The organism is Winogradskyella ludwigii (assembly GCF_013403985.1).
GTDB classification, from domain to species: domain Bacteria; phylum Bacteroidota; class Bacteroidia; order Flavobacteriales; family Flavobacteriaceae; genus Winogradskyella; species Winogradskyella ludwigii.
In genome coordinates this window covers 57,672-115,342 of the sequence record NZ_JABFDF010000006.1, presented here as the reverse complement: position 1 = coordinate 115,342, position 57,671 = coordinate 57,672, and the positions used below count along the sequence as shown (strand labels likewise).

Below are 57,671 nucleotides of genomic sequence, written 5' to 3'. Positions count from 1 at the left end.
AGATTTGTATGCAATATGTGCTTTTCCTATGATCGGAACAAAATGATGCTCGCAATTAGAATAAAAAGTAATGTTTTTTTCTAAAAGCATTTGGTTGTACTTATACTTATTATCAAAAAGTGTAACTTTAGGTTTATTTTCGGGATCTAAACCAGAAAATATTTCTTCAACATACATTTTAGCAACACGATCTGGTGTGCCTTTTAATGAATCGTCGGTTAAATCTAGACCCATAACATCCATTATTTCTGAAAATAATATTGAGATCCGTTCTTTTTTTTCTGTATTAGACATTTCAAAAGCATTGGGCTTCATAGGTGTGTCTATACCTGTACTTAAATGATCGTCTCCTATGTCTTCATTACTAAAAGAGTCTAGGTTTTGATTATTTTTTTTGGAAATGATTTCTTTAATCATAAAATCTTTTTAATGTGCTGTCTTTAAGTACTCCAAACTTAAATCAAAGCACGGTTTAACGTTTTGAAATAGAGTTATTTGATATTGTTCTTTGTCTAGAGCATTTAAATCTGCCTTCGTCAAACGTTCTTTTTTTACTGTGTTTAGTAGCTCTGCCTTGCACGCGTTTGCGCCACAATCTAAAACTACTTGGCTTTAATTCACGTCTCATTAAATTAATAACCTCTTGTTCTTTTAATTTGAATTGAAAAGTAATAGCATCAAAGGGTGTTCTATCTTCCCATGCCATTTCAATAATTCTATCAATGTCTTTTAGTTCTAAATTCATAGGTCTTGAGGCATTGCGTATTGCATATCGTACTTTATCTTCTCATCCATTAACTTGTCAAAAAACTTTTTGTTTTCTTTAAAAGTTTTACTCGCTCTAAAATGCACAAATTTTCCTTGTGCATGTATGCTAGATCCATTGATTTTATATATAACGAGATGGTAATAAGGAATAATCCACGTAAAGTTTTTTAATCCTTTGTTAATTCTTACCAAAATGCCTTTAGGTCTCAATTCAATATTTCCGTAATTAATATCAGAAACCAAATTCATCATCGATTGCATATTTGGACTCACTTTATCAATAATCATCCGTTTAGAACCTATACCATTCATTTTCAATTTCTGTACCAAACTAAAAGAACTGCCAACTAAGTCAGCAATAATCTGTTTGTGTTCGGTGTTAGAATGTGTGGTGTTCAGTATCATATCTGTTCAAATATACAGAATGTTTAACGATACACTTATATAGTTAAACAAAAATTAACAGATAATTATGACTATAAGGCTTAAGCCTATGTGGTAAGGTATTTAATCGCTTCTTAACATACGCTTTCTGTCCTGTAAGGTATGTCGTTTTAATATTCTGAAACTTTCACTCATCACTTCCGAATCGTTTTTCATATTCCAAAGAATATCGCTGGCGAGTTTACGGTTTTCCTTTATGTCTACTATTGGCAACGGATAATCTTCACCAAGTTTAAAGTTGTACAGTCCTTGCTCTAACACAGTCATTAGATAAGGTTCATGGATAAATGGTGTGTCTAAATGTGCTAATTCTGGAACCCATTTTTTAATAAATAAAGCTTCAGGATCGTGCTTTAATCCATTGAGTGTTGGGTTATAAATTCTTAGATTATTAATACCAGTTTCGCCCGCTTGCATTTGCAATTGCGGAAAATGAATACCAGGTTCAAAATCTAAGAACTGTTGAGATAGGTGTGTGGTTGCAAACTGCCATGGTTGCCAAAGTATGTGAGTAAAGAAAGATGCCAACATGGCACGCATTCTAAAATTAACGTAACCAGTTTCAATTAAACAACGCATTGAAGCATCTACTAATGGGAAACCAGTCTGACCTTCTTTCCAAGCATTTTGGTAATTTATAGATAATGTTTTTTTGAGTTTATGATAGCCTTTGTTAACACTTGCGTTTTCCATGGTATGTTCCATTTCAAACTTCTGAATAAAATGCGCTTGCCAACGTAAACGTGAAATAAAAGCACCAATATGTTTATGGTTTGATGTTTTGACTTTTAATTCTTGTGCTTTTTGAAAAACTTGACGAATAGATAAATTTCCCCAAGCTATATAAGGTGAAATACGACTGCAACTGCTTCTTGAGGCTTCTGGTTTTGAAATATTAGACATGTAATTTTTATGTCGACTTTCAAAAAATGAATTTGCGTATTTCCAACCTATAGTTGTTCCTCCTTTTTGAAACTTTGTAACGTCAGGTGTGTGTAAATCTGTTACGGAAAACAACTGTTCTAAGTGTTCAATTTCAGAAATATTCAACAGTTGATTTTCTGAAGGTTGAAACACTTCCAAATGACTCGTCATATAGGTTTCCCAATTATCAAACCAATGGTCTCTGTTTACAATGCCACGTTCAACACCATTGTTCTTAGATTCTTTCCAAGTGATGAAATTATTTCTGCAATAGCGTATAAATTCTTTATCTCTATCGTAGGTCACTAATAAGCCTGTTTCAACATGAGAATAAATGGTTTTAATTCTATAAAATTCTTGTAACTGATTAAATGTACTTGAAATGTCGCTAGTAACGGTTAGCACTTTAGAATTATATGCTGAAAGTTGTTTATTGATATCTTGAATAGATTCTTTTATGAAATTAAAATGACGTTCGCTATAATGCACATCGTTTAATAATAAATGCTCAAAGACATAGATAATTAGTGTGCGTTTACCAGATTTTAAAGCATTAGAAATAGCTTCATTATCCTGAAGACGCAAATCGCGTTTTAACCAAACCACATTGATATGTTCTCTGTTAGTATTCATCTGGATTTTCTATAATGGCAGCGGCACGTTCTTTCATACTATTGAGTTGACTTTTGTCCATTTTGTCTAATAAACTATACATAATTGCCATGCGTCTGTTATTTCCTAAAATAGAGCGTTTATCATCTAAGAAATTCCAATACAAGCTATTAAAAGGACACGCATTGTCTGTTGTTTTTTCTTTTTTGTTGTAGTGACATTTATCGCAATAGTTACTCATTTTGTCAATGTAACTGCCTGAAGAGACATAGGGTTTTGTCGCAATTTTTCCGCCATCTGCAAATTGACTCATACCTCTAGTATTGGTTAATTGCACCCATTCTATAGCATCTGCATAGATACCCAAATACCAAGCGTCTACTTCGTCTGGATGAATTTGAGTTAATAAGACATAATTTCCTGTTATCATTAAACGCTGTATGTGATGCGCATAAGCATTATCTAAAGAATTATTGATGCTCTGCTTTAGGCAATTCATTTTTGTGTTGCCTGTCCAGAAAAAATCTGGAAGTTTATTGGTGTTTTTTAAGTGATTTTCAGATTTGTAATCTGGCATTAATGTCCAATACATACCTCGCATATATTCTCGCCAGCCAATAATTTGTCGCACAAAACCTTCGACTTGAGAGATGTCTATTTCAGATTTATGGTCGTAGTAATAATCAATCACAGTGTCTATAACTTCCTTGGGACTAATCAGTTTAATATTCATAGCAAAGGAAATACGCGAATGAAATAAATAAACTTGGTCTGTATGCATCGCATCTTGGTAATCACCAAAACGAATTAATAAATGCTCACAGAAATAATTGAGCTGCTCAAGAGCTTGATTTCTGTTTATAGGATAACTAAACGTCTCTGTTTTAAAGCGACCAATGGTTTTTATGCCGGCTTTCTTAATGTCTGAAACAATTTCTGAAACATCATTAATAAACCATTTGTAATGTGGGATTTCGGGCTTGCCTTTCCATTTTTTTCTGTTGCTTTTATCGTAATTCCACTTGCCTCCTTCAGGTTGTTTACCTTCCATTAATACTTCATGCTTTTTACGCATGTTGCGATAAAAGTTTTCCATGAGATACGTCTTTTTACCTTCAAAGAATTCTTTTAGTTCGTATCTAGAAGTGTAAAAATGTTCGGAATCATAAGTATTCGTTTCAATACCTAATGATTTGCAAAATGTGGTTAATTGTTCATCTAAACGGTATTCATCAGGTAATTGATATTCAAAACATTGAATAGTGTAGTCTTTAATTAATTTTGAAAGATTTTCGACTAAACTCTGAGTGTTATTTGTATCATTAATTTTGAAGTAAATCACATTGTGACCATTGGATTGAAGTTCTTCAGCAAAACTTCTCATAGCAGCAAAAAAGCCAATTACTTTTTGAATATGATGCGTTACATAATCTGTTTCTTGTCGCATTTCAAATAGGCAATAGGTAACGTTCTCATTGGTTTCTGTAAACCATGAGTGTTTAGAATTGAGTTGGTCACCTAGTATGAGTCTTAATGTTTTCATTGATTGTAGCTTTTTACTTTTTTAATTAAAATAAACGAGGTTGTAGCCATAAGTTTCTAAATTTTCCATTGGGATCGTAACGTTCTGCTTGCAATTGAACATTGAATGTTCTGTCTCTTGGGTCATTGCCAACTCCTGCAACATACATCCAATTGCCATAATTACTATGCACGTCATAATCGAGTAGGAGTGACTCAAAATAAGCAGCACCAATACGCCAATCGAGCTCTAAGGATTTGGCAAAATAGGATGCTACGTTCTGTCGTCCTCTGTTGCTCATCCAACCTGTGTTTTTTAATTCGAGCATGTTGGCATTTACAAAATCAGATGCTGTTTCTCCATTTATCCAGTTTTGAATAGAATTTTGGTCAGTTTTCCAAGTGTACTCTTTTTGAAGAATCCCTTCTAATTTAAAAATATGACTGCCATGTTTTAATGAAATGTATTTAAAATAATCGCGCCAAATCAATTCAAAAATTAACCAATAGGTCGACTGGTTTTTATAATGCTCTTTCTCAAATTGTTTGACTTGCCAGTAAATTGTTTTAGCAGAAAGACTACCATTTGCAAGCCATGCAGAAAACTTTGAGCTATAGTCAATACCAACTAATCCATTTCTCGTCTTTTTATAAAATCCTAGTTTTTTAGTATTGAAAAAATAATCGTTTAGTCGTTTATGAGCTTCAGTTTCTCCTCCTTTAAATGGAAAAGCAGAGTTAGTATTTATTTCAAAATCTTCAAACCCTAAATCTTTAAGTGTTGGTATGCTGGTGTTATTCTCAATTCGGTTTGATTCAGGTAACTTTTTTAAACTTAATTCTGTTTGAATTTTACTTTGCTTTTCAACAGCTTTTCTAAAGTTTGTGAATACTTGTGGTATTTCTGAAATATCAAAATTTATATCATCAGGATGGTACAAAAACTGATTGTAGATAGAATGCCAGTTTATATTTTTAAGCTTAGATTTTACTCCATTTTCAGTGCTAATTTCCTCTTCTGTCCATTCCTTTTGAAGAAAAATGTGATTAACGTTGTGAGTTTCGCATACTTTTGGAATAACCTCTTCTGGTTGGGCATGAAAAACTAATAATTCAATATTGAATTTTTTTAATTGAGTTTTTAAATCAGTTACAGTTTCTATCAAGAATTTAGCTCTAAATTTTTCTGTTTTTTTAAACCCGAATTTATCAAAAGAGAAGTGAAGCGGGTTAAAACAATAGACAGCAATAACTTTGGTGCCATTTTTTTGAGCTTCAATTAAAACGGCATTATCAATGGTTCTTAAATCATTTCTAAACCATACTAAATTGCTATTGTTTTTTGTCTTCTGCATTTTTCACTACAATATTTTACATCGTTCCAGTTCTTTTCCCATTTTTTGCGCCAAGAGAAAGGTCGGTTACAAACAGGACATAATTTTGTGGGAAGATTAGCTTTTTTTACACCTTTCATTTTTTTACCAAGGCGTTAATCATACCATTAAATACAAAAGCATGAAACGGTAAAACAGCATACCAGTATAAGCGTCCCCAAAGTCCTTTTGGTCTAAAAACGGCACGTTGGTGTAATTGGCCTTTTACAATTTTAAACTCGAGCCAAGCTTCGCCTGGTAATCGCATTTCTGCAAAAAGTAAAAGTCTTTTTTCTTCTTTACTAGCGTATAATACACGCCAAAAATCTAATGCATCACCAGCTTCTAAATACGTGTCGCTTGTACGTCCTCGTCTCAAACCTACACCACCAAATAGTTTATCCATGTAGCCTCTAATTTTCCAGAGTCCATTAAAACTGTACCAGCCGTTTCGTCCTCCAATACCCCAAATTTTATTTAAAGTATATTCTTCATCTGTGACAGGGCGTTTTTTTTCATCTGTAAAACAACCGTATTGTGGTAGCTCTATATGTTTAGATAGTTGGTCTTTAAAGCGTCCGCTACTTACAGCATCTTTCCAGCTAGATATGACAGCATTTTGTTCTATTTTTTGAAAAGCTAAATCCACAGCCGTTTTATAATCCATGGGTTTTATGCCAATAATTTCATTGATTTTACTTGGTTTCCCAATGACTTCAACCTTCATACTATCTACTAAAGCTGCAGCTAATTTAAAAGATGTAGAGGTTACAAAGTATAACCAATACGAAGAGAGTTTGGGTGTTAAAACAGGAAGCGTTACGATATATCGTTTAAAGCCTCTTACTTCTGCAAATTGAAGTAGCATTTCTTTGTAAGTCAAAACCTCTGGACCGAAAATATCAAAAGAATGGTTATATAACTCTTCTTTGCCTAAGCCACCAGCTAAAAAGTTTAAAACATCTCTAATGGCTAAAGGTTGTGTTTTTGTGTTGAGCCATTTTGGTGTAATCATAAAAGGCAACTTTTCTACGATATCTCTTATAATTTCAAAAGAAGCACTTCCGCTACCTACAATAATTCCTGCTCTATATGTTGTTAAAGCATATTTATCAGATTGTAAAGTGTTTTCTACTTGTAATCTCGATTTTAAGTGTTTAGAAAGTGATGTGTCATTTACAATTCCACTTAAATAAATAACTTGTTTGCATTGCGTTGGTTCTACTAAATTTTTAAAATTTTGAGCACATTTTTGTTCTAAATCTTCAAAATCATCAGAACCTGTAGACATAGAGTGAATGAGATAATACGCGGCATCTATATCTTTTGGAATCTCAGCAGCTTCTGGCTCTAAAAAGTCTACTTTTATAAAAGAACACAAGGGATTGTCTTCAATTTCATCTGGAATACGACTTAAATCACGGACGCAACACACCAACTCGTGCTTGTCTTCTAATAGTTGAAGCGCTAATCTTTTAGCGATGTAACCAGTTGTGCCTGTGATGAGTATTTTCATTAGTCTGTAAGATTTGCAAATTGTGATTTTGGTCGTTGGTATTCTAAACGTGTTTTTAATTGAGGTATAGCGTAACCATCTAAACCATTTATGGTCGCTATATTACCTTTAGATAAATTTACAAAACCATCGTCTTCAATGAGCGTATTGTCAATGAATAATTTTTCAATTTTACCGATAACAAGAATGGTATTGTTTGCAGCAATTGGATATTCTTCTACAAATTGCATGGCCATTTGCACAGGTGAGTTCTTTACAAATGGTGCTAAAAAATCATCCTTATAATCTTCGGTTAATCGTGTCACATCAAATTCTGAAATATCTGAATCGTATTTGGCAGATGTGTGATGTGCATCTTCTATAATTTCAGAATGCACATGATTAATCGTGTATTTTCCTGTTGCTTTAATATTAGAATAGGTGTTGCGTATCACAGTTGTTGGTCTTAAAAAGAAACCTAACAAAGCAGGATTAGAACCTAAGTGTGTGATTGAACTAAATATAGCAAGGTTACTAAAACCATCTTCGCTTTTTGTGCCAATGAGGTTGGCAGACTTGTAACCAGAACAACTATTAATTAGGTTTATTCTGTATAAATGCTCCATTTCGTCAATGTCTTCACTGCTGAATTCTAACATCTATAAATTTTTGAAATTGTTTATTTGCACATTTTCAGCTTTTAAATCGAACATTAAATTATACAATCCAAAGAAGGTTCTATTGATATAAATAAAGTGTTTAGAGCCTCTGTTACCATTCATATTCTTTAATTCTGTACTTTTTGAATAGCGTTGTCCCATTTCTGAAATACGATTGAAAAATTCAGGATCTGAAAAATCGAATTCTTCAACATGGAAAGGTGTTGTAAACAAGCTTAATAATTCATGAAACATGGCGCTGAAGAATTTTATTTCTTCTTCAGAATCATCGGTTCTTAAAATTTCTAATTCATAGAGTTTTTCAGTAAATAACTTCGGGTTTTCAATGCATTCTTTTTCTGCTAATTCAAAATATGGAATGTAAAAATCTTCTGGAATCGTTTTCATACAACCAAAATCGAGTGCAATTAAATCACCAGATTCAGATATTAAGAAATTACCAGGATGAGGATCAGCATGTACCTTACGAAGGTTATGAATTTGAAACATGTAAAAATCCCAAAGTGCTTGCCCTAATTGATTCGAAAGTTCTTGACTAGTATTATGTGCTACAAATTCCGAAAGGTGTTCGCCTTTCATGTAATCCATTGTGATAATACGCTCAGAAGAAAATTCCTCATAATATTTTGGAAATTTAAGATTAGGAATATGTTCGCAAGCTTCAGCAACTGCTTTACTTTGTTCTATTTCTAGGATGTAATTAGTTTCTTCGGTAAGTTTGTTTTCAACCTCTTTAAAATATTTATCAGAATCTTTTCCTTTAATATTAAACATTTTAATTGCAATGGGTTTAACCAAAGCTAAATCTGACGCGATACTTTCTGCAACTCCAGGATATTGGATTTTCACAGCAAATTTTTTCCCATTCTTCTCTGCAATATGGACTTGGCCAATACTGGCAGCATTTACTGAAGTTGCGTTGAAAGTGTCAAATATATCTTCGGGATGTTTACCAAAGTATTTTTTAAATGTTTTTATAACTAAAGGTGGTGATAATGGTGGTACGGAAAATTGAGATAACGAAAATTTCTCTACATAAGCTTGTGGCAATATGCTTTTTTCCATGCTTAACATTTGTGCAACTTTAAGTGCGCTACCTTTTAATGTTTTAAGGCTGTCGTAAATATCTTCTGCATTATTTTTATTGAGACGTTCTTTGGCATCTTCTTTAGAGTTTACCATTTTATCTCCATAATACTTTAGGTAATTCACACCAACTTTGGCTCCAGTAGAAACTAATTTAGTTGCTCTAGATATTTTGGTCATTGGTATGCTGTCTATAGTTTTCATAAGCTCTATTTAGTTTGCATTTTTTCTTTGTATAAGAATTTACCAAAGTCAATGATGCTTTTTAAAGGTGTAGTGTCTATTAAGTCGAAACTTGCCTGAACAGATTTTTCAATAAAAATGTCTGTTTTTTCGAATGATGTTGACGTGTCGTCTAACCAAAATTTCATGGTAACTAATAATTGAAACCAAGCCGATTCTTTGAGCGCTTTACTTTTTATTTTTTCAAGCTTTTCTTGTTTAAGATCTATAGTTTGAATATCTAAATGCTCTATGTAGTGACTAAAACTTTGCTTTAAATGGGAAAGTGTTTTGAGAGATTTTAGTTTGTTTTTATCCATACTTAATGCATGTACAACATAACTTCTGTTGGCTGTAAGTATCTCGAAGAATGTGAAATAAAAGCTTAGAAGTTTATTGCGTACATCAAATGAATGATAGTCTTCGCTTTTCTCTAAAATAGCGAAGGTGTTATCAAAAAATATTTTAAATATAGATTGTTCTAAAGTTTCAAAAGAACTGAAGAATTCATAGAATTTTTGTTCTTCAAAATTGTTGTCTTTAGCAAATGCATATACCGTTTTTGGTTTATGGTTATGTGTAAGTACATAATCCATATAAAATGATATAAGATCTGATTCTTTTATGTTTTTCTTTTTTGCCATTGTAATTGTTTTTACAATGTAAAGATACGTTATGTTTAACTATATTTATGTAAAGTTAAACAAACTTTAACATCATTAAAGGAAAAACAACTAACAGTTATGCTTTTTGTGGTAAATAATATTTTTTTCGAAGCCAAAATACGACACGTACTAAAAGAATTAATGCTGGCACTTCTACTAATGGACCAACCACACCTGCAAAGGCTTGACCAGAGTTTAACCCAAAAACAGAGATTGCTACAGCAATAGCTAATTCAAAGTTATTACCAGCTGCGGTAAATGCTATGGCTGCGGTTTTATCGTAAGTTGTTCCCATGGCTTTACTAACAAAAAAGCCAATAACAAACATCAGTGTAAAGTATATTAATAAAGGCACTGCAATAATCAGTACATCCATTGGTATTTCTACAATCAATTCCCCTTTAAGCGAAAACATAACCACAATGGTAAATAATAAAGCAATTAAAGTCATGGGTGAAATCGTTGGAATAAATTTGGTAGTGTACCAAACTTCTCCTTTTAGTTTCACTAATATTAAACGAGAAAGGATGCCTAATAAAAATGGAATCCCTAAATAAATAGCTACACTTTCTGCAATCGTTCCAATAGAAATATCTACAATTGCACCTTCAAAACCAAAATAGGGTGGAAGTACTGTAATAAATAAATACGCATAAAAACTATAAGCAAAAACTTGAAAAATACTATTTAAAGCGACTAAACCGGCTCCATATTCGCTACTACCTTCTGCTAAATCATTCCAAACTAAAACCATAGCAATGCAACGCGCCAAACCAATTAAGATTAAGCCCACCATATATTCTGGATAATCTTGTAGAAAGGTAATCGCTAAAATGAACATTAATACAGGACCAATAATCCAATTTAAAACTAAAGAAATCGATAAGATTTTTACATCCTTAAATACTTTTGGAAGTAACGCATAATTCACTTTAGCGAGTGGCGGATACATCATTAAAATAAGTCCGATCGCTATGGGAATATTCGTGGTTCCGCTACTAAATGATTCTATAAGTTTAGGGAATGATGGTACAAAAAAGCCGATACCAACACCAATTACCATGGCAATAAAGATCCATAATGTTAGGTAACTATCTAAGAAGCTTAATTTTTTTTTGATTGCAGTCATTGTAATTAGTTTACGATGTTAGAAAATACATATTTCATTTCTGTAGCAATTTGAAGACTACGTTCATTATATTTTTCTAATTGTTGTGGTGTATTATCAAATGCTTTTGGATCTTCATAAGTAATAGGAATCCGTTTTTCTGCACCTGCAATAAATGGACACCCTTTATCTGCACTAGAACACGTCATAATTGCAGTGAAACCTGAAGTCGGATTAAAAGAGGCATCAAATGTTTTAGAAAAACCAATAATTGGATGTGCGTTTCCTGAATATTTTATGCTGTAAACAGGATTGTCTCCATTTGAAAGCATTTCAATCTGAAACCCTGTATTTTCAAGTGTTTTAGCTGCAACAGGAAATAATGCTGTGGCTTCGGTTCCGCCAGAATAACAAAATACATTGTTTATTTCAAAATGCGATGCCAAGGTCTGTGCCCAAACTTGAGATAAATGGCTACGACGGGAATTGTGAGTACAGATAAAGTTTAAATTAACAGCTTTGTTTTCTGTTGTTTTAAGTTGAATGTAATCGATGAGTGGTTGTAATATCGTTTTACGTTCTTCAGAAATAGAATCAATATGTAATTGATCTATTTGCGTGTTTATTAGTTGAAATATCATAGTGTTTATGTTTTAATAGTTAGCAACATCCAGAACCTGGAGCACATGATGGAGCTTCATTTTGTAAATCAGAAAACTTAAGTTTTGGTTTTTCTGTAGGAATACCACATTTGTCTTTCGCTAAGCAATCTGTAAGCTTGTTGGTCAATAAAAAGTTTTTGCCGTCAAAGTCCAACCCATATTTTCCAATAGTATCTCCTTGGTATTCCACTTCAATTTCTAAATCTTCAATATTTAAAACTTTTTCAGAAAGTTCAATAATATCGAGTAGTTTTTCAGGATGTAATCTATGGTCATAATCGTCTGCTTCCCAAAGTTGAAAGTTGGCAACGTTTTCAGTTCTAACGGTTCCACCACAATCAATAAAGTGTTTTGATATTTTTCCCACTTCGGTAACGTGAAAGTGATTTGGTACTAAAGTTCCGTTTGGTAATTGAAACGCTATGGTTTTTAATGTTTTTAATTCTGATTTAATTTCTGAAAGTTTCATAAATCTATGTTTTTATAATTTTATTTAACAGCAGTTGCTGTTGTCGTTAAGATCTTGATTAAGAAAAACGGATAACGTTGTTTTCATATTCGTCCAATTCTCTTTGTCTATACAATAACAAATACTAGTGCCTGTAATGTTTCCTTTTATAAGTCCAATTTTCTTTAATTCTTTTAAATGCTGAGAAATTGTAGGTTGAGCTAAACCAATTTCTTCAACCAAATCACCACAAATACAAGAATTAATTTTAAATAAATGCTGAAGAATAGCCACTCTTGCTGGATGACCAAAGACTTTCGCAATGCTTGAAATCTCATTCTGTTCTGTTGTAAATATTTCTGATTTAGTTAAACCCATAATCTCTTGTATTATTATATTGCAATATTACGATGAATAAATAATAATTCAAATAGTTTTAACGAATACTTCCAAATTGCTCGTTGTTTTTATTTCTTTTTAAGGATTCCTTAACATATACAACTTTCCTTAAGTTGTAATTTTACATTTAATTAAATCAACACTTAACATAATAAAAAATGAAGAAATTAGTACTTTTTACATTTGCTTTAACTTTAATGTTTTCGGTAAATGCACAGATTGAAACGCCTCAACCAAGTTCTTTTACTAAAGTAGAACAGGTGGTAGGATTAACAGATGTTACTTTAGAGTACTCAAGACCAAGTATGAATGGGAGAGCCATTTTTGGAAGCTTAGTGCCTTATGGTAAAGTATGGAGAGCAGGAGCTAACAAAAATACTATGATTACGTTTAGTGACGATGTTGTTATCGCTGGTAACGAATTAAAAGCTGGATCTTATGCTATTTTTGTGACACCTGCTGCAAAATCTTGGGAAGTGATTTTTTATAGTGATACTAATAACTGGGGAACACCAGAAACAATTGATGCTGCAAAAGTTTCTGCAAAAGTTTCTGCTAAAACTTATAATGTACCAATGGATATTGAAACTTGGACAATTGGTTTTGATAATTTAACTAGTGGATCTACAGATTTAGGCTTTATTTGGGAAAATACTTATGTTGCTGTAAAAATTGAGGTGCCAACAGCTAAAACCGTTACAGCTTCTATAGAAAAAGTTATGGCAGGACCATCTGCTAATGATTATTATGCTGCTGCTGTTTATAACTTATCTGAAGGAAAAGATTTAGAAAAAGCAAAAGAATGGATGGATAAAGCAATGTCTATGATTAAAGAGCCTATGTTTTACCAATTAAGAAAACAGTCTTTATTATATGCTGCATTAGGAGATAAAAAGAATGCTATTGCAACAGCTAAGGAGTCTTTAGCAAAATCTAAAGAAGCAGGAAATGCTGATTACGTTAAAATGAATGAAGACTCTCTAAAAGAATGGGGAGCGAAGTAATTTTTAATATAAAATAAGTCTTAAAAGCGCAGCTAATTTATTAGTTGCGCTTTTTTTATTTGTATTCCAAACCGATTAAACTTCTGATATGATCTAGAGTTCCAATCAATTGTTTGCTCTTCTCAAAAGTCATAATATCACTTTCTGTCTTACCATCTCTAAGCAATTGGCTAAAATGTTCAATTTCAAAACTGTAACCGATTGTTTTATTGTCGAAGGTTTTTAACTCAGATTGGCCTTGATTGTCAATTAAAGTAATAGATGAAGGTTGGTGAAAACGACCATTAATTTTTATGGTACCATTTTCACAATGAAAAATAGCTTCAGTATTTGTTTTTTCTAATAAGGTGCTTTTTAAATAGGCTTTAACATTATCATAATTAAAAACAATAGTGCATTCGGAATCTGTTCCTGAAGCATAAAACTCAGCTTTAGCGTCTATTGAATTGGGTTGACCTAATGTAGACAATGCAGCAAAAACAGGATAAATTCCAATATCTAGTAAACTTCCTCCTCCAAGAGATTTGTCAAACACTCTAGAGGTTTCATCATATGTTGGGTGGAAACCAAAATCGGCTTCAAGTTTTATAACTTTACCAAAATGCTTTTTTTGAAGTAAATCTAAAACATATCTATAATGTGGAAGGAAAATGGTCCACATGGCTTCCATTAAAAGGATGTCTTTTTGTTTTGAAAGCTGAATCATATCTTCAACGTCCTTCAAATTCATTGCAAATGGTTTTTCGCACAACACAGCTTTATTATGGTTTAAGCATAACATAGTGTGCTCTTTATGAAAACTATGGGGCGTAGCAATGTAAATAGCATCAATTTTTGAATCTGAGACTAAGTCTTCATAACTTCCGTAGGCAATATCTGCGTGAAACTCTTTTCCAAAAGCTTTTGCTTTTTCGAGATTTCTAGAAGCAATAGCATAAAAATTAGAATTCGAAACCGTATTTAAGTCCGTTGCAAATTTGGTGGCAATTTTACCAGCACCAATAATTCCCCAATTGATAGTTTTAGATTTCAATTTGTGATTTTTTAGGTAATACTAATTGTAATAGATTAGCTATAGAAATGACGACTACACAACCAAATAAATTTAGCCATAGATAAGGCATCCAATCAAACCACCAACCAATGACTACAATGGCTTGTGTGATTAATGCTCCAATAAAAACCGCATTTCCTTTAATGTATTTAAAGAAAAAGGCTAATAAGAAAATACCTAAAACATTTCCGTAGAAAATAGAACCAATGATATTAACGAGCTGGATTAAATTCTCTGCGAGATCCGCAAAACAAGCAATGATTATGGCAATAATTCCCCAACCAAATGTAAACCACTTGGTCATTTTTACCATGTGTGCTTCTCCTTTGTCTTCTTTTTGGTTTCTTCCGTATAAATCAATAGACGTTATAGTGGCAAGCGCATTAATTTCTGATGCTGTAGATGACATCGCTGCCGATAAGATTACGGCAAGCAATAATCCAATCAATCCTGTTGGAAGATTATTCAGAATAAACCGAATAAACATGTAATCTCTGTCATTGGTCTGCGTATCCTTTGCTGCATCTTTATAAAGCGTTGTAAGTTCTGCTGATTTAGTAAGATAATCTTCGCTTTCAGGATTAGATTTTAGTGCAATTACTTCGTTTTGAAGTTTGTTATATTCAGAAGTATATTCTGGATCAACTGCTTTTTTGATTAAGAATTTAGATTCTACACGATACGTTTTTTCAATACTATCTAGTTTGAATAAATCCGTTTTTAAACTAGAATCTTTATTTTTTGCTAATGCTAAACTTACTTTTTGCTTTTCGGTAAATAATACATTTTGTTTCTCTTGAAGTGTTCTATATTCATCACCATATTCTGAATTTAAAACTGTTTGAGTTGAAGCGTCAATAAAGTTTAAAGGAGAAGGATTAAATTGATAAAATACAAATACCATAACACCAACAAGTAATATGAAGAATTGCATTGGTACTTTAAGCATGCCGTTAAACAATAAACCCATTTGCATTTCCTTCATGGATTTACCTGATAGATAACGTTGCACTTGGCTTTGGTCTGTTCCAAAATAAGAGAGCATTAAAAATGTACCTCCAATAAGACCTGTCCAAACGGTATATCTATTTTCTAAATCGAATGAAAAATCCAGAACTTTCATTTTGCCAGTAGCACCAGCAATATCTATAGCATCTTTAAATGATACCTCTTCAGGAATTAAATTGATGATGATAAATAATGCCGCCAACATACCTGCGAAAATCACAAACATTTGTTGTTTTTGAGTAACGGTTACGGCTTTTGTTCCACCTGAAACAGTGTAGACAATAACTAGGACTCCAATAACAATATTCAGTGTTATAATATTCCAGCCAAGAACTACAGAGAGAATAATAGCAGGTGCAAAAATGGTAATTCCTGCTGCTAGTCCACGCTGAATTAAAAATAGAATGGCTGTTAAACTTCTAGTTTTTAAATCAAACCGATTTTCTAAAAATTCATAAGCCGTATAAACTTTAAGCCGATGATAAAGTGGAATAAATACCAAGCAAATAATAACCATGGCAATTGGAAGTCCAAAATAAAATTGAACAAATCCCATACCATCAGAAAATGCCTGACCTGTTGTAGACAGGAATGTTATAGCACTAGCTTGTGTTGCCATTACAGATAAACCAATGGTCCACCATTTAGTCGTGCTTCCGCCTTTTATGTAATCTTCTGCATTCTTACGGCCTCTTGTTTTCCAAGTTCCATAGCCTACAATTGTTGCTAATGTGGCTATTAAAACCGTCCAGTCAATCCAATCTAAAGTTTGTGGCATGTTAAGCGAATGAAGCAGTTATAAAATAAAATAAAACAATATAAATCGCATTAGCTATGAGAACAGCAGTATACATTTTTTTCCATTTTTGTTTTGGCTGCGGCTGGTTTTGGTTGTTCATGCTTTTGGTTTTAGTTAGTTTTTAGTCATTAGTTTTTTAAAGGTGTATTATCTTCTTTACCTGCAGAAAGCAAATTAGCGAAGAGTCTGTAAGCACCAGAAACTCCTGCTGGAAATTCCCTAAAGAAACTCAGGCCTGTATAAATGTAGTTACCTTTACCGTACTTTGCGACTAATAATGCGCCTTCTTTTGAATTTTCGTCTTTATCGTTTGCAGCTAATAATGGTGTAAATTCTGTTGACCATTCATTAGGGAAGTATAAACCACGTTCTTGTACCCAACCTTCAAAATCTTGCTGTCCAATTTTATTTGGGAAGTTTAAAATTGGATGATTAGAGTTTAGAATTCTAATTTCGGCATTTTCGTCTGTCACACGGTCTCGTGATAATTTTAAATTGTAAGGTGCCAAATTATCTACTTTCAGTCTTCTATTAGTGTTGTATTGAACAATCAAATTTCCACCGTCATTAACATAGTCTAATAAGAATTTTTGTTTGAATTTTAATTCTTCAACAATATTATAAGCTCTAATTCCCATAACAATAGCGTCAAAATTAGAGAGGTTTTCTGGCGAAATTTGTTCAGGATTAATAATGGTAACGTTGTAACCAATTTGTCTTAAACTTTCAGGAACCACATCTCCAGCGCCTTCAATGTATCCAATATTATTGCCTCGTTTTTCGATATCTAAACGGACAACTTTACTTTCGCTTGGCATTAAAACCGTTTGAAAAGGAATGTGTGCATAATCGATTTCTATGAGTTCATCGGTATAAAACTCACCATCAATATTTACCATTGGCGTCATTAAACCTTCACTTTGATTTTTTGGTGGAATAACGGTAAATATTACTTTTTGAATATCACCTTTATTGGCGATTTCAATTTTTTGTTTTTCAGGATAAACACTCCAACCTTCAGGATATGCCATTTGTACAAAACCTTCAAGTGTGTTTTTACCTGCTTTTACAGTTACCTCAATTTCTTTTTGTTGGTCGTTTTCAAAAATGTAAACTTTATCACTTAGGCTAGCTGAAACGATAGGAATAATTTCAAAAGGACGATATAATTCACCTTTATCTGGTTTAGAATAACGATACACCACAGGTTTTGTAAACGTAATTGGAGTGCCTTCGATCAATAGGTTAAAATCTACAAAAACAGCTCTAGGTGTTTCAGGTAAACCAATTAAACTTTGATCTTTAACATTATACATGCCTAATGTACTTTTATTATTCAGCCAATAAGGCGCAGTATAGTTACTATTATTAGGAATGGTAAATGCTTCTTCAAAATTTAAACGTTGATTAGAAGCTAAGGGCATATTTTTTGATATTCCTTTTTGTAACGTTGATAATTGATAAGAAAGTAAATTAATGTTGGCAGAACTTCGGTTAAGAACTTCCATATTAAGGCCTACTTCAGAGTTTGGAGCGGCATTTGGACTTTTTGCAGAAACTTCTAAATATAAACCAGCACAAGCTTCAATAATAATTTTTATTTCTTTGGTCTTAACGGTTTTCCAATGGTCGTCTTTTACATTTTGAAGTAATTTGTAAGCTTCTAATAGTTGTGGTAAATGAGAAGATGGATTTTTAAAATTGAAGTTGTTTTCGACTGTATTTAATATGTTACCAATGGCTTTTCCTCCTTTGATTCTATTCCATGAAATATCAATACCAGAAAAAACGGATTTACTATCATTTAAAGGTTCACCTTTTAAAAACTCAATATATTCATCTTGAGAACCGCGTTGCGATAAGCGACCAAAACCTTGACAAAGATGCTGACTGCTTGCTAACGAAGCAACTTCATTATTGGACATGCCTTTACTTGGGTAATAGACTCCAACATCTAAATTAAGCATATTGCTTTTGTCTAATTTATCAAATTCTTCTTGACTTCCGTAACGCCACCATGAGGTATTATAGAATAAGCGTTTTGGTTGCCATGTTTTAGTGAGTTCTAATTGTGATGGATATTTTGTAGCATCATTAGCTAAATCAAAAGCTTCCATACTTAACATTGCAGAAGTGGTGTGATGACCGTGTGTTGTTCCTGGTGTTCTATGATCGAATCTGTTGATTATAACATCTGGTTTAAACTCTCGAATGGCCCAAACCACGTCAGATAAGACTTTGTCTTTATTCCAAATTTCTAAAGTTTCGTCTGGATGTTTTGAATAGCCAAAATCATTAGCTCTTGTAAAACGTTGTTCTCCTCCATCTACACGTCTGGCGGCTAATAATTCTTGGGTTCTTATAACACCTAAAAGTTCTCTAATTTCTGGGCCAATAAGATTTTGTCCTCCATCTCCACGCGTTAACGATAAATACGCGGTTCGTGCTTTAACCTGATTAGACATGTATGAAATAAGTCGTGTGTTTTCATCATCTGGATGTGCAGCAATATAAAGTACAGATCCTAAAACGTTGAGTTTTTGAACGGCTTCGTAAATTTCGGAAGAATTGTATTTTTTGGGTTGTTGTGCTTGTAATGAAACGATGGAGCTTATAAAAAGCAATAGACAGAGTCTAAGTTGGTACATGAGGTTCTAAGTTAGTTACTTTTCAAATATAGAAAAGTTACTAGTTTTCGACCTTTTTTTAGGTTTTGTTTAACTGTTTATTGTTTTCTAAATCGTGAAGCTCTTTCTCTGTGATTTTTCTAAACGAAAACTTATAACCTTCAGCTGCAGCAATGGCATAAAAGAAAAAATCCATGACACTTGCAGATTCTTTGAGGACTTCAAAAGTATACGAATAATCGAAGTAGAGTAGTGTTTCAAAATAACCATAATTTTCTGCATTAGCGACAAAACCAATAATACTAAGAAAGTTTCCTAAAACACAACTAAAAACAGCGATAATGGCACCACAAATACCAAAAATAGAATCTAAACCTTTACCAAAATGACCTATTCCTAGTCCAACAGCAGCACCAATAGCTATGGCGACTAATCCTATTTGCATACCTGTAAGAACTGTTAGTATTGCCCAACCTATTGCAGCTAAAATGCCTATGAATATACCCACAAATATAGCGGCTGGTAAACTTTGTTCTTTTTTTAGTTCTTGTAAATTCCTTTCAGATAACTGCCCTGTGATTTGGTGACGTTCCACTGGTTCTTCATTATCCATCCGAGCGACTGAAACTTCGTCTATTGTATAAGAAGGGCATTCGTTTTCAAAATCAGCTATTTCACCTGTAAGTTTGCAAATGAGGCCAACTTTAAGGTCCATATCACGGTTAGTACAATTTTTACAAAACCTTAGGTGTTCTTGTCTAGTCATCATTTTTATTAAGATTTATTACCTATAACCATTTTTTACGTTTAAAATAAAACACCAATGCTATAAACATTACCAGCATCACTCCTAAAAGAACAAAATAACCATATCTGTATCTAAGTTCTGGGATAAACTCAAAATTCATTCCGTAGATACCAGCAAGAAAAGTTAAAGGAATAAAAATTGAAGACATAATTGTAAGGACTTTCATTACTTCGTTCATGCGGTTGCTAATGGTTGTCATGTACATGTCCATTAAACTCCAGATCATTTCGCGGTAAATATCTATATTTTCTGATACCTGAATTAAATGATCATAAATGTCTCTATAGTAGGTTATTGTGCGTTTAAGGATTAAAGGGTGCTCTGCTTTCTCTATGCGGTTTATAATTTCTCGAAGCGGAAAAATAGCACGTCTCACTTTTAAGATTTCACGCTTTAGTTGCTGCACTTCAATACTAATGTTATCTCTGGCTTGTCCTGCAAATAGTTCTGTTTCTAAATCCTCAATTTTATTACCAAGTACCTCTATGATACTAAAGTAGTTATCTACCACAGCGTCAATAAGGGCATACATTAAATAATCAGATTTCAGACCTCTAATTCTTCCGTTAGCTAAACGTAATCGTTCTCTTATAGTGTCAAAAACATCACCTTCGGATTCTTGGAAGGTAAGCACGTAATTTTTACCGAGGACAAAACTCACTTGCTCGATAACAATGTTTTCATCGGCATCATAATAAAGCATTTTTAGTACAATAAAAATGTAGCCTTCGTATTCATCTATTTTTGGACGTTGCGAGGTGTTTACAATATCTTCTAGTACAAGTGGGTGAAGATCATATTGTTTTCCGATATTTTCAATTTGCTCAATATGCTTTAATCCATCGACGTTTATCCATGTTACAGAATCGGTAAGTTTATAATTAACCGCATCTTCAATATTTAAGAGAACAGATTCTGTTATAAATTCTTTGGTGAAATCGAAACATTCTACGTGAAAATCTTTATCTGATTTTTTTCCTGTATAAACTAAAGTGCCAGGAACCTGACCAATATGTTTTTTGAAATCTTGTGTGCGTTTTTTTGTTCTTTTCTTCATCCTTTATAAAATACTGGTATCATCCAGTGCATCCTTTTGCAATAAAGTTACAGCTTTTTGAAGAATAAGATTGTTAGGGTAGGTAACTAAGTTACCATAATCGTCTCTAAGATGAATTTGAAATGCTCTAATATCCTCGATAATGGCGTCTATAGGGAAGTCTTTGTCGTGAATTCTAATTTTATCTCCCACCTTATATGGGAAAGAGAAAAACATAATTACACCAGATGTAACATTACTTAAAATAGACCATATGGCAAAAAGAGCGACACCAATTACAGCAAATACAGATGAAAACACTAGCGTAACATCAGCCGTTTTAGCTCCTAGAATAAAGACTTCAATCAGAATAGCAATAAGCACTAAAGTTACAGTAGCATAACGACCTATTAAACCAGCACGAGCTTCAGTTGTACCACTTTTTTTTCCAATTTTCTTTACAGTAATTACTATAATAGATCTAATTATAAATAAAATAATTAGTAAAATTATAGTATTAATAATCTCGTCTTGGTAATTAGAGAAATAAACGCTCATATTAAGCTTTTTGTGTACTACAAATATAGTAGACATTCCATAAAATTACTATTGTAATTTTAAAGTTTCTCTAAGCGATTCGTCTGCAATACTTTTTTTGTTCCAATAGTCAGATTTAATGCTTTCTAACTTTGTTGCTTTGGTGGTTAATGTTTTTTTAGAATCACCATAACCACTGGTTGTAGTTTCTTCCCAACCTAGAATATTATAAGGGAATTCAGGATTAAAATTTATTTTTAAAGTACGATTAGAATCTTCATAAGACAAGGTGTAACTGTTGCTTTCTAAACTAGCAAAAGCCTTAAGAGGTTTGAATTCTTCGTGATTTAATCTAATATGTTCTATAGCAGGAATAATATCTAATTGACCAACAGGAAGACGTTTTGGGTTGATTCTTAATTTAGCCCACAATTCATTTTCAGTTAATCCTTTTTCTATTTTAAATTCTTGATCAGCTTGACCTTGAAAGTAAGAGTGCGATTGTATTTCAAAATCTTCACGATTGTTAAGTTGCATATAGGTTTGGCCACACCATTCTTGCACAGAAATCGAAATCTTTAAAGCATTTTGATTGTCTGCAACAGGATAAAAGGTACTCTGCATTATAGAATACGGATAAATACCGGTGTTAAAATTCTTAGTCGCATTAACTTTTAAAACCGGAATATTAGTCTGGTTATAATTATCTGCTTTTACTTGTGCATCAGGTAAAAAATCTTCGGTTACAAAGACCAATACAGCCTTGCCTTCTCGGATTTCACCATAACGTGCTTGTTCTAATTTGTAAGTTGTTATTTCTGCGTCTCCGTTATACCAATAATCTTTAAATTCTTGTGATAAGGCTTTTTTTGGTGCAATTACTTCTGGTTTAGATTCTGAAAGGGCCAAAGTTTCTGGTGCTTTTTCGGTGTTCTTTGCACAAGAGTTTAAAACTGAAAGGCTAACGATACCTATGGCTAAAATTACAGTACTTTTAAATTGTCTTATCATAATGTCATTGGTTTATGTTTGGAGTCAATATTCTGAATTATAGTTTGTAGTTGAAACTGTGGTTGTGTTTCAATTTGTTACTATGCTAGAATCACGATTGACTAAATAAACGTTATTAAATTTAATAAGGCAAAGTTAAGGTCTTAAACACCTTTGGCAATGTTATTTAACGTTTCGTAAAGTAAATGTGTGGGCAAGCCAACAACGTTATTGTAAGAGCCTTCGATAGATGTAATTCCGATAGCACCAATCCATTCTTGTATGCCATAGGCACCTGCTTTGTCTAATGGTTTAAAGGTGTTAACGTAATACTGAATTTCTTCATCTGTTAAACTTTTAAACGTCACTTTGGTTATGGTATTAACGAGGCGCTGTTCAGATTTTAATGTGAAACAGATAGAGGTAACAACCTCGTGAGTTTTATTGCTTAACGATTTAATCATTTTAAAAGCATCGGCTTCATCTTTTGGTTTGCCAATTGCAGTATTATCAAGCCAAACAATAGTATCACTAGTAATTAAAATGTCTTTATTTTGAAGGTTTTCTATAAAAGGTTCTGCTTTTAATTTTGCTAAATAATCTGTGATTTCAAAACTTTTTAAATAATCAGGATAGATTTCTTCAACAGGTTTAAGTTGAATATCGAAATCCAAATTCATAGTTTTTAAAAAAGCATGACGACGTGGAGATGCCGAAGCCAAAATAATATGAAAATCTTTAAGCTTATCGTTTAGCATTTTAATTCAGAATTATAAATTTATAGAGTAATAAGGAGAGCATACCTGTAAGCATCACTAATTTTAAAATTAGACTGATGTGTTTGTAATCTGTTTTTTCTTTAGCACCAAGTAATTTTATACTGACATAAATTAAAGGAGCAATAACCAAGATTAAGAAATAACCAACGACTAGTTGTTGTTTAAATAAATACGTAACCACGTAATAAGTTATAAAAAGAATAGGAACTAGCGAAGTAAAGAATACTATTTTGTTGGCACGTTCTCTTCCTAAAAGAACAGGAAGTGTTTGGATTTCGGCTTGTTGGTCTCCCTCAATATCTTCGAGATCCTTAACCATTTCTCTTACCAAATTAATCATAAAAGCAAACACAGCATAATCTATAATAATTTTTAAAAAGGTAGTTTGTATCGCTTTATTATAGAAATTCATAGCAGGAACTAATTCAAAAAGACCAACTAATAAAATACTTAAAGCAACAACTATTGAAACCACAACATTACCAACAACAGGAATTTGTTTTAAAGACGATGAGTAAATATAGAGTAACGCAGAGGCGATAAAAAAGATGCTGAAAAATGCAGATTTACCAATGCCATTAGCGAGATAAAATCCAATACCAACTCCTATAATATTAAGAATAATAAATAGGGTAGACGCATTCTTCTCAGAAATATATTTATTTATAATGAGTTTCTCTGGCTTATTAATTCTATCAGTTTCAACATCATAGACATCGTTAATAACATAGCCTCCTGCAGCAATTAAAACGGTTGCTAAAACCAAAAGGAAAAAGTGGAAATCGCTAAGTGTAACTAAAACACTATGACTTTCGCGAAAAGGTAATAAAAGGGCATATTTTACTAAGTATTGCGTAAATGCAATCATTAGTAGATTTTTCCAACGGATTAAATTTAGAACGTGAATCATTAAAGGAATTAGTGTGATAATATTTTAGTTATTAGATAATAGGCAACATAAGCAACCATAAAAAATACAATGATACTAATAATTGCTGTTTTCTTTAAAAGTTTACGCTCTTGTAGCCGAATGTTATCTTTAATTTTTTGCTTATCTTCTTTGGATAAATCTTTATGCAAAAAGTGCATTTTGTAGTGCAGATGCGCTTCGTTATCCAATTTCTCTTTGTATTTAGAAAATGGAGACGATGATTTTTGATTAAAGGTAGCTTGGCTGTTACCAAAACCAATATAACCAAAACCTGTACTATGTCTTCTTCTGCCTGACATGTTTAATTAATCGTATTTAGCATTAAAGTTACCATTCCATTTGTCCTGAACTTTTAATACTTGTTCAATAATATCTCTAACAGCACCTTTTCCACCATTTTTATGTGAAATATATTTTGAAACCGCTTTAATCTCCGGTACTGCATCTTGTGGACAACACGGTAAACCAACCAATTTCATTACAGGATAATCAGGGATATCATCTCCCATATATAAGACTTGAGATTTAGAAACTTGGTGCTGATCTAAGTAGGTATTTAATTGCTCAATTTTATTGTGAGCACCTAAAAAAATATCTTTTATACCTAAAGCAGCTAAACGTTTACGCACACCTTCATTAGAACCACCAGAAATAATACACAAATTAAAACCAGCATCAATAGCTGTTTTTAGTGCAAAGCCGTCTTTAATATTCATGGTTCTTAGCATTTCGCCATCTGTAGTAACTGTAATGGTTCCGTCGGTTAAAACACCATCTACATCAAAAATAAAGGTAGTAATGTCTGCTAAATATTCTTTGTAGCTTTTATCGTCGTTCATTGGTTGTTTTACTTTTAGTTGGTTTTTGCTTTATCCTTTCTTGGTTTAAAGGTTGAAACATTATGCGTCTTTTTAATAGAAGAGGTTAGCATTTTATAAATGGTTTCGTGCTCTTCCTTTTCAATTAACTTTAACTGTCGCTTTATGGTTTTTTTATCATTCCGTTTTGCAGGACCTGTTTGTGCCATAAAAGGAGACATCTGCTGAATTTTCTTTGCCGTTTCCTCTATTAAAGGGTGTAAAATTTCGAATTCTATATTCTTTGTTTCACAAATTTCATGACCAATCCTATAGAGTTGATTCGTAAAATTATTTACAAAAACGGCCGCAAGATGAAGTGTTTGTCGTTGCTCTGTCGTGATTTTATGAGGTTTGCAACCTACAGCTTTTGCTAAATCTTTTAAAAGCTGAAGATTCTCTTTTTCATAGACTTCAATACAGATTGGGACTTCGGTAAAATCAATATCTGCGTCTTTAGTAAAGGTTTGCAAAGGGTAGAATACACCAATTTTGTTTTTCTTATTTAAATCGTGCATAGCAACACTTCCAGAGGTATGTACAACCAATCGGTTTGTAAATGGTAAGTCTGAAGATAATTGTGCAATGCTATCATCGCTAACTGCCATGATGTAAATGTCTGCAGTTTTTAACTCATCTAACGAATCCGTTATGTCAACAGCATTCGCATAAGACGAAATAGAAGCTCGCGTACGATTATACCATTGGGTAACCGAAACGGTTTCCGAATTTAAAAATGCTTTATATAAATGTGTGGCTACATTGCCAGCACCTAGTAATACAACTGATATCATGCTGTAAAAATACTAAGATTTCTTATCTTAGAATCACAAGAAAGCGATTAAAAGAATAACTTTGAATCAATGAACAAAAAAGACATAAAAACTAGAGAAGATGTTTTTCAGTTAGTTTCCAAATTTTACGATAAAGTTAGGAAAGACGAAAAACTAGGACCATTTTTCAATGAAACCATAACAGATTGGGAAGCCCATTTAGAGCATTTAACTACCTTTTGGGAATCGAGTTTGTTTCTAAAAACTAAATTTCATGGCAACCCATTAGAAGCGCACACTAGAGTAGATAAAGCCTTTAATCATAGTATTACAGAGCTACATTTTGGAATTTGGTTAAACTTATGGTTTCAAACTATAGACGAATTATTTGAAGGAGACTATGCCGAAAATGCCAAACGTCGCGCGCGTAAAATGGGCACATTTATGTATATGAATATTTTTGCTGCTAGAAATAAAGATTAAAACGCAACCTACTTCAAAAATTATTGACTTTTAAAACCTAAACCAACAGATAAATGAAACTACTTACAGAATTTAAAGAATTTGCAGTCAAAGGAAATATGATGGATATGGCCATTGGTATTATCATTGGAGCTGCATTTAATAAGGTAATTGATGTCTTGGCAAAACAAGTGCTTTTACCACCTTTATCTTTATTAACAGACGATGTAAATTTAGGGGATAAGAAACTGGTTTTAAGAGATGCCATTATAGATGCTACTGGAGAAATTACTACAAGTGAAGTTGCTGTAGCTTACGGAAAACTTTCTGAAGTGTTTTTAGACTTCATTATTATAGGGTTTACAGTTTTTATCATTGTAAAATTCATGAACAGACTTCGAAATAAAGCACAAGATACAGATGATAAAACGGTAGTTACACCAAAAGATATTCAGTTATTATCAGATTTAAAAGTGTTAATGGAAGAGCAAAACAAAATGCTTAAGTCTAGCATGGGTAAATAGGTTACTTAATACGTGTAATTTTAACATGTTTTGGCAATTTAATCTAATTTTCAAATCACTAAAAAACCATACCTTTGCACGAGCTTAAAAAAGCCTTTAGTTATGCAAAAGAAAATCGCTAATTTCCTATTCTCTACAAAACTTACCGCGTTTTTATTTATTGCCTTTGCCGTTGCTATGGCAGTTGGTACTATTTTAGATAGAAACATGGGAACGTCTCCAACACCATACACTAGAACGTTAATTTATAATGCATGGTGGTTTGAAACAATAATGGTGTTTTTTGTCATCAATTTTGCAGGTAATATTTTTAGATACCGTTTGTATAAAAAAGAAAAATGGGCAACTTTAATTTTGCATTTATCTTTTGTTTTTATTCTCTTAGGTGCTTTTATTACGCGTTATGTTGGTTTTGAAGGTATGATGCCAATTGTTGAAGGCGAAACCGAAAGTGAATTCTTCTCTCAAAAAACATATATAGGAGGTCGGATTATTGGAGATTACGAAATTAATGGGCAATTACAACAACGTCGAGTAGAGGAAGAAGTGGATTTTTCTAGTCGATTAGATAATGATTTCGATAAGACCTTTGATTATGGTGATACTGAAGTTAACATTAAAGTCGAAGAGTTTATTGAAGGGGCAGAAAAAGATGTCATTCCAAATGAGTCCGGAAAACGCTATTTAAAAATGGTAGAAGGAACTGATAGTGGTCCACATAATCACTTTTTAGAAGATGGCAAAACAGTTAGTCTACATAATATTTTATTTTCTCTTAATAATTTTCAAGAAGGAGCTATAAATATTATAGAAAAAGAGCAACGCCTTTTTATCCATTCACCTTACGACGGAGACTATATGACTATGGCAACGCGTGCTACTGGTAAATTAATAAAAGATAGTTTACAACCATTAATTTTAAGATCTAGATACATTATTGGTAATATGCAAATTGTAATGCCAAAACCTATTGTAAAAGGTGATTTTGGAGTTATAAAAAAAGCAGCATTCTTAAAAAATGATGAAGATGGTATTATATTAAGCGTAACAGCAAACGGTGAGACTAAAAAATTAGGTCTTCTAGGTGGTAAAGGGAATTATGGTAGTTTGGAAGAAATTGAAGTTGGAGGTTTAGAAATAGCCTTGCAATACGGTCCAAAAATATTAAAACTACCGTTTGAGATTAAACTCAATGATTTTATTGCAGAAAAATATCCTGGTACAGAAAAAGCATATTCTTCTTATGAAAGTAGAGTAACGGTTTTTGATAAAGAGAAAGGTGATTTTGATTATCGTATTTACATGAACCATGTTTTAGATTATAGAGGTTACCGCTTTTTTCAATCGGGTTTTGACTCTAATGAAACAAGAACAGTTCTTTCTGTAAACCATGATTTTTGGGGCACTTATATCACATATGCAGGTTACATGTTATTATACTTCGGACTTATGGCTATTCTTTTTGCTAAACACACTCGTTTTGATGAAATAAGAAGTCGATTAGATAAGATAAAAAAGAAGAAAGCAAAAATGATGACCATGATTTTGCTTTTAGTAAGTGTTGCTGGTTTTGCTCAAGAACACTCTGGAGATGATGGTCACGATCACACAAAGCAAACGGAAAAAGCACAAATTGATTCTATTCTAAGGGTGCATATTACACCAAAGGAGCATGCTGCGAAATTTTCAGAAATGGTTATTCAAGATTATGGAGGTCGTATGATGCCAATGCATACTTACACGTCAGAGATGCTTCGTAAATTGAGTAAAAGTGATACGTATGAAGATTTTAATTCAGATCAGGTATTTCTATCTATACAAGAAAGTCCAATGCTTTGGTACAATGTGCCAATTATCTATTTAAAAACAAGGAAAGCAGATTCTATAAGAACAATAATAGGTATTGATTACGACCAACAATATTCGAGACTTGTAGATTATTTTACTCCTGAAGGGAGATATAAATTAGCACCATATTTAGAAGAAGCTTATAAGGCACAGGTTCCTAATGGTTTTCAGAAGGAGGTAAAAGAAGCCGATTCTAGAGTTAACCTATTGTATAATTCTATAGAAGGTCGTTCTAATAAAATATTTCCTATTCCTGATGATGAAAATAACAAATGGATTTCGGCATTAGAGTTTAGAGAAGAAGGGATAAGAGAAAAAATTGAAGATACACTTTACGGTAATTTTATTAACAATGGCTTTAGTGCGTATTTAGTGACTTTAAATAATGCGAAACAAACAGGTGATTATTCTAAAGCAGAAGAATTACTTAACGGTATTAAAAAGACACAACAAAAATTTGGTAGTGAAGTCATGCTATCTGACGATAAAATAAAAGCTGAAATTTTATATAACGATTACGATATTTTTAAAAGATTATTCAGTTGGTACATGTATGCAAGTACATTGCTTATGATACTCATTGTGGTGCAAATTTTTAAGTATAAAAGTCCATGGTTAAAAACAGCAATTAATGTGCTTATTGGTATTATAGCACTCTTATTTGTATTCCATTTAGGAGGTTTAATACTACGTTGGTATTTATCAGGACATGCACCTTGGAGTAATGCTTATGAATCTATGATTTATATTGCTTGGTCAGTAATGCTATTTGGTTTTCTATTAGGTCTTAAGAAGAGTTCTCTAACAATTGCAGCTTCTGCATTTGTTTGTTCTATGATTTTAATGGTAGCGCATTGGAATTGGATGGATCCTGCAATTGGTAACCTTCAACCTGTTTTACAAGGCTATTGGTTAATGATTCACGTTTCGGTAATCGTTGCTAGTTATGGTCCATTTGCAATAGGAATGATTTTAGGAGTGGTTTCATTATTATTAATGATTTTAACAACAAAAGAGAATAAAGAGCGCATGCTTATTAATATTAAAGAGTTAACTATTATTAATGAAATGGCTCTAACAGTTGGTTTGGTAATGTTAACCATCGGAAACTTTCTTGGTGGTATGTGGGCAAACGAAAGTTGGGGACGATATTGGGGCTGGGATCCAAAGGAAACTTGGGCTTTAATTAGTATTATGATTTATGCTTTTGTAATTCATATGCGCTTGGTACCTGGTTTAAGAAGTCGTTGGATTTATAACTTAATGTCAATTTTAGCCTTTGCGAGTATCCTAATGACTTATTTTGGTGTTAACTTCTATTTATCAGGTTTACATGCTTATGCTAGTGGAGATCAAATAGTGAGTTTTCAGTTTATAGCTATTACTCTAGTTATAGTTGCTATACTTGGATTTTTCTCTTTCAGAAAATATAAGAAATATTATAAGTAGTTAATTGAAATATTTTAGGATAACTATGCCTTTTTATTAAAGGTCATGGCAATCCTCAATTGGATTACTACACTTTTTTATTCAGTCATTATAAAACCTTAGCTGTAATTCTCAATTTAGCTTTTATTAAATCAGAAATTATTATGTCAAAGAAAAAACAAGGGTTAAATACCATTTGCGCTCATGTAGGCGAGGTTAAAGACGAACAATTTAAAGGGGCCGTTTCGCCAATGTATTTAAGTTCATCTTACGAGTTTTTAGATGTTGAAGTCAAACGCTATCCAAGATATTTTAATACACCAAATCAAGAATTCTTAGCCAAAAAAATTGCAGCTTTAGAACATACAGAAGCGGCTATGATTTTCGGATCAGGAATGGCAGCTATAAGCACAATGTTTTTAGCCTTTTTAAAACAAGGGGATCATATAGTGGTTCAAAACACGTTGTATGGCGGAACTGTTAATTTTATAAAGGAAGAATTTCCTAAATATGGTATAGAATATACGTTTACCAATGGTTATAAGGTTGAAGATTTTGAAGCAGCACTTCAAGAAAATACTAAACTGATTCATATTGAAACCCCTTCAAACCCATTATTAACCGTTACAGATATTAAAGCCATTGCCAAGCTTGGGAAGTCTAAAGGGATTTTTACATCTATAGACAATACGTTTGCTTCTCCTGTAAATCAAAAACCTATGGATTTAGGAATTGATATGGTCATGCATTCTGCAACCAAATATTTTGGTGGTCATAGCGATATTTGTGCAGGTGCTGTTGCAAGTTCAGAAGAGCATATGCTTCGTATTTGGAACGTTGGTAAAAATTTAGGTGGAAGTCTAAGTGATATGACGGTTTGGATGTTAGAACGCAGCATGAAAACGTTAGGACTTAGAGTTAAAGCACAAACTAAAAATGCTATGAAGATGGCAAAATGGTTAGATAAGCATCCTAAAGTATCTAAAGTATATTATCCAGGGTTAAAATCGCATCCAGAATATCAATTAGCTAAATCTCAAATGTCAGGCTTTGGAGCCATGATGTCTTTTGAATTATCAAGTGATTTAGACGCGCTTCAATTTCAAAAAGAATTAAAACTTATAAAATCGTCTATGAGTTTGGCAGGAGTAGAGAGTACAATGCTTTCTCCATATTTAACATCTCATGCTTTATTAACACAAGAGGAACGAGATTCTGTTGGGATTAGTAATCAACTAATTCGTTTTTCCGTTGGTATTGAAGAAACAAAAGATTTAAAACGAGATATTAAGCAAGCGATAGCTGCATTAAAGTAGTTGTAGTCGATTAGAGTCTATAAAATAGAATCATAGTTTTTAAACAAAAAAAGAGCCCTTATTAGGGCTCTTTATCCGTCATGGAATTATTAAATGTGGTCATTTAAATGGTGATGTTCATCAATTAATGGACCGCCTTCAATGATTTGATCAGAAGCTTCACTTGCAAATTTCTCAAAGTTTAAGTGGAAAGAATGTGCTAACTGAATTGATTTACTGATATAATTTCCTTTATCTGCCCAAGTGTTCATAGGATCTAATATTTCATTAGGAACATTAGGACACGTTTTTGGCATAAATAAGCCAAATATTGGGTGTTGTGCAAATTCTACATTATCTAATTCGCCGTTTAGAATCGCTGTAATCATTGCTCTAGTATATTTTAGTTTAATACGAGAACCAGTTCCGTAAGGTCCTGCGCTCCAACCAGTATTAATTAACCAAACGTTTACTCCAGCATCTTGCATTTTTTTACTCAACATCTCAGCATATACTGTTGGGTGTAATGGCATAAAAGGCTCACCAAAACAAGCAGAGAATGAAGGTACTGGTTCTGTAATTCCGGCTTCTGTACCAGCAACTTTTGCAGTATAACCAGAAATAAAGTGGTATGCAGCCTGTCCTGGAGTTAACTTAGATACGGGAGGTAATACACCAAAAGCATCTGCAGTTAAGAAAAATATATTTTTAGGGTTTCCAGCGTAAGATGGTACCTGAATGTTATCAATATTATAAATAGGGTAACTTACACGTGTGTTTTGTGTTATACTGCTATCCATATAATCTACATCACCATTGTCTTTAAAAATCACATTTTCTAAAATGGCACCTGGTTTAATAGCTCTAAAAATATCTGGCTCTTTTTCTTCAGAAAGGTCAATTACTTTAGCGTAACAACCTCCTTCAAAATTAAAGATATTATTATCTGCTGTCCATCCATGTTCATCATCACCAATTAATTTACGAGTTGGATCTGCAGATAAGGTTGTTTTTCCAGTTCCTGATAATCCGAAGAAAATAGCTGTATCACCATCTTCACCAACGTTAGCAGAACAGTGCATTGGTAAAACATTTTTTTCAACAGGAAGAACAAAGTTTAAAGAAGAAAAGATCCCTTTTTTAATTTCACCTGTATAAGCAGAACCTCCAATTAAGGCTATTTTATCTGTGAAATTTAAAATTGAAAAATTCCCTTGACGAAGACCGTATTTTTTAGGATCCGGAGCTTCGTAACCTGGTGCACAAAGTACCAACCAATCTTCTTTAAAATTTTCTAATTCAGATTCGTCAGATCTTAAAAACATATTATAAGTAAACATGTTAGACCAAGGTAATTCAGTAACAGTTCTAACGTTTGTTTTATATTCAGGATCTGCACAAACATAAGCATCTCTTACATAGATTTCTTTTCCGCTTAAGTAGTTCGTGATTTCAGATTTTAAAGCTTCAAAGTTTTCAGGAGAAATAGGTTTGTTTGTTTTTCCCCACCAAACACGATCTTTAGTGTAGTCATCTTTTACAATGAAACGGTCTTGAGGAGAACGACCTGTGTATTTTCCTGTATTAACAGCTAATGTTCCATTTTTAGTTTCTTTACCCATACCTTTTTCAATGGTAATGGCTTGCAGTTTTTCTGGAGAAAGATTCCAATGGGCATTAGTGTCTTTTAATCCGTACTTTGTGAGATCTCTAGTTTTCATATTTGGTTGTTTTAAAGTGTTTTCCATGATTCTATAAATTATAATTCGACGTTTAATTTTAATATGGACTTATTAATATTTTAAATAATGATTGAAAATAAGCTCATTATAGATGTTGAAACGGTTATTAACAAGTTAGTTACATTTTGTTCTTATTAATAATGTAAAGTTATATGGATAAGAAAGTAATTATTATGACGAATGTCATACTTTGAGACTTTTGAGGATTTTTCAATTATAAGTGCTAATTATTATAGATTTCTAAAGATTATACAATCGAAAGCGTTTGCGAAATAAAAAGAAATCGGTAATCCATCTTATTTTTGATATTTTTGACATTAAATAATTAGTAATAAGAAGTAAATAATGTGTTTTTTGTCATGAAAACACATTAAAGGAATATAAGTTTATTGTTTTTTAATCATTAAAAGTAAAACATGAAATTAGACATATTAGCGATTGGAGCTCATCCAGACGATGTAGAGTTAGGTTGTGGTGCAACTTTAGCCAAAGAAGTATCAAATGGTAAAAAAGTAGGTATTATAGATTTAACGCGAGGTGAGTTGGGGACAAGAGGTACAGCAGAAACTAGAGATGAAGAGGCTTTTAATGCAGCTAAAATATTAGGAGTACAATCACGAGTTAACATGAGGTTTGCAGATGGTTTCTTTATTAATAATAAAGTTCATCAGCTTGAGATTATAAAAATGATTCGTTATTATAAGCCAGAAATCATAATTTGTAATGCAATTGACGATAGACATATTGATCATCCAAAAGGAAGTCAATTAGTTAGTGACGCTTGTTTTTTAAGCGGATTAAAGAAGGTAGAAACAATTTATAAGGACGATAGTGAGCCTCAAGAACCTTGGAGGCCAAAAGTTGTGTACCACTATATACAATGGAAAGAAATAGAGCCAGATGTTGTTGTGGATGTTTCTGGTTTTATGGATAAAAAAGAAGAATCTGTCCTCGCTTATAAGACACAATTTTTTGATCCTAGCAGCAAAGAACCCGAAACTCCGATCTCTAGCAAGAACTTTACGGACAGTATTGATTATAGAGCAAGAAATTTAGGAAGATTAATTGGTGTGGAACACGCTGAGGGTTACACAGTTGAAAGATTTGTGGCTGTGGAATCGTTATTTGATTTAAAATAATATTAAAAACTGTTTGCAAAAGATAACAAATAAATTATCTTTGCAATCCAATTTAAAATGGTGGTTGTAGCTCAGCTGGTTAGAGCGTCGGTTTGTGGTACCGAAAGTCGCCGGTTCGAACCCGGTCTTCCACCCAGAAATACAAAGCTTCTCAGAAATGAGGAGCTTTTTTTGTGCCTATTGTTATCAAAAAAAACATGCTAAGCACAGATTTTTAGCTTTATCGCTATCTTAATAGGTTTAGACTCTTATTGGAACTATATCTCTTGAAACCTTTTCTTGCTTTGTGTATAAAATACAAAAAAGGCCTATCAAATTAATGAAAGACCTTTTATATAGTTTAGTTCGTTATATTTATTCAGTAGCTTTATCAACAACGAGACGTTCGTCTCTATTTGCGACTTCCCAAGCCGTGTAAAAAACTAATCGTGTTCTTGTTTCTAATAGATCGTATTCTATTTTATCTGGTGTATCAGATGGTTTATGGTAATCTGCATGTGTACCATTAAAATAAAATATTACTGGAATGTTATTTTTAGCAAAATTGTAATGATCAGACCTGTAATAGAATCGGTTAGGATCATTATCATCATTAAATTTGTAATCCAATTCCATATTTATATATTTTGAATTGGCTTCTTCCGAGATAGTATGCAAATCAGTGCTTAATTTATCACTTCCTATAAGGTAAATGTAGTTTCTTGTGCCAATGGTACGTTTTGGGTCCGTTCTACCAATCATATCAATGTTTAAATCGGCAACAGTGTCTTCTAAAGGAAAAATAGGATCGTTATCAGCGTAATGCTTAGAACCTAAAAGTCCTTTCTCTTCGCCTGTAACGTGTAAAAATAAAATAGAACGTTTTGGACCATGACCTGCTTTTTCGGCCATTTTAAATGCTTGTGCAATTTCTAAAAGTGCTACAGTACCAGAACCATCATCGTCTGCACCATTATAAATTTCACCATTTTTTATGCCTTCGTGATCTAAGTGTGCAGATATTACTAAGATTTCTTCTGGCTTTTCAGAACCTTTAATATAGGCTACTACATTTTCAGAAATTACAGATTCAGATTTGTTCTCTATTTCTAAACTCAGTGTTGTTTTAATAGTTTTTGGTGAAGAGTCTTCGATAATTGAAGGATGTAGTGCTTTTCCTAAACTTTCGTTTATTAGTAACATAGTAATACCTTCAGCATTACTTTTTAAAGTTAAGCGACCTGCAGATCCTGATGCTGCTTGACTCTGATAAAAAGGTGCATATCTAGATAATAATGCATCATCCATTAAAAAAAGGCCTTTAGCTCCATTAGCTATGGCTGCTTCTCTTTTACTAGATATGGCTTGTCTACCATTATTCCATTTTGTGTTTTCTGAGGTTCCAGAAGTCACAAAATTACCGTCAGCATCAGTAGGTTCGCCTCCTTTTGCTAAAACAAATTTTCCTTTTACATCACTGTTCTTGTAATCCGAATAGTTATCGTCATCAATACCATAACCAACATAAACGATATCATTGATAGATAGATTTATGCTCTTTGAAACTGCTAAAACAACATAATCTTCAAAATTATTAAATGAATTGCCATTGACTGTAATTTTAGCTTCTGCTACTTTTTTCTTTTCTAAAGGCACTTCTTGAAAATAATCATCTCCACCTAAAGGTGTTGGGATTCCCATATCTACGTACTTTTGTTTTAAGTACTCCACAGCCATTTTCTGTCCTTTGTCTCCTGTGTTTCTTCCTTCAAACTCATCTGAAGCATACTTGTATAGCATGGTTTTTAATTCTCCAGATGTAATTGTAGAAGCATATTCCGTTGGATCTGTTTTTTTAGATAGTTTAGATTGAGATGCGTTTGCACTACTTTTTGAAGACGTGCCACAACTCGTTACTATTGCAAATGCAACGCCTAAGAGTAGATGTTTTTTCATATAAATAAGAGTAATTGGGTTTTTTGAATAAAAATGAAGATGATTATAAACTCAAATTCAAATAAAATTAGCTTTAAAATTACGGAAATAGAATAGCCTTTAAGCTAGGTCTAAGTAGTTTTAACAAAATTTAACATCAGATAATTTCTTTCTTAAGTCGGGTCTCTGAGTTCGCTAAATACCAAGCTGTAGTAAATATTAATTTTGTGCGTTTTTCTAACAGTGAGTAATTAATTTTATCTGCGGTGTCTGATGATTTATGGTAATCTTCATGCTCTCCATTAAAAAAGAAAATAACAGGCACGCCTTTTACAGCAAAATTATAGTGATCTGAGCGATAGTAATACTTATTAGGATCCCCTTTTAAATTATATTTATAATCAAGGTTTAGGTTAGTAAACGTAGAATTAGCTTTTTCTGCAATAAAATATAGCTCGCTGCTTATTTTGTCTGAACCTATGAGATAAATATAATTTTCATCCTTGCCTTTATGTCTATTATCTACACGACCAATCATGTCTATATTTAAATTTGCAACAGCATTTTCTAGAGGGAAAATGGGATGCTCAGTGTAATATTTAGAACCGTGTAAACCAACTTCTTCTGCTGTAACATGTAAAAATACAATACTTCGTTTGGGACGATAGCCATCCTTAGTCGCTTGGTTAAACGCTTCTGCGATTTCTAAAACAGCAGATGTGCCAGAGCCATTATCATCTGCACCATTATATATTTGGTTATCTGTAACACCTACGTGATCTGAATGTGCAGTGATGTAAACATATTCGTCAGGATATTCGGAACCTTCTATATAAGCTATAACATTTTGTGATGCATTAAGATGTTCAGGTAAGACACTTTTAGGTACAATTTGATAATAGTCCTCGTTAGATGCTGGAGCACTTATATTTTGGATCTTATACTCAGTTCTAAGATAGTCACAAACTTGATTATGTCCATCTTCACCTGTCATTCTTCCATTATATTTGTCAGAAGCCACCTCTTCTAAATGTACCTTTAATTCTTCGGAAGTAATGGTGTTCATATATCTTGTTACGACAACTTCGTCTTTATAAGTGATGCTATTTTTTATATTATCAATTTTTTGACTATATCTTAAAGTGGAGCAGGAACCAACAAGAATAAGCGCCGATGCAACGAGTAATTTCATGTAACTGATTGATTTTGTGTAAAAATAAGATTAATTGAATTGTATTTTACTTTCAATTATAACGTTATTTTAAAATTCTTCATCAATTTCAATATCCTCAAGGATTTCTTTTGAGTCTTCTAGATTCTCTTCATCTCTTTGCTCTAATTGTTCCACATTACCTACTTCAGGAGTATTAAATACGTTTTTGTAAATCGTTAAGCTCAACGATATAATAACCAAAAGGAAGATATATTGAATGGCTTTAGGTTTTGACAGGTCTTTTTTAGAGATAAAGAATAGAACTAACCCCAAAATAAATGCAATAACTAAAGGTAAAATAGTTAAATTATATAATGGAGTTACAGAGAGAATTAACGCAATTATTGCGCTAATGAAGCCTAGAATAATAACTGTTTTTTTCATCGTCTTTTAATTTTTTAAACCTGTTGCAGAACTAATTTTTAATTCGCCACTACCAACTGGTATTTTAAACTTAGCATATACTGGAACTTTGTTTTTGTCTGCAGTAAGCCAAATAAGGTTAGAGTTATTTCCTTTTAACAAATCACTTCCTTTAAGCGATACGGCTAATTTATAGCATGCTTTGCGTCCTATTTTTGTATCTATCGTCTCTTTATTGATGTATTTTACAATAAGGGTAGTCTCTTTATTATCAAATAGAATAGTAAACTCTTGTTGGTCTCCTGGACTAGCTTTGTGTATATCTAAATTTCTAATAGCGTAGAGGGTACTTATAATATCTTTACTTGAAGCTCCAATTTTTACAATTTTATTTTCTTCCCAAGTTTTACCGTCTTTATTCTTTTTGCGTTTAAGACTTCTAATAAGTTTGTCTTTGTGGCTGTATTTATACTGCATAAACTTATAATAACCACCTTCGCTTATATCTCTTTTATAGAGATATGGTGTTAATGTCTTAGGGTTGACATAACTTTCGTATAAATCTCTAATTTTAAAAAAATCATCCCATTTTTTATAAGTTGTCGCAGAGCATTTTAAACGTAATAATGTGCTTTTAGAGGTTTTTACTTCGCTAGTCTCCATTTTTACTTCTGCTATGTTTGTTAATAGCCCAGACATATTATAAGACGCACTAAAGACTAATTTTTCTCCAGCGGCAATAGTTGTGTTTTGCGCATGGTACTTTACGGTGAAAAGTATAAAGATTACAAAAAGATAATGTTTCATAGCGGTTTATTTGGGTATCAAAAAGTATGTTGGACAATTTTTATGCCGAAAATACAATGCTTTCTCAAAATGAGACTAAATTTTATCCTATAAATCAGTTAATTAAAATTTTTTTCAAAAAACTATAAAAAAACCTTTGGTGAGAACAAAAAGGCTTTTATATTTGCACCCGCTAACGGAGAGTTGGCAGAGTGGTCGAATGCGGCAGTCTTGAAAACTGTTGAGGGTCACACCTCCAGGGGTTCGAATCCCTTACTCTCCGCTGAAAGGCTTTATCATTATGATAGAGCCTTTTTTTATTGCTTATTTTTGTAAATAAAACATACTTAAATGTCTATAATTGAAAAATTAAAATGGCGCTATGCTACCAAAAAGTTTGATGCCACTAAAACACTTTCTAAAGAGAAATTAGACACGTTAAAAGAAGCATTTAATTTAACCGCATTGTCTTACGGCCTACAAACCTTAAAATTGGTTGTTGTAGCTAATAAACAGGTTAGAGAACAATTAGTAGCTTTATCCTATGGACAACGTCAAGTTGTTGACTCCTCTTATTTATTGGTGCTTTGTATACAAACTAAAATTGACGAAGATGATGTTGATACGCATTTTGAGACGATTAAAGCCACACGAAACACACCTAATGAAATTCTAGCACCTTTTAAATCTCAAATGAAATCTACCATATCTGAAATGGCGGATTCAAATAAAACAGATTGGGCTACTAGACAAGCTTATATCGCCTTAGGAAATTTAATGACTGTCTGTGCTTTAGAACAGATAGATAGTTGTCCTATGGAAGGATTTTTACCTAGAGAATTGGATGCCGTGTTGGGCTTAGAAGATTTAGGTCTTAATTCTGTTTTATTGTTGCCTGTAGGTTATAGGGCAGATGATGATATGTTTGCCGACTTAAAAAAAGTAAGACAACCTATTTCAAAAACCGTTATAGAATTATAACCGTTTTTAACAGCTTCAAATATGTAAAATCATATCTTTGTTTTTCGACTGAAAAAATACCATAAAAATCAAAATTCACTATGCCAGGATTCGAGTTATTTAGCGATTTAGAACGTAAAGAAGTTAATGATGTTTTAGATAATGGAGTATTAATGCGCTATGGTTTTGATGGCATGCGAAAAGGCCATTGGAAAGCTAAAGAATTGGAAGCCGAATTGGCAACTACATTTCAATCTAAGTACGTTCAATTGGTATCTAGTGGAACTGCTGCTGTATCTGTTGCTTTAGCTTCGGCTGGAGTTGGTGCAGGAGATGAAGTGATTATGCCAACCTTTACGTTTGTAGCAAGTTTTGAAGCTATAATGATGCTTGGAGCCACTCCTATTTTAGTAGATATTGATGATACCTTAACATTAGATCCAAAAGCTGTTGAAGCTGCTATTACACCAAAAACAAAAGCCGTTATGGTAGTGCAAATGTGTGGTAGTATGGGAGATATGGACGCCTTGCAAGCTATTTGTAATTCGCATGATTTCCTGTTTATTGAAGATGCTTGTCAAGCTATTGGTGGTACTTATAAAGGAAAACCGTTGGGAAGTATTGCTGATTTGGGCTGTTTTTCATTCGATTTTGTAAAAACTATTACTTGTGGTGAAGGTGGAGCTGTGGTCACTAACAATAAAGAGTATTACATCAATGCCGATCATTACAGTGATCATGGTCATGATCATATAGGAAGTGATAGAGGAGCAGAAACACATCCAACTTTAGGTTATAACTTTAGAATTTCAGAATTACATGCAGCAGTTGGTTTAGCGCAAGTAAGACGCTTACCAGAGTTTATTGCTATTCAAAAACGTAATTACACCATTTTACGAGATGCATTGTCTAAAATAGATGGAGTAACGTTTAGAGCCGTTCCAGAAGGTGGAGAAGAGAGTTATGCGTTTTTAAATTTCTTTTTACCAGATTTAGAATCTTCACAAAAAGTAATAGAAGCCTTTAAAATAACAGGAGTCGATGTTTGCTGGAATTACTACCAAAACAATTGGCACTACATTAAGGAATGGAATCATTTAAAGGATCAGAAATCTTTATTTCCAATTTCTAAAGAAGTAAAGGAAGGATTAGAATATCTAAAGACAAAAACTTTTGAACAGTCAGATAGCTATATCGCTCGAAATATTTCATGCTTAATAAAACTGTCTTGGACTGAAGAAGAAGTTAGAGAGCGTGCTGAAAAGATGGTAAAAGGAATTAGATCTATTTTGTAAAGTAGCTTAATTGTAAATTACATAATAGTATCTTTAATATAATAGTGCATATGCAATAGGTAAATATTATGTTGTAAGGAAAAGCTATCTTGATTTCACCTTGCTTTTATTTAAGATCTTATTAATTACTAAAGACCATAAGCAAGATTTATTAAACCGAATTGTAAAAAAGCCACTGTATAGAGTGGCTTTTTTCATTTCATTAATTTTTTTGTAGATGGTATCATCCTAATGTATAGGTTTTGTATAGGTTGATAATTCGTTTCTCGTTATTTAGATTCATAGTTTTATAAAAAAAAATATATTTCTATGAAATTAAATTACGCTTTAACTATACTTTGTCTGTTATTCCGTCTTTTTTCATTTGCACAAGAAATGCCAATTGATTTTTCTGACAGTGCAGATAATTTCAGTGCATTTAATAATAGTGCTTTTTCCTTTAATACAGATTCAGTTGATTCTAGTAATGACGTTGGTCAATTTTTTAATGATGGAAGTAGTGCTTCCCAAGGATTCTATATCGATTTATCCCAACCAATAAATTTGAATGTACAACAGGAAATTACATTGGCATTTTATCAATTTGATCCTAATAATCATACTATATTATTAAAATTAGAAAATGGTACAGATTTGGATGTAGAAGTGAATCAGAGTAATTCTGGTGCAGGTTGGACAAATGATATTACTTTTAATTTTGCTAATGCCACAATTAGTGGAACGACTAATGCAATAAATGCAACAGGCAGTTATAGTAGATTAACCATTTTTATCGATGATGGAGTAGCAGCTCCAGGAACTTACTTAATAGATAATATTAATGATGGCTCCTTACCAACAGACCCAAGCGAGTTAGATATAATATATGAAGATTTAGTTTGGTCTGATGAATTTAATACCAATGGAGTCATTGATTCTAATAATTGGTTTCATCAAACACAGTTACCAGCTGGTGGTAGTTGGTTTAATGGTGAACAACAGCATTATACAAATCGAATTGAAAACTCATTTGTAGATAATGGTTTTTTAAATATATCAGCAATAAAAGAAAATTATACGGATCAAGGTGAAACAAAGCCATATACATCTGCTAGATTAAATTCAAAATTTGCATTCACTTATGGTAGAGTAGATGTCAGAGCAAAATTACCATTTGGTGATGGTACGTGGCCCGCGATATGGACATTAGGAAAAAATGTAAATGAAGATGGTGGTTTCTGGGATAACCAATATGGTACAGTAGGATGGCCTGCTTGTGGTGAGATAGATATTATGGAACATGGATTAGGGACCACTAATCATGTAAGTAGTGCATTACACACACCTTGCGCAGGTTGTTTTGGTAATACTATGAATTTTCAATCGTACGTTTTAAATGATGTCTCCAATGAGTTTCATGTTTATTCCATGAATTGGTCACCGAATCAAATCACATTTCTCATTGATGGTATTGGTTTCTATACCTATAACCCAGCTTTAAAAGATGATGGTACTTGGCCATTTTATCAAGATCAATATTTACTTTTAAATATAGCGATGGGAGGCGTCGCAGGAGCGATAGACCCAAGTTTTGTTCAAAGCAATATGGTTATTGATTATGTACGCGTTTATCAGAATACAGAATTGAGTATAGACGAGGCATTTGCTAATAAATTTAATGTTTATCCAAACCCTACTTCAGATTATATTAAAATTGCATCTGAAGAAAATATTGATAGCGTAGCACTTTATAATTCTATAGGTCAGTTAATCTTTGAGAAAAAAGAGCATACAAAACTATTAAATGTTGAACGTTTAAAATCTGGAATATATATACTAAAAATATATTCTGGGGCAAATGCAACGATTAAAAAAGTATTAATAAATTAATATTCTACATATTCAACAATCTCCAAACCATAACCAATCATCCCAACACGTTTGGTTTGGAGACTATTAGATAATAGTTTTAGCTTGCTAACTTTTAATTCGTGCAGTATTTGAGCACCAATCCCAAAATCTTTAGAATCCATACTTAAGCTAGGTGCTTTTATTAACTCACCTTCAACTTGGCTCTCTTTTAACATAGAGAGACGCGTTAATAAGTTTACGGACTCCGGTTGCTGATTAATAAAGATAATAGCACCTTTTCCTTCACTATTAATAACATTGAACATATCATCTAATTTTTGATCTGCATTATTAGTCAATGCACCCAAAATATCACTATTTACTAAAGTGTTATTCACACGTGTAACTATAGCTTCATCAGCTTTCCAAGTCCCTTTTGTTAATGCAATATGAACCTGATCATTTGTTGTTTGTTGAAATGCTCTTAACCTAAACTTCCCAAAACGGGTTTCAATAGTAAAGTCTTCTTTTTTCTCAATTAAAGAATCGTGTTCCATTCGGTAAGCCACTAAATCTTCTATAGACACAATTTTTAAGTCAAACTTTTTAGCTACTTTTAATAGTTGTGGTAATCTAGCCATGGTTCCATCCTCATTCATGATTTCTACAATCACTCCTGCAGGTTCAAAACCAGCTAAACGTGCAAAATCTATTGCAGCTTCAGTGTGTCCTGTACGTCTTAAAACACCACCTTCTTTAGCAACTAAAGGAAAAATATGTCCTGGTCTCGCTAATTCAAAAGGCTTAGTATCTGGGTTCACTAAAGCTTTAACCGTTTTTGCTCTATCGCTTGCAGAAATACCTGTGCTTACTCCATTTCCTCTTAAATCTACAGAAATCGTAAAAGCCGTTTCCATAGGATCGGTATTGTTGCGCACCATCATATTAAGATCTAAATCTTCACAACGGTGTTCTGTAAGAGGAGCACAAATTAGTCCTCTACCATGAGTTGCCATAAAGTTGATCATTTCTGGTGTTACCTTTTCAGCAGCTGCTAAAAAGTCTCCTTCATTCTCTCTGTTTTCATCATCTACAACAATAATAACCTTGCCTTGTTTAATGTCTTCAATGGCATCTTCAATAGAGTTTAGGCTTGTTCTTGTATTAGTGGTTTCTGTCATCATGGTACTTTATTTAAGCGTAGTAAAGATACTGCTATTTTATATTTTGAAGACAACTCAGATAAAAGTCTTGTGAGATTCTGCTTCTAACAATAATGTATTTTAATGGGTAAAAAGGAAGCAAAAGTATTAAGACTAATTGACTAAGAGGTTTTCTCGTTATATTAATTATTTTATAAAATTTCGAATAAATTAATGTATTTACAACAACATAAATTCCAAAGAATATAAATGCAATGATGCTTAAACTTAAAGCAGGTTGCTCAAGTTCTGGTAGCTTGTTGTTTTTAAATACAAAATGTAAGACTAGAAGGATTACACCAATACAATAGGCTATCAAATTAGTTTTTGAATAATCTTTATAGTCTTTGAGTAAAAGTCGTCCTTCAATTAATGAATCTGGGACTTCTAAACCTTCAGTTTTTAAATTCTCTAGTGGTATTTTTCTATCTAGTAAATTGTGAAGTGCAATTTCTTTAGGTTTTTTATCAATATCAAATTCATCTTCTTTCTTAATGATGGCAATTAATTCTTCAATAGAATATTTAGAATAAAAGTTATAAACTTTAGTATCGCTTTCTGAAAGTTGAAGTTTTTGATTCGGATTAAATAAGCGTTTTAATGGAACTAGAATAGCATCAAATTGAAAGACACCTTTATCATTAGTAGCACGTGTTGTAAGGTAAATACTTAGTGGAAGCATAACTGCAGTAGACAGCCAGGCTCCAATGATGGGATTAAAACTTCCTTTTTCAGCACTATTTTTTGAGAAAATACCAAAGAAGTGATAGGTTAAGAATAATACAATAGCAATTACCATTGGTAATCCGAGTCCACCTTTACGGATTAACGCTCCTAACGGTGCACCAACAAAGAATAAAATAACACATGCAAATGCTAAAACAATTTTGTCATGTAGTACAATAACATGCTTGTTAAGTTCAATTTGTTTTGTTCTTAACGATTTTATGTTTGAATCTATAACTTGCCTAGAACTGTTAGATGAATTTAGTGCTAATTTAACAATCTGAATTTTTTGAGTTGTATTATACAGACTTAACAAATATTCTGTAGAAGGAATGGTGTCTATTTGTGTAGAATCAATAGTTTTATTAACGTCAATATTTGTGTTTAAAGCCTCGAATGTACTTCTGTTATAAAGCGTCTTTGATAGGGTTTTGTAATCGTCCTTTCTTTTCTCTTTTAATGTATCTATAACTTTTCTAAGTTGACTAGAATTTAGCATGTTATATCTATCCGAATGATTTTTTTCGTCTAAATCATCAGAATTTAAGATCTCTAAATCTACATTAAAGATATAGTTTTCAAAGTAGCTTCTAACGTGTGGTTTATTTTTGTTTTTACGTGTATCACGATCCACGATTTCTTCGTAATAATTACCATTTATTAATTCTAGTTGAAGAATATTAGAGTCAGGACTACTTTTTAACTCTCCTTTTTCAGATACAATAACTTTGAAATTCCCTTTACGTACATCACTTTTTTGATGAATAACAACTCCTTCTAGAAATTGCCCTCTATCGCCAGATTTTTTATCTACTTTAATCGTTATGTTTCCAATTTCGTTAAACTGACCTTCAGCAATGGCGAGAGCTGGTTTAACCTTGGCAATATTTCGTCTAAGATTGTAAAAGTTATATTCTCCCCATGGAATAACGTTGTTCGCAAAAAAGAAGCAGGCAATACCGAGACCAACAATAAATACGCTTAAACTACGCATTGCACGTTGTAAAGATATTCCTGTAGATTTCATTGCGGCAAACTCGTAGTTTTCTGCAAAATTTCCAAAAACCATTATTGAAGATAATAAAACGGTTAAAGGCACCACCAAAGGTATTAGCTTTGGCATGTAATACAAGATAAATTTTGCCGTGACAATGACATCTAAATCCTTACCAGCAAGTTCAGCAATATAAAGCCATACTCCTTGTAGAATAAAGATGAACATGAATATAATAAAGACGCTAAAAAAGGTCCTTAAAAATGTGATAAGTATGTACCTATCTAATATTTTCACAGCGTTAAAATTTAGCGTTAATCTATTTTATTAATAAAGTAATCGCTGTATTTACTTTTGTCAAATGTAAATAAGGTTTTTGAAATAGGTTGGTCGCTTTTAAAAGAATTAACAGTTAATGTTGTTTTAGTTCCATTTTTGCCAACTTCAATCAAGTTATAAATGTGTTTTGTTGTAGCATCTATACCTAATAATACGTGCTTAATTTCAGAATCAGTATCTATAGAATTTAATTTAATGTATTGTATTTTTCGTCCTTTTATAGTTTGTATGATATCCATTTTATAACTATAGCCATCTTCATAAAAAGAAAGCATCTTACTTGGTGTAATTGTGCTCTCGTCATTAGTATTGTCAGAAGAAATAGTAACCTCTTCGTCTTCAGGACTAATAGTATACAACGTTTTACCATCGAAGATACGTGTAATGCCTAAAATGTTAAGTTTGTATTTTTCATCTTCAATAACGACATCACCTCGAGTTTCTTGTTTAATGCCTTCGCTAACATTATTCAGTTCGTATTTAAAGTCTAAGCTAATGTTTTTATAGCTCTTAATTTTTGCACTAACATCGTTTAACAATGCTTCTGCTTCAGCGTCATTTTGCGCAAATGCAGAAAATCCTAGTGTGATAAATGCTATTACTAATAATCTTTTCATTTCTTAAATTTATTTAATACTCTTTTATATTAATACTGTGTCTAAATCTATTGCTTCTCATTTTCTAGTAACTGATCTAAAGATGTTAAATCGGGTACTAAAACTTGTCTAGCCTTACTGCCTTCAAAATTACCAACAATTCCAGCGGCTTCTAATTGATCTATAATTCTACCAGCTCTGTTGTAGCCTAATTTTAATTTTCGTTGCAATAAAGAAGCTGAACCTTGTTGTGCTGTTACAATAAGTTCTGCTGCATCTCTAAATAATTTATCTCTATCTGATATGTCTACATCAAGATTTATGCCACCTTCTTCACCAACGTATTCAGGAAGTAAATGTGCATCGGGATATGCTTTCTGAGAGCCTATAAATTCGGTGATTTTTTCAACTTCTGGTGTGTCTACGAAAGCACACTGTATTCTAATCAATTCGTTACCTTGTGTATATAACATGTCTCCACGGCCAATTAATTGATCTGCACCAGAACCATCTAAAATAGTACGAGAATCTATTTTACTCGTTACTCTAAATGCAATACGCGCAGGGAAATTGGCTTTAATTATACCTGTAATAACGTTTACCGAAGGTCGTTGTGTAGCCACAATTAAGTGAATGCCAATAGCACGTGCTAATTGCGCAAGTCTTGCAATTGGTGTTTCTACCTCCTTACCAGCAGTCATAATTAAATCAGCAAACTCATCTACAACTAAAACAATGTATGGTAAAAAGGCATGACCATCATTTGGGTTTAGTTTTCTGGCTTTAAACTTGGTGTTGTATTCTGCAATGTTTCTACAAAATGCATTTTTAAGCATTTCGTAACGGTTATCCATTTCAATACAGAGTGAATTTAAGGTGTTTATAACTTTGGTGTTGTCTGTAATAATAGCTTCTTCACTATCTGGTAATTTTGCCAAATAATGACGTTCTATTTTATTGAAAAGCGTTAATTCTACTTTTTTAGGATCTACAAGAACAAATTTTACTTCTGCTGGGTGTTTTTTATATAATAACGAGGTTAACACGGCGTTTAAACCAACAGATTTACCTTGTCCTGTTGCACCAGCCATTAATAAGTGTGGCATTTTAGCTAAATCAACGACAAAGGTTTCATTACTAATTGTTTTACCAAATGCGATTGGTAAATGCATCTCCGATTTTTGGAATTTTTGAGAAGCAATAACAGAACGCATTGATACAATAGTCGAATTTTTATTAGGCACCTCAATACCAATTGTACCTTTTCCAGGAATAGGAGCAATGATTCTAATCCCTAAAGCTGAAAGTGATAAGGCGATATCGTCTTCTAAATTCTTAATTTTTGAAATACGGATTCCTGCATCTGGTACTATTTCATAAAGAGTAACTGTTGGGCCAATAGTGGCTTTTATGCTTGCAATTCCAATTTTATAATTGTTTAAGGTTTCAACAATTCTATTTTTGTTCTCTTCAAGTTCGTTTTGATCTATTGAAATCCCTTCGTTATCATATTTTTTTAATAAATCTAACGTAGGAAATTGATATTTTCCTAATTCCAGCGTAGGATCAAATTGTCCAAAATCTTCTACTAATTTATCCGCTAAATTATCTGATTCTGATTTTTCTTCTTGGACAGTTTCTACTTCAATCTTTAATTCTGGTGTGTCAATAGTTTCTTCTTTAGGTTTTTCTGTAACTTCCATTTTTAAACCTTCAGCTATAGGATCCTTTTTAGGTTCAACCTTAGGTTTAGAATGGTTACTAATAGTAGGTTCTAGATTTTCTAAAGGTACTTCTATCGTAGATTTAATTGCTTCTGCTTCTTCAGTTAAGCTATTGTCAAAAGCTACAATTGGTTGGGTTGTACTTTCTTCAGATTGTAAATCTTCTTTAATTGAACTTTTTGCACTCTTAAAAAAGTTAACAATAAGCTCGCCTGTAATTTTAAACCTAATGGCTAAATAGGCGATAAGGCCAAATATTAATAAAAGGATAACACCAACTTTACCTATGTAATCTTGTAGAAATTGATTGATTTCAAAGCCAATGATACCTCCAAGAAAATCAAATTTATGTGTAAAAAAGCCGAAAAGGATGGATAGCCAAACCACAATTAATGTGCCCCAAATCCAATGTTTTCTAAGTTTTGCTTTGTTTAAATTTAGAGTAACATAAACACCAGAAAGAAATAATAAACCAGCAAAAATAAAGGATGGTAAACCAAAACCTTTAGTAATAAAAAACTCACTAAGCCAAGCACCAAGTTGGCTTGCCCAGTTTTTGTATTCGGTGGTGCGTTCTGGGAAATTTTGAAGTACACTTTGATCTTCTTTTCCTGTGAAAACGAAAGATAAAAATGAAATAAAAAGTAGAACACCAATGATAATAAGGAAACTTCCAAGTACCAGTTTATGTTGACTCGATAACTTTAACGAAGGTTTTTTTAATCTAGCCTTTGTTTTTGTTTTCGGTGCAGCTTTAGTTGTTGCTTTCTTTTTTGTTACTTTTTTTGCCATGCTTACTTCCTACAAAAGTGGGAATCTCTTTTATTTATACGTTTTTGCTTTTTGCGAAATACCATTTACATAATCGTTAATTATATTGAGGTCTTTTGCTAATTCGGCTCCTTTAAATGTATTTATGTCATTAACGGTAATATTAGAATTGTAAAATTCTAAATACTCACTTGCTAAAGGTAAATAAGACCAGTGCCATTTTTCTAAATTATAGCCTGATCTAAGATTGTTTTTCTCAGTGTAAACCTGATAAAATCCAAAACTATTAGCATTTTCATTCAGCCAATTATAAATGTCTTTTCCTTTTCCACTGCTAAAATACGAATTACTTAAGCTATTTATATCTAGATCTGTTCCCCAATGATGTCTAGAGGATGAAGGCATAGAACTATATTCTAAAATTTTCTGAGCACGCTGTAATGGTTTAAGGTCAGAATACTTGTTCCATTTGCGTTCCCAAATAGCTTTTTGTTCGGCGAAATTTCGTGTTCCAGATAAAATAGTTAGAATTATACCATCGTTTTCAGCGGCTTTATGCATCTCAATAAAAGCAGCATATACCGTTTTATTTAGGTATAATGTTTTTGCTGCATGCTTGGTACTTACTTTAACAAATGTTGTATCTGTCTTATAATCAAACTTCCCAAGAACAAGAGTTTTTGTAATGGTTAAGCTCGGTTCTTTAGATGTGCTTATTGTGTCTGTATTGATTGTTTTAGCGTCACTATTAAGACTGATTTTTTTATCCTTTACGTTGCAACTTAACATAGTAAATACAATAGATAACGTCGCAATTAATAATTTCATTTGAGTCTTAAAAGGGTTGTTGGATTTTAATGTTACAAAAATACAAATATGAAACGTTAAACCTATAGGTTTTGGTATGTAAACATCTTGTAAATTTGAGCGTACTGCTAAAATTGAAAATGATTGTTTTATATCATCTATAACTAAGTTAAGGTAAGAATTGTAGGTCTTTTAAAACTTAGGAATATATATAATGCCAGCAATAATGACAGCGATAACTGAAGCAATAAAAACGGCTCCTGCAGCCACATCTTTTATGAGACCAATTTTTTCGTGATATTCAGGGTGAATAAAATCGGCAATGGCTTCAATTGCAGTGTTCATGCCTTCAACACTCATAACTAAACCAATCATTGTAATTTGGGCAATCCATTCTGTTTTCGAAATATCAAAATAGAAGCCAGCAATGGTAACAACTAAAGCGATGAATAGTTGTACTTTAATACTGGCTTCAGTTCTAATAAGTATAAACATGCCTTTAAAAGCAAAGCCTACACTTTTTATTCTGTTAAGTATAAATGATTCCTTTTCTGGCATGAAATGAAATTAGGCTAAACTTGCTAATGCATTTTCATAATTTGGTTCGTCTACAATTTCAGAAACTTGTTCTGTGTATAAAACCTTACCATCTGTGTCAATAACAACAATACAACGCGATAGTAATGGTGCTAATGGACCAGTTTTAAAGGTAATACCGTAATCTTTACCAAAGTCTCCTGTTTTAAAATCTGAAAGACTTTCTACGTTGTCAAGACCTTCTGCACCACAAAAACGAGCTAAAGCAAAAGGTAAATCTTTAGAAACACATAATACTTTAGTGTTTTCTAATGCACTTGCTTTTTCGTTAAAAGTTCTAACAGATTGTGCACAAGTCCCTGTATCTACACTAGGAAAAATGTTTAATACCAATCTACTACCTTTGTAATCTTCTTTGGTTTTTGAAGTTAAATCAGTTGCTGTAAGGTTAAAACTTGGTGCTTCGCTACCTACAGCAGGTAAGTTTCCTATTGTTTCAATAGGATTTCCTTTCAATGTTATATTTGCCATATCTATTTTTTTTTAATGGTATAAATTTAGTAAGAATTCATTGATAAAAAAGAATTAAGTTGAGATTAAAAATTAATAAATCTATGATATAGATTTTCTAATTAAATGAATACGTCTCTAAGTTATTTATAATTATACAAATTAGTTGCTATCAACTTGTAGATATATTGTAGTAGAAAAGGTATAGAACCGTAGAATGTGTTTTTTGCAAAACTGATAGATATTTATCATTTAATTTAAATAGGCGACAATAATTTTTTTTCATTTATACTTTTTGATTTTTTTTACGTAAAATACCTAGTATTAGGTATTTGTTTTTATAGGATTAATTTTTAAATTTATTTTTTTTAATTAAATACTTATACAATATGAAAAAAATTTTACTCCTGTTGTGTGTTCTTATCGGAACACAAATTTATTCTCAAACTATTAATATTCCTGATTCTAATTTTGAACAGGATTTAATTGATCTTGGTTACGATACAAACGGACTTACAGGTAATATTTTAATTAGTGATGCTTTAACTGTTACGGTATTACATGTAGATAAAACTTTAGATGCAAATAATAAAATTACAGATTTAACAGGAATTGAAGCTATGACAAATTTGACAAGCCTTGCCGCTAATTACAACGATTTAACCTATATAGATGTGAGTCAGAATCATAGTTTAAACGTATTGTATTTAGGTCAAAATAAGCTGACGACAATAGATGTTTCAAATAATACTAATCTACAATATTTCGGATTAGACTATCAGCAAGAGGGTTATGGCTTTACGGAAATAGATGTGAGTAGCAACACTAATTTAATAAGTTTATGGATACAAGGCAATGATTTAGCAACCATTGATGTTTCAAATAATGTTAACTTAGAAACTTTATATGTGTTTCAAAACAATCTAACCAATATAGATCTTTCTAACAACATTAATTTACGTAATGTAAATGTGGATTCCAATCAACTAACAAATTTAGATCTTTCTAATAATGTTTTAATATATAAATTGCATTTTTATGATAATCTGATTTCTACAATTGATGTGAGTATGTTATCAAATTTAGAACGTTTATATGTTTCAAAAAACCTAATTACAAGTATAGATATTACAAACAACCCTTTGCTATGGGATTTTAGAGGTAATGAAAATGCTATTTCTAGTATAGATGTTACTCAAAACCCACTATTAATAGGACTTGATATGGTTGATACTGATCTAACTACAATTGACGTTACAAATAATCCTAACTTATTGGCACTATGGTTAGATGGTTGTGATTTAAGTGAGTTAAATGTAGAAGATAATACACTTTTACAAGAACTTACCTTAAGCGATAATGCAATTGAAAATCTTGATTTATCTAATCACACATCAATATATAAATTAATGGTTCAAAATAATGAATTAAAACGTTTAAACATTGCAAATGGTAATAATAGCGTTATTACAGAATTAGATGTAACAGGTAATCCAGATTTACAATGCTTACAAGTAGATGATGAAGATTATGCCACAACAAATTGGGTAAATATAGATTTAGAAGCGTCATTTAGTGAAGATTGTTCAGGTATTTGGGAGATTTATGTGCCAGATACAAATATGGAAAATGCTATATATAATGTTACAGGAATCGATACAAATAATGATGGTATTATCACTTTCACAGAAGCTTCAAATTATACAGGTGTATTAGATTTGAGTAATCAAAATATAACTGACATAACAGGTGTGTCTTCATTTGCTAATATTTCAACCTTAAATCTATCTGAAAATAATATTACAGACTTATCAGAATTACTAAATGGTAACGCGCTTGTTATAACTAATAGAGGTACAGGCGAAACCACAACAGTGAATACTAACTTAAGTAACTTACAAGCATTGTACGTCAGTGAAAATCTATTAGAACATATAGATATTACGGAGCTTACAAGTTTACAATTTTTAGATTGTAACAATAATGATCTACTCTCCTCTTTAAATGTTGCGAATGGTAATAATGTTAATATGCAGGTTATAGCGAACAACAATATTATTTTAGAATGTATACAAATTGATGCTGATATTATGGGTGATATTCCATTAACTTGGGAGAAAGATGATATGGCGAATTATAGCATAGATTGTGAATCAACTTTAGCTGTTGCAGATTTTAGTCTAAAAAATAGTATTAGTATATATCCAAATCCGGCTTCAACAGTTATTACTATAGATGTAAATAATGATATAGATATAAAAGATATTAAAATGTATAACATAGAGGGAAGGTTAATAAATACATTTAACGATTCTAATCAAATCAACATGGCATCATTAAAAAATGGATTGTATCTTTTAGAGATTATATCTAATAAAGGAAAACTTATAAAACGAGTTATTAAGCAATAGATAAACTGATATAAGTTTGAATTAGAAGCTAATATGTAGAGTAAAACATCGGTATTCAAAATTTTCTACATAAACCATAAGATGGTTTAAAACAAAAAAAAAACAGCCCTTAAAATTTTAAGGGCTGTTTTGTATGAGAAATTAAAATAAAAAAAACCTTTAGCTAGCGCAACTCTGCATCAAGCTTGCTTTCAAAATTAGATTGCAGCTTAGACATAATTTTATCAATTTGCTTATCGTTTAATGTTTTTCTTTCGTCTTGAAATGTAAAACTTACAGCATAACTCTTTTTACCAGAAGGTAATTTTTTGCCTTCATAGACATCAAACAAATTCACACTTTTAAGCAATTGCTTTTCTGTTTGTTTTGCTATAGTATCAATGTCTTGAAACGTTACTTTATCATCTAATAAAAGTGCAAAATCTCTTCTAATTGATGGGTATTTAGAAATAGCATTAAATTTAATCTTATTATGTTGTGCCATTTCTAAGACATTGTCCCAATTGAAATCTGCAAACAATACATTCTGTGAAATACCAAAATGCTTTAATACCGATTTCTTTACCAATCCAAATTCTACTAGTTTTTTCTTACCAATAGAAAAACTCATGCCTTCACTTAAAATATCAGATTTATTTGGTGCCGATTTAAAACGGGTTAAACCTAAGCGTTGTAAAACGACTTCAATGGTTCCTTTTAAATAAAAGAAATCTGTTGGATTGCTAGCAGAGTTCCAACGTTCTTCAGTTTTATTTCCTGTTACAAAAAGCGACAAGTGTTTATATTCTTCTCGTGATTCTGCGTATTGATGGTAGGTTTTACCAAATTCAAATAACTTTAAATCGTTACGCTTTCTATTGATGTTATGTGCTACAGCTTCTAATCCTGAGAACAATAAGGATTGTCTCATAACTTCTAAATCGCTACTTAAAGGATTTAGCATTTTTATATTATGCGCTTCGTTTAGATCTTCGCTTAGCTCTACATATTTAGGCGATGTTAATGAATTTGCCATAATCTCAAAGAATCCTTGAGACGCTAATTGATTTCCAATGATATTCTGAAGTTTATAGTCTTCAAATTTAGATGAGTTAGATATTGAAGCATTCAACTTTGTTGTTGTAGCTATATTATTGTAACCATAAACTCTTAATATTTCTTCTATAATATCTGCCTCACGTTGTACGTCATTTCTAAATGCAGGCACTGTTAAGCCTAAGCCAGCTTCAGTAACGTTGTTTACTTTTATGTCTAAAGATGAAAGAATACTCTTTATAGTTTCTTTTGGGATTTCCTCGCCAATTAATTTTTTAGCATTGTCAAAACTTAATCTAACTTCAAAATCTTTTATTTTCTTTGGGTAAGCATCAACAATATCGCTTGTAATTTCGCCACCTGCAATTTCAAGAATCAATAAAGCTGCTCGTTTTAGAGCATATTCTGTTAAATTAGGATCAATTCCGCGTTCAAATCTAAACGAAGCATCCGTATTTAAACCATGACGTTTTGCTGTTTTACGAACACTCACAGGATTAAAATACGCACTTTCTAAGAAAATTCGAGAGGTGTTTTCTGTAACACCAGAATCAATACCGCCAAAAACACCAGCAATACACATGGGTTTGTTGGCATCGCAAATCATTAAATCTTCTTCATGTAACTCACGCTCAACTCCATCTAAAGTGGTGAATTTTGTACCAGTTTCACAGGTTTTAACTTCAATTTTATTACCTGAGATTCTATCACCATCAAAGGCGTGTAAAGGTTGCCCTAGTTCGTGTAAAACATAATTGGTGATATCTACAATGTTATTAATAGGAGATAAGCCAATAGATTTTAAACGGTGTTGTAACCATGCAGGAGAGGTTTCAACCTTTATTCCTGAAATGGTTACACCACAATAACGTGGTGCTTTTTCATTATCTAATACATCTACATCTATTTTGTATGCTCGTGCATCTACGTGATACGAGCTTACAGATGGTGTAATTAGTTCTAAAGACACTTCTTTTTGTAGTAAGCCTGCTTTTAAATCTCGGGCTACACCATAATGGCTCATAGCATCTGCTCTGTTAGGAGTAAGACCTATTTCAAAGACTTCATCGTTTTCAACTTCAAATAGATTTGCAGCTAATGTTCCAACTTCAATATCAGCGTCTAAAACCATAATGCCATCGTGAGATTTTCCAAGACCTAATTCGTCTTCAGCGCAAATCATACCATGACTTTCTTCGCCTCTAATCTTACCTTTTTTAATGGTCCAAGCTTCACCTTCTTCAGTATATAAAGTGGTTCCTATGGTTGCTATAGGTACTTTTTGTCCGGCTGCTACATTTGGAGCTCCACAAACAATTTGTAAAGGAGCGTCCTCTCCAATATTAACAGTTGTAACTTTTAATCGATCAGCGTTTGGGTGTTGTTCGCAAGTTAAAACTTCGCCAATAACAATACCTTTTAATCCACCTTTTACGGATTCGTAAGTTTCAATGCCTTCTATTTCTAAGCCTAGATCTGTTAGTAAATCGCCAGTTCTTTCAGCGTTCCAATCGGTCTTTATAAACTGTTTTAGCCAGTTGTATGAAATTTTCATAGTTTGAGTTTAGTCAAGCTACAAAGATAGTAATAGTTGATTTGTTATAAAACGTGAAACGATAAAATTTAGAATAGATTTTAACATTGTAATTTTTTAGTTTTTACACGACTGAAATAATCGATTTTAAGGTGGTTACAACGTTATAATGTTGTCGGTCTTTAAAATGTTATAAAGTAGACATTGAATCATTTTTCAATTTTAATGTCGAAAAACCCCATAGATTTACGATTTTTAACAATTAATGAAAATAGATAATTTTAATATGAAATACTTAATAAGCTTCTTGTCCATTGTTTTGATGGTTTCTTGTAAATCGGAAACAACTCCTAAAACGCTACAAATTGGGACTTATAGAGCTGTTTTAGATGTTCAGGATAATGAAGCGTTACCATTTATTTTTGAAGCAGAATCTGCTACTAAACTAAAGGTGTTTAATGCAGAAGAAGTTATTGAAGTTGATGAGATTGCGTATAGAAACGATTCCGTATTTATTAAATTACCGGTGTTCGAAGGTTTTATTGCTGCAAAATTTGAAGGAAATAATCTTAAAGGTCAGTTTATTAAAGAGAGCTTAGATCGTGTTGTGCCATTTTCTGCGGAATATAATAATGACGCTCGTTTTGAAGTTAAGTCTAAGTCAACACAAAATAGTACTGGTATTTGGGAAACGGTATTTAGTAAAGGTAATGCTGAGGACGAATATATTGCTAAAGGTATTTTTAAACAAGAGGGAGATAAAGTTATAGGCACATTTAGAACTACAACTGGTGATTATCGGTATTTAGAAGGTGTGATGGATGGAGATCAAATGAAGCTTTCTACGTTTGATGGTTCTCATGCATTTTTATTTACAGCTAAGGTTACAGATTCTACAATGGAAGGTTTGTTTTATTCAGGGAATCATTGGAAAGAGCCTTTTGTAGCAAAACGAAATGTGAGCTACGAATTGCCAGAAGCAGACGATTTAACATTTTTGAAAGAAGGTTATGATCGTATAGATTTTGAGTTTCCTAATACCTCAGGCGAGTTAATATCTCTATCTGATGATCGTTTTAATGACAAAGTAGTCATTGTGCAAATTATGGGAACATGGTGTCCTAATTGCTTGGATGAAAGTAAATATTATGCAGAGTTTTATGAGAATAATAAAGATAAGGATATTGAGTTTATAGCACTTGCGTTTGAATATGCAAAAACTAAAGAAGAAGCCTTTAGTCGGATAGAGCGTTTGCAGGAAAAGATTGGTATAGATTATCCAATTCTTTTAGCGCAATACGGAACTTCAGATAAAGTTAAAGCACAAGAGAAATTACCAATGTTAAATCATGTGTTGTCGTATCCAACATCAATTTATATTGATAAAACGGGAAAAGTACGTAAAATCCATACAGGTTTCAATGGACCAGCAACTGGTGAGAAATATGTAGAGTTTAAAGACGAATTTGAAGCGTTTGTAGGTCGTTTATTAGAAGAATAGAGTTGCTTTAAAATGCACAACTTTTACGTCTTATTTTATGTTAAATTGTTTTAATTCCGATGTTTAAATTAGAACATCGGAATTAAAATGTTTATGAAGTAAAGATTAAGTGATTAAAAGTTGCTCTCTTCGGCCATTTTTACAACACCAACAGTTAAGATTAGATTAGCAAAACGACGTTGTTCTCCTGTTTGAATAATTAATGTAGTCGCAGGTTCTCTAATTTTGTCGTAAAAAGCCCAACGTTCCATCTCGTCCCAACTTACGTCTCCAAGTAATTTTTTGTAAGTACTGTGTATATCTGCGTTTGCTTCTGCAGGTTTTTCCATGACAATTGCACCTTGAATAGGGCAAACTTCTAATATTCCTTCGAGTACTGTAACAGCATCCAATAATCCAGGACGAAAATTAAGATGTACAGTTGTAGAATTAGGACCTGTCATAGCACCAACTGGTAAATTTCCATCTGCAATTACAACTTGTGCAAAATGACCTGAACGCGCTAACGCTTCCATAATTGTTGGATGTATCACTTGAGTTTTTAACATAAGTTCAATTTTTTAAGAATTTAAAAA

52 protein-coding genes and 2 tRNA genes (1 of these 54 only partly in view) are annotated in these 57,671 nt (G+C 32.3%); 13 read left to right on the top strand and 41 right to left on the bottom strand.

Going from position 1 to position 57,671, the window contains the following annotated elements:
- The 15 genes from folE to HM981_RS14285 all read right to left on the bottom strand — a co-directional run.
- On the bottom strand, positions 1–417 hold the 5' portion of the coding sequence (gene folE / locus HM981_RS14355) for a GTP cyclohydrolase I FolE (protein ID WP_179339497.1). Its footprint begins 276 nt before the window's first position; 417 of the gene's 693 nt are visible here — the first part of the coding sequence; the start codon lies at positions 415–417; its stop codon lies beyond the left edge, outside the window.
- A gap of 55 nt (positions 418–472) precedes the next feature.
- Positions 473–745: a TIGR03643 family protein gene (locus tag HM981_RS14350; RefSeq protein WP_179339496.1), complete on the bottom strand. Its 273-nt coding sequence runs from the start codon at positions 743–745 to the stop codon at positions 473–475.
- Positions 742–1,173: a hypothetical protein gene (locus HM981_RS14345; RefSeq protein ID WP_179339495.1), complete on the bottom strand. Its 432-nt coding sequence runs from the start codon at positions 1,171–1,173 to the stop codon at positions 742–744. The genes HM981_RS14350 and HM981_RS14345 overlap by 4 nt, the downstream gene beginning before the upstream one ends.
- Positions 1,174–1,275: 102 nt before the next feature.
- The gene (locus HM981_RS14340; protein WP_179339494.1) at positions 1,276–2,769 is read right to left on the bottom strand and encodes a cryptochrome/deoxyribodipyrimidine photo-lyase family protein; all 1,494 of its coding nucleotides are present in this window, start codon (positions 2,767–2,769) and stop codon (positions 1,276–1,278) included.
- Positions 2,759–4,291 carry a cryptochrome/photolyase family protein gene (locus tag HM981_RS14335; protein WP_179339493.1) on the bottom strand — a complete coding sequence of 511 codons (1,533 nt, stop codon included), beginning with the start codon at positions 4,289–4,291 and terminating at the stop codon, positions 2,759–2,761. Before HM981_RS14335 ends, HM981_RS14340 begins: the two co-directional genes overlap by 11 nt.
- A 25-nt stretch (positions 4,292–4,316) precedes the next feature.
- Entirely contained in the window at positions 4,317–5,624 is a 1,308-nt protein-coding gene (locus HM981_RS14330; RefSeq protein WP_179339492.1) for a DASH family cryptochrome, read from the bottom strand.
- On the bottom strand, positions 5,594–5,743 hold the full coding sequence (locus HM981_RS14325) for a DUF2256 domain-containing protein (RefSeq protein ID WP_179339491.1): 150 nt from the start codon (positions 5,741–5,743) through the stop codon (positions 5,594–5,596). Before HM981_RS14325 ends, HM981_RS14330 begins: the two co-directional genes overlap by 31 nt.
- Positions 5,740–7,158 (bottom strand): SDR family oxidoreductase, encoded by a 1,419-nt coding sequence (locus HM981_RS14320; protein ID WP_179339490.1) that lies wholly within the window; start codon positions 7,156–7,158, stop codon positions 5,740–5,742. Before HM981_RS14320 ends, HM981_RS14325 begins: the two co-directional genes overlap by 4 nt.
- Positions 7,158–7,796 carry a flavin reductase family protein gene (locus HM981_RS14315; protein ID WP_179339489.1) on the bottom strand — a complete coding sequence of 213 codons (639 nt, stop codon included), beginning with the start codon at positions 7,794–7,796 and terminating at the stop codon, positions 7,158–7,160. The genes HM981_RS14320 and HM981_RS14315 overlap by 1 nt, the downstream gene beginning before the upstream one ends.
- The gene (locus tag HM981_RS14310; RefSeq protein ID WP_179339488.1) at positions 7,797–9,107 is read right to left on the bottom strand and encodes an ABC1 kinase family protein; all 1,311 of its coding nucleotides are present in this window, start codon (positions 9,105–9,107) and stop codon (positions 7,797–7,799) included.
- A 5-nt stretch (positions 9,108–9,112) separates the two neighbouring features.
- Positions 9,113–9,769: a TetR family transcriptional regulator C-terminal domain-containing protein gene (locus tag HM981_RS14305; RefSeq protein WP_179339487.1), complete on the bottom strand. Its 657-nt coding sequence runs from the start codon at positions 9,767–9,769 to the stop codon at positions 9,113–9,115.
- A 97-nt stretch (positions 9,770–9,866) separates the two neighbouring features.
- Positions 9,867–10,919, bottom strand: coding sequence for an ACR3 family arsenite efflux transporter (gene arsB, locus HM981_RS14300; protein ID WP_179339486.1), 1,053 nt, complete (start codon positions 10,917–10,919; stop codon positions 9,867–9,869).
- Positions 10,920–10,924: 5 nt separating this feature from the next.
- Positions 10,925–11,539: an arsenate-mycothiol transferase ArsC gene (locus HM981_RS14295; protein WP_179339485.1), complete on the bottom strand. Its 615-nt coding sequence runs from the start codon at positions 11,537–11,539 to the stop codon at positions 10,925–10,927.
- Between the two features lie 19 nt (positions 11,540–11,558).
- Positions 11,559–12,029, bottom strand: coding sequence for a DUF6428 family protein (locus HM981_RS14290; RefSeq protein WP_179339484.1), 471 nt, complete (start codon positions 12,027–12,029; stop codon positions 11,559–11,561).
- Between the two features lie 24 nt (positions 12,030–12,053).
- Positions 12,054–12,386 carry an ArsR/SmtB family transcription factor gene (locus tag HM981_RS14285; protein WP_179339483.1) on the bottom strand — a complete coding sequence of 111 codons (333 nt, stop codon included), beginning with the start codon at positions 12,384–12,386 and terminating at the stop codon, positions 12,054–12,056.
- Positions 12,387–12,565: 179 nt separating this feature from the next.
- On the opposite strand from HM981_RS14285, the gene HM981_RS14280 reads away from it, so the two are divergent.
- On the top strand, positions 12,566–13,411 hold the full coding sequence (locus HM981_RS14280; protein WP_179339482.1) for a DUF2911 domain-containing protein: 846 nt from the start codon (positions 12,566–12,568) through the stop codon (positions 13,409–13,411).
- Between the two features lie 55 nt (positions 13,412–13,466).
- Here HM981_RS14280 and HM981_RS14275 read toward each other — a convergent pair whose 3' ends face one another.
- From HM981_RS14275 to HM981_RS14220, 12 genes are all read right to left on the bottom strand, one after another.
- On the bottom strand, positions 13,467–14,444 hold the full coding sequence (locus HM981_RS14275) for a Gfo/Idh/MocA family protein (RefSeq protein ID WP_179339481.1): 978 nt from the start codon (positions 14,442–14,444) through the stop codon (positions 13,467–13,469).
- Positions 14,434–16,251, bottom strand: a complete 1,818-nt coding sequence (locus HM981_RS14270) for a sodium:solute symporter (protein ID WP_179339480.1) — start codon at positions 16,249–16,251, stop codon at positions 14,434–14,436. Before HM981_RS14270 ends, HM981_RS14275 begins: the two co-directional genes overlap by 11 nt.
- A gap of 149 nt (positions 16,252–16,400) precedes the next feature.
- A complete protein-coding gene (locus HM981_RS14265) occupies positions 16,401–18,920 on the bottom strand; it encodes a PIG-L family deacetylase (protein ID WP_179339479.1) in 2,520 nt (839 codons plus the stop codon).
- Positions 18,921–18,978: 58 nt separating this feature from the next.
- Positions 18,979–19,614: a hypothetical protein gene (locus HM981_RS14260; RefSeq protein ID WP_179339478.1), complete on the bottom strand. Its 636-nt coding sequence runs from the start codon at positions 19,612–19,614 to the stop codon at positions 18,979–18,981.
- A 73-nt stretch (positions 19,615–19,687) separates the two neighbouring features.
- Entirely contained in the window at positions 19,688–20,764 is a 1,077-nt protein-coding gene (gene corA / locus HM981_RS14255) for a magnesium/cobalt transporter CorA (RefSeq protein ID WP_179339477.1), read from the bottom strand.
- 3 nt (positions 20,765–20,767) lie between these two features.
- Positions 20,768–21,301: a mechanosensitive ion channel domain-containing protein gene (locus HM981_RS14250; RefSeq protein WP_179339476.1), complete on the bottom strand. Its 534-nt coding sequence runs from the start codon at positions 21,299–21,301 to the stop codon at positions 20,768–20,770.
- Positions 21,302–21,349: 48 nt separating this feature from the next.
- Positions 21,350–22,291: a septum formation inhibitor Maf gene (locus tag HM981_RS14245; protein WP_179339475.1), complete on the bottom strand. Its 942-nt coding sequence runs from the start codon at positions 22,289–22,291 to the stop codon at positions 21,350–21,352.
- 143 nt (positions 22,292–22,434) lie between these two features.
- Positions 22,435–23,028: a Maf-like protein gene (locus tag HM981_RS14240; protein ID WP_179339474.1), complete on the bottom strand. Its 594-nt coding sequence runs from the start codon at positions 23,026–23,028 to the stop codon at positions 22,435–22,437.
- A 1-nt stretch (position 23,029) separates the two neighbouring features.
- Positions 23,030–23,959: a geranylgeranylglycerol-phosphate geranylgeranyltransferase gene (locus tag HM981_RS14235; protein WP_179339473.1), complete on the bottom strand. Its 930-nt coding sequence runs from the start codon at positions 23,957–23,959 to the stop codon at positions 23,030–23,032.
- Between the two features lie 8 nt (positions 23,960–23,967).
- The gene (locus HM981_RS14230; protein WP_179339472.1) at positions 23,968–24,279 is read right to left on the bottom strand and encodes a hypothetical protein; all 312 of its coding nucleotides are present in this window, start codon (positions 24,277–24,279) and stop codon (positions 23,968–23,970) included.
- Between the two features lie 6 nt (positions 24,280–24,285).
- Positions 24,286–24,819 carry a KdsC family phosphatase gene (locus HM981_RS14225; protein ID WP_179339471.1) on the bottom strand — a complete coding sequence of 178 codons (534 nt, stop codon included), beginning with the start codon at positions 24,817–24,819 and terminating at the stop codon, positions 24,286–24,288.
- A 14-nt stretch (positions 24,820–24,833) separates the two neighbouring features.
- On the bottom strand, positions 24,834–25,631 hold the full coding sequence (locus HM981_RS14220) for a Rossmann-like and DUF2520 domain-containing protein (protein WP_179339470.1): 798 nt from the start codon (positions 25,629–25,631) through the stop codon (positions 24,834–24,836).
- A gap of 69 nt (positions 25,632–25,700) precedes the next feature.
- Between HM981_RS14220 and HM981_RS14215 the strand changes: the two genes are divergently transcribed.
- The 4 genes from HM981_RS14215 (at position 25,701) to HM981_RS14200 (ending at position 31,188) form a co-directional block, all read left to right on the top strand.
- Positions 25,701–26,093 (top strand): group III truncated hemoglobin, encoded by a 393-nt coding sequence (locus HM981_RS14215; RefSeq protein ID WP_179339469.1) that lies wholly within the window; start codon positions 25,701–25,703, stop codon positions 26,091–26,093.
- Positions 26,094–26,146: 53 nt separating this feature from the next.
- A complete protein-coding gene (mscL, locus tag HM981_RS14210; protein ID WP_179339468.1) occupies positions 26,147–26,596 on the top strand; it encodes a large conductance mechanosensitive channel protein MscL in 450 nt (149 codons plus the stop codon).
- 102 nt (positions 26,597–26,698) lie between these two features.
- Positions 26,699–29,893 carry a cytochrome c biogenesis protein CcsA gene (gene ccsA, locus HM981_RS14205; protein ID WP_179339467.1) on the top strand — a complete coding sequence of 1,065 codons (3,195 nt, stop codon included), beginning with the start codon at positions 26,699–26,701 and terminating at the stop codon, positions 29,891–29,893.
- Between the two features lie 143 nt (positions 29,894–30,036).
- Positions 30,037–31,188 (top strand): trans-sulfuration enzyme family protein, encoded by a 1,152-nt coding sequence (locus HM981_RS14200; protein ID WP_179339466.1) that lies wholly within the window; start codon positions 30,037–30,039, stop codon positions 31,186–31,188.
- Between the two features lie 89 nt (positions 31,189–31,277).
- On the opposite strand, the gene pckA is transcribed toward HM981_RS14200, so the two are convergent.
- The gene (gene pckA / locus HM981_RS14195; RefSeq protein WP_246286285.1) at positions 31,278–32,888 is read right to left on the bottom strand and encodes a phosphoenolpyruvate carboxykinase (ATP); all 1,611 of its coding nucleotides are present in this window, start codon (positions 32,886–32,888) and stop codon (positions 31,278–31,280) included.
- Positions 32,889–33,325: 437 nt separating this feature from the next.
- Here pckA and bshB1 point away from each other — a divergent pair, with 437 nt between their 5' ends.
- Together bshB1 and HM981_RS14185 are read left to right on the top strand one after the other, a co-directional pair.
- Positions 33,326–34,048: a bacillithiol biosynthesis deacetylase BshB1 gene (bshB1, locus tag HM981_RS14190; RefSeq protein ID WP_179339464.1), complete on the top strand. Its 723-nt coding sequence runs from the start codon at positions 33,326–33,328 to the stop codon at positions 34,046–34,048.
- Positions 34,049–34,107: 59 nt separating this feature from the next.
- Positions 34,108–34,183 (top strand) — tRNA-His (locus tag HM981_RS14185).
- Positions 34,184–34,402: 219 nt separating this feature from the next.
- Here HM981_RS14185 and HM981_RS14180 read toward each other — a convergent pair.
- The 4 genes from HM981_RS14180 to HM981_RS14165 all read right to left on the bottom strand — a co-directional run bounded on the left by HM981_RS14180 (position 34,403) and on the right by HM981_RS14165 (position 38,345).
- Positions 34,403–35,983 (bottom strand): M28 family peptidase, encoded by a 1,581-nt coding sequence (locus tag HM981_RS14180; RefSeq protein ID WP_179339463.1) that lies wholly within the window; start codon positions 35,981–35,983, stop codon positions 34,403–34,405.
- A 136-nt stretch (positions 35,984–36,119) separates the two neighbouring features.
- A complete protein-coding gene (locus HM981_RS14175; protein ID WP_179339462.1) occupies positions 36,120–37,154 on the bottom strand; it encodes a M28 family metallopeptidase in 1,035 nt (344 codons plus the stop codon).
- A 69-nt stretch (positions 37,155–37,223) separates the two neighbouring features.
- Complete coding sequence (locus HM981_RS14170) at positions 37,224–37,559, bottom strand: FUSC family protein (protein ID WP_179339461.1); 336 nt, start codon at positions 37,557–37,559, stop codon at positions 37,224–37,226.
- Between the two features lie 6 nt (positions 37,560–37,565).
- Positions 37,566–38,345 (bottom strand): DUF3108 domain-containing protein, encoded by a 780-nt coding sequence (locus HM981_RS14165; RefSeq protein WP_179339460.1) that lies wholly within the window; start codon positions 38,343–38,345, stop codon positions 37,566–37,568.
- Between the two features lie 177 nt (positions 38,346–38,522).
- Here HM981_RS14165 and HM981_RS14160 point away from each other — a divergent pair.
- From HM981_RS14160 to HM981_RS14145, 4 genes are all read left to right on the top strand, one after another.
- Positions 38,523–38,607 (top strand) — tRNA-Ser (locus tag HM981_RS14160).
- A 68-nt stretch (positions 38,608–38,675) separates the two neighbouring features.
- The gene (locus tag HM981_RS14155) at positions 38,676–39,305 is read left to right on the top strand and encodes an NAD(P)H-dependent oxidoreductase (protein WP_179339459.1); all 630 of its coding nucleotides are present in this window, start codon (positions 38,676–38,678) and stop codon (positions 39,303–39,305) included.
- Between the two features lie 80 nt (positions 39,306–39,385).
- Positions 39,386–40,579, top strand: a complete 1,194-nt coding sequence (locus tag HM981_RS14150) for a DegT/DnrJ/EryC1/StrS family aminotransferase (RefSeq protein ID WP_179339458.1) — start codon at positions 39,386–39,388, stop codon at positions 40,577–40,579.
- 309 nt (positions 40,580–40,888) lie between these two features.
- Positions 40,889–42,448, top strand: coding sequence for a family 16 glycosylhydrolase (locus HM981_RS14145; RefSeq protein ID WP_246286283.1), 1,560 nt, complete (start codon positions 40,889–40,891; stop codon positions 42,446–42,448).
- On the opposite strand, the gene ribB is transcribed toward HM981_RS14145, so the two are convergent.
- From ribB to tpx, 7 genes are all read right to left on the bottom strand, one after another.
- Positions 42,445–43,593: a 3,4-dihydroxy-2-butanone-4-phosphate synthase gene (ribB, locus tag HM981_RS14140; protein ID WP_394351712.1), complete on the bottom strand. Its 1,149-nt coding sequence runs from the start codon at positions 43,591–43,593 to the stop codon at positions 42,445–42,447. The two genes, HM981_RS14145 and ribB, sit on opposite strands and share 4 nt — an antisense overlap.
- A gap of 31 nt (positions 43,594–43,624) precedes the next feature.
- Entirely contained in the window at positions 43,625–45,628 is a 2,004-nt protein-coding gene (locus HM981_RS14135; protein WP_179339457.1) for an LptF/LptG family permease, read from the bottom strand.
- A gap of 17 nt (positions 45,629–45,645) precedes the next feature.
- Positions 45,646–46,287 carry a LolA family protein gene (locus HM981_RS14130; protein WP_179339456.1) on the bottom strand — a complete coding sequence of 214 codons (642 nt, stop codon included), beginning with the start codon at positions 46,285–46,287 and terminating at the stop codon, positions 45,646–45,648.
- Positions 46,288–46,334: 47 nt separating this feature from the next.
- Positions 46,335–48,782: an FtsK/SpoIIIE family DNA translocase gene (locus HM981_RS14125; RefSeq protein ID WP_179339455.1), complete on the bottom strand. Its 2,448-nt coding sequence runs from the start codon at positions 48,780–48,782 to the stop codon at positions 46,335–46,337.
- 30 nt (positions 48,783–48,812) lie between these two features.
- Positions 48,813–49,589: a M15 family metallopeptidase gene (locus HM981_RS14120; RefSeq protein WP_179339454.1), complete on the bottom strand. Its 777-nt coding sequence runs from the start codon at positions 49,587–49,589 to the stop codon at positions 48,813–48,815.
- Between the two features lie 171 nt (positions 49,590–49,760).
- Positions 49,761–50,126, bottom strand: a complete 366-nt coding sequence (locus tag HM981_RS14115; RefSeq protein WP_179339453.1) for a diacylglycerol kinase family protein — start codon at positions 50,124–50,126, stop codon at positions 49,761–49,763.
- A 9-nt stretch (positions 50,127–50,135) separates the two neighbouring features.
- Positions 50,136–50,636 carry a thiol peroxidase gene (gene tpx, locus HM981_RS14110; RefSeq protein ID WP_179339452.1) on the bottom strand — a complete coding sequence of 167 codons (501 nt, stop codon included), beginning with the start codon at positions 50,634–50,636 and terminating at the stop codon, positions 50,136–50,138.
- Between the two features lie 368 nt (positions 50,637–51,004).
- On the opposite strand from tpx, the gene HM981_RS14105 reads away from it, so the two are divergent.
- On the top strand, positions 51,005–53,026 hold the full coding sequence (locus tag HM981_RS14105; protein ID WP_179339451.1) for a T9SS type A sorting domain-containing protein: 2,022 nt from the start codon (positions 51,005–51,007) through the stop codon (positions 53,024–53,026).
- Positions 53,027–53,189: 163 nt separating this feature from the next.
- Here HM981_RS14105 and pheT read toward each other — a convergent pair whose 3' ends face one another.
- Positions 53,190–55,616: a phenylalanine--tRNA ligase subunit beta gene (gene pheT, locus HM981_RS14100; RefSeq protein ID WP_179339450.1), complete on the bottom strand. Its 2,427-nt coding sequence runs from the start codon at positions 55,614–55,616 to the stop codon at positions 53,190–53,192.
- 265 nt (positions 55,617–55,881) lie between these two features.
- Here pheT and HM981_RS14095 point away from each other — a divergent pair, with 265 nt between their 5' ends.
- On the top strand, positions 55,882–57,096 hold the full coding sequence (locus HM981_RS14095) for a peroxiredoxin family protein (protein WP_179339449.1): 1,215 nt from the start codon (positions 55,882–55,884) through the stop codon (positions 57,094–57,096).
- Positions 57,097–57,209: 113 nt separating this feature from the next.
- On the opposite strand, the gene HM981_RS14090 is transcribed toward HM981_RS14095, so the two are convergent.
- A complete protein-coding gene (locus HM981_RS14090; protein ID WP_179339448.1) occupies positions 57,210–57,644 on the bottom strand; it encodes an RbsD/FucU domain-containing protein in 435 nt (144 codons plus the stop codon).
- Between the last annotated feature and the right edge of the window lie 27 nt (positions 57,645–57,671).

What these genes read in the sequence shown, in the direction of transcription:
- HM981_RS14350 (WP_179339496.1), bottom strand. Translation starts at nt 745, where the DNA reads ATGAATTTAGAACTAAAAGACATTGATAGAATTATTGAAATGGCATGG.
- HM981_RS14345 (WP_179339495.1), bottom strand. Translation starts at nt 1,173, where the DNA reads ATGATACTGAACACCACACATTCTAACACCGAACACAAACAGATTATT.
- HM981_RS14340 (WP_179339494.1), bottom strand. Translation starts at nt 2,769, where the DNA reads ATGAATACTAACAGAGAACATATCAATGTGGTTTGGTTAAAACGCGAT.
- HM981_RS14335 (WP_179339493.1), bottom strand. Translation starts at nt 4,291, where the DNA reads ATGAAAACATTAAGACTCATACTAGGTGACCAACTCAATTCTAAACAC.
- HM981_RS14330 (WP_179339492.1), bottom strand. Translation starts at nt 5,624, where the DNA reads ATGCAGAAGACAAAAAACAATAGCAATTTAGTATGGTTTAGAAATGAT.
- HM981_RS14325 (WP_179339491.1), bottom strand. Translation starts at nt 5,743, where the DNA reads ATGAAAGGTGTAAAAAAAGCTAATCTTCCCACAAAATTATGTCCTGTT.
- HM981_RS14320 (WP_179339490.1), bottom strand. Translation starts at nt 7,158, where the DNA reads ATGAAAATACTCATCACAGGCACAACTGGTTACATCGCTAAAAGATTA.
- HM981_RS14315 (WP_179339489.1), bottom strand. Translation starts at nt 7,796, where the DNA reads ATGTTAGAATTCAGCAGTGAAGACATTGACGAAATGGAGCATTTATAC.
- HM981_RS14310 (WP_179339488.1), bottom strand. Translation starts at nt 9,107, where the DNA reads ATGAAAACTATAGACAGCATACCAATGACCAAAATATCTAGAGCAACT.
- HM981_RS14305 (WP_179339487.1), bottom strand. Translation starts at nt 9,769, where the DNA reads ATGGCAAAAAAGAAAAACATAAAAGAATCAGATCTTATATCATTTTAT.
- arsB (WP_179339486.1), bottom strand. Translation starts at nt 10,919, where the DNA reads ATGACTGCAATCAAAAAAAAATTAAGCTTCTTAGATAGTTACCTAACA.
- HM981_RS14295 (WP_179339485.1), bottom strand. Translation starts at nt 11,539, where the DNA reads ATGATATTTCAACTAATAAACACGCAAATAGATCAATTACATATTGAT.
- HM981_RS14290 (WP_179339484.1), bottom strand. Translation starts at nt 12,029, where the DNA reads ATGAAACTTTCAGAAATTAAATCAGAATTAAAAACATTAAAAACCATA.
- HM981_RS14285 (WP_179339483.1), bottom strand. Translation starts at nt 12,386, where the DNA reads ATGGGTTTAACTAAATCAGAAATATTTACAACAGAACAGAATGAGATT.
- HM981_RS14280 (WP_179339482.1), top strand. Translation starts at nt 12,566, where the DNA reads ATGAAGAAATTAGTACTTTTTACATTTGCTTTAACTTTAATGTTTTCG.
- HM981_RS14270 (WP_179339480.1), bottom strand. Translation starts at nt 16,251, where the DNA reads ATGCCACAAACTTTAGATTGGATTGACTGGACGGTTTTAATAGCCACA.
- HM981_RS14265 (WP_179339479.1), bottom strand. Translation starts at nt 18,920, where the DNA reads ATGTACCAACTTAGACTCTGTCTATTGCTTTTTATAAGCTCCATCGTT.
- HM981_RS14260 (WP_179339478.1), bottom strand. Translation starts at nt 19,614, where the DNA reads ATGGACCTTAAAGTTGGCCTCATTTGCAAACTTACAGGTGAAATAGCT.
- corA (WP_179339477.1), bottom strand. Translation starts at nt 20,764, where the DNA reads ATGAAGAAAAGAACAAAAAAACGCACACAAGATTTCAAAAAACATATT.
- HM981_RS14250 (WP_179339476.1), bottom strand. Translation starts at nt 21,301, where the DNA reads ATGAGCGTTTATTTCTCTAATTACCAAGACGAGATTATTAATACTATA.
- HM981_RS14245 (WP_179339475.1), bottom strand. Translation starts at nt 22,291, where the DNA reads ATGATAAGACAATTTAAAAGTACTGTAATTTTAGCCATAGGTATCGTT.
- HM981_RS14240 (WP_179339474.1), bottom strand. Translation starts at nt 23,028, where the DNA reads ATGCTAAACGATAAGCTTAAAGATTTTCATATTATTTTGGCTTCGGCA.
- HM981_RS14235 (WP_179339473.1), bottom strand. Translation starts at nt 23,959, where the DNA reads ATGATTCACGTTCTAAATTTAATCCGTTGGAAAAATCTACTAATGATT.
- HM981_RS14230 (WP_179339472.1), bottom strand. Translation starts at nt 24,279, where the DNA reads ATGTCAGGCAGAAGAAGACATAGTACAGGTTTTGGTTATATTGGTTTT.
- HM981_RS14225 (WP_179339471.1), bottom strand. Translation starts at nt 24,819, where the DNA reads ATGAACGACGATAAAAGCTACAAAGAATATTTAGCAGACATTACTACC.
- HM981_RS14220 (WP_179339470.1), bottom strand. Translation starts at nt 25,631, where the DNA reads ATGATATCAGTTGTATTACTAGGTGCTGGCAATGTAGCCACACATTTA.
- HM981_RS14215 (WP_179339469.1), top strand. Translation starts at nt 25,701, where the DNA reads ATGAACAAAAAAGACATAAAAACTAGAGAAGATGTTTTTCAGTTAGTT.
- mscL (WP_179339468.1), top strand. Translation starts at nt 26,147, where the DNA reads ATGAAACTACTTACAGAATTTAAAGAATTTGCAGTCAAAGGAAATATG.
- ccsA (WP_179339467.1), top strand. Translation starts at nt 26,699, where the DNA reads ATGCAAAAGAAAATCGCTAATTTCCTATTCTCTACAAAACTTACCGCG.
- HM981_RS14200 (WP_179339466.1), top strand. Translation starts at nt 30,037, where the DNA reads ATGTCAAAGAAAAAACAAGGGTTAAATACCATTTGCGCTCATGTAGGC.
- pckA (WP_246286285.1), bottom strand. Translation starts at nt 32,888, where the DNA reads ATGAAAACTAGAGATCTCACAAAGTACGGATTAAAAGACACTAATGCC.
- bshB1 (WP_179339464.1), top strand. Translation starts at nt 33,326, where the DNA reads ATGAAATTAGACATATTAGCGATTGGAGCTCATCCAGACGATGTAGAG.
- HM981_RS14180 (WP_179339463.1), bottom strand. Translation starts at nt 35,983, where the DNA reads ATGAAAAAACATCTACTCTTAGGCGTTGCATTTGCAATAGTAACGAGT.
- HM981_RS14175 (WP_179339462.1), bottom strand. Translation starts at nt 37,154, where the DNA reads ATGAAATTACTCGTTGCATCGGCGCTTATTCTTGTTGGTTCCTGCTCC.
- HM981_RS14170 (WP_179339461.1), bottom strand. Translation starts at nt 37,559, where the DNA reads ATGAAAAAAACAGTTATTATTCTAGGCTTCATTAGCGCAATAATTGCG.
- HM981_RS14165 (WP_179339460.1), bottom strand. Translation starts at nt 38,345, where the DNA reads ATGAAACATTATCTTTTTGTAATCTTTATACTTTTCACCGTAAAGTAC.
- HM981_RS14155 (WP_179339459.1), top strand. Translation starts at nt 38,676, where the DNA reads ATGTCTATAATTGAAAAATTAAAATGGCGCTATGCTACCAAAAAGTTT.
- HM981_RS14150 (WP_179339458.1), top strand. Translation starts at nt 39,386, where the DNA reads ATGCCAGGATTCGAGTTATTTAGCGATTTAGAACGTAAAGAAGTTAAT.
- HM981_RS14145 (WP_246286283.1), top strand. Translation starts at nt 40,889, where the DNA reads ATGAAATTAAATTACGCTTTAACTATACTTTGTCTGTTATTCCGTCTT.
- ribB (WP_394351712.1), bottom strand. Translation starts at nt 43,593, where the DNA reads ATGATGACAGAAACCACTAATACAAGAACAAGCCTAAACTCTATTGAA.
- HM981_RS14130 (WP_179339456.1), bottom strand. Translation starts at nt 46,287, where the DNA reads ATGAAAAGATTATTAGTAATAGCATTTATCACACTAGGATTTTCTGCA.
- HM981_RS14125 (WP_179339455.1), bottom strand. Translation starts at nt 48,782, where the DNA reads ATGGCAAAAAAAGTAACAAAAAAGAAAGCAACAACTAAAGCTGCACCG.
- HM981_RS14120 (WP_179339454.1), bottom strand. Translation starts at nt 49,589, where the DNA reads ATGAAATTATTAATTGCGACGTTATCTATTGTATTTACTATGTTAAGT.
- HM981_RS14115 (WP_179339453.1), bottom strand. Translation starts at nt 50,126, where the DNA reads ATGCCAGAAAAGGAATCATTTATACTTAACAGAATAAAAAGTGTAGGC.
- tpx (WP_179339452.1), bottom strand. Translation starts at nt 50,636, where the DNA reads ATGGCAAATATAACATTGAAAGGAAATCCTATTGAAACAATAGGAAAC.
- HM981_RS14105 (WP_179339451.1), top strand. Translation starts at nt 51,005, where the DNA reads ATGAAAAAAATTTTACTCCTGTTGTGTGTTCTTATCGGAACACAAATT.
- pheT (WP_179339450.1), bottom strand. Translation starts at nt 55,616, where the DNA reads ATGAAAATTTCATACAACTGGCTAAAACAGTTTATAAAGACCGATTGG.
- HM981_RS14095 (WP_179339449.1), top strand. Translation starts at nt 55,882, where the DNA reads ATGAAATACTTAATAAGCTTCTTGTCCATTGTTTTGATGGTTTCTTGT.
- HM981_RS14090 (WP_179339448.1), bottom strand. Translation starts at nt 57,644, where the DNA reads ATGTTAAAAACTCAAGTGATACATCCAACAATTATGGAAGCGTTAGCG.